Genomic DNA, 57671 nt, shown 5'->3' with positions numbered 1-57671 from the left:
GCGCAAGGCCTCGACGTTCGCGTGGCGAGGTTCCAGGCCTCCGAAGCGGTCTTCTATGCCATGTTCGCCGGCGGTGGCGGCAGTTGGGCGGAAGCCGAGATGAAAGCGGGGCGCTACCGCATCGATCCTGCGCCGGCCGGCACGCGGCCGGACCTGACCGGCCTCTCCTGCCGCTGGAACCCAATCGAAGCTCGGCATGGCGAAATCGTCTCGATCATAGCCATACCGGGGGCGTCGCGCGACTTGCGCGGTTTTCAGTTCCTGGCTTCCGACATTATCGCCCTTGCCGGCAGGCAGGAACGCGATGGCCACCCGGTGCCAGTGAACGGGCCGGGCTACAGTTTGCTGCCCGCCGGCCTGGATATCGAGGCGCGGGCCGTGGCGCCGCCAGGACGGCGGTGGCTGTCGAAGCTGTGGATAGTGTTCCTGATGACGCTTACGGCTGTCACCGATAGATATGGCTGGACCATCGGCCGTTTCGATCCCAAGATCTACAAACGCGACGTGGCGAGCAATTCGGATTTCCGGAAGTTCGACGACGGCTTGAAGATGACCATCGACGTTGACGCGGATGTGTTGCAACGGATCGAGAACCGGCTGAAACAGGCGGAAGAGGCCGGCATCTGCACCTATGGCCTGCACCGCCAGAAATCGGCCTTGATGACATGCCTCGTCGCCTCGCCGCTGCAGCGCGATCACGTTCATTTCATCGATGGCGCCGCCGGCGGCTATGCAATGGCTGCCGCAAGCCTGAAGGCGAAGGTGCCGGTTTGATGACGGCCTGCGGAAATCGATCTTCCGCAATATGCCTCGGCCATGGTTCTTAGAACCAAGTGAGCCTCGCCATGGGAACGGACAGCCTGTCCGAATTTGACGGGAAGCAGATTTTTGGACGCCTCACGATCGATACGCGCGCCGCGCAAGCCGGCGTGATCGGACTAGGCTATGTCGGGTGCTGTCGTCGCTGCAACCGACCACGACGCGATCGACTATCAGACGATCGCTGATCACGCCCTTCTGATCGTCGACACACGCAATGTTTTTGGCAGCCTCGGGCTGGACGGAGAGACGGTCTTGAAGGCCTGACGGCGTCTGAGCCGGCGAATTTTTTGCCCGATGTCAGGATCATGATTGCACTCCGCCGGCAGCCTCGCCACATAACGCCACAGAACATAGATGCAGTTGCGCCTGCTCCTTGGCCGCAAAGACAGTCATCCGGGAAATTCTTCGCCGCTTTTGCCGCCGAAGCCTGCCTCTTTGACTTCCGGGGGCTTACCTTTGGGTCGTTGGCGAACTGTGTTATGGCGGATCAACGGATAATGGCTCCGTTTTCGGCGGGTTGCGAGAGAGCATGAGTACAGCGCAAGCAGAAATTTCCACCATTCTCATGGATAAGGTTGCCGATTGGCTGAACCAATCGGCGCTTGCGGGCAACGACCTGGAAACATTGGTAAAAGGCTTTTGCGAACGGCTGGCTGCTGCCGGCCTGCCGCTGAAGCGGGTGCATTTGAGCTTTTCGATGCTTCATCCGCTTTATGATGCGCTTGGCTTCACCTGGGCTCGCGGCCAGGGCATGGAAGTGGAAAGCTTCCGCAGTAAGCCCGGCGTGCCGTCTGACAGATTCCTGACCAGCCCATACTACCATCTGCTGAGCAATAAGCTCGACCATCTGCGACGCCGGCTCGACCCGTCGGTGCCGCCGGAGTTTCCTGTTTTCGATGATCTCAGGCTTATGGGCGTCACCGACTACATGGCTTTCGTCCTTCCCTTCAATGGCAACACCAGTCAGGGCATGATGGGGTCTTGGTCCACCGACAGCGCCGCAGGCTTCAGCGAGAGCATGATTTCGGCGCTGCTGCGCATTCAGAGCCATCTCGCGATCGCAACCAAGATGGCGGTGCTCACCAAGCTCGCCGACAACATGATGACCACTTATCTCGGCGGCGACGCCGGCAGGCGCGTGCTTGACGGTCAGATCAAGCGCGGCGAGGGCGATACAATCCGGGCCGCACTGGTCATGGGCGATATGCGCGGGTCGTCAAGGCTTGCCGAAACCTCCGGCCGCGAAATCTATATCGATACGCTGAACCAGTTTTTCGACGCCGTTGCTGCACCTTTCAATCGCAAAGGCGGGCAGATCATGAGTTTCATAGGGGACGGCTTCATTGCCGTCTACCCTTGCGAAAGGCACCGCTCGCAGTCCGAGATCGCCTGCCAGGCTGCTCTTACGGCAGCGCACAAGGCCACCGCGCGCATGATGGATCTCAATCTGCGAAGAAAGGAAAAGGGGTTATCCGACATAAAATTTGGTATCGGCCTGCATGTCGGCAATGTGATGTTCGGCAATGTCGGGCTTACCGACCGGCTCACATTCTCTGTCTTCGGCTCGGCTGTAAACGAGGTCCAGCGTCTCCAGATCCTGACCAAGAAATATCCGCACAGCGTTCTCGCCAGCAAAGACTTCGCCAGCTATTGCGGCGCCAACAGCTGGCTGACGCTCGGCAACGAGGAACTGGCAGGCATCAAGCAGAAGCTGACGGTGCTTTCACCCGATCTGTCGGGTGCTCTCGCACTCGATGAAGACGGTGCGCTGGAGCCGATTTACGACCGAAGATCGGACGCCGAGCAGGTCATGCTGCTTCACCGTGATGCCGCGCGGCTATCGGCGGGCGACCCGAGGAAGCTCCAGTAACCGCCACGATCTGATCCGAACGCCTTTGGTAGGCGTCCGGTCGCCGGTCCCGCCGCCGGCGTCCGTTTCGAATCCAAGTTGCTCTAGGCTGGCAATGCGCTAGTCTCGCTTTCTGGACCTGCCAGAGTGGGGCTGGTGTGAGAATGAATTCGGGCGTTGATCTGCTGCGGATCGAGGATGTTGGCATCTCTTTTGCCATTATCGGGGGACCGTTGCATGCCGTCAGGCGCGCAAATCTTCGCGTCCTGCCCGGCAAGGTTACCGCGCTTGTGGGCGAGTCAGGTTCCGGAAAATCGGTTCTCAGCCAGGCAGTGATGGGCATTTTGCCGAACACAGCCCATGTTCGCGGCCGTATTCTGTTTTCCGACCCTGAAAAGCCCGGCACGACGCAGGATATCCTGCAGATGCCGCGTGATGGACCCGAAATCCGCGCGTTGAGAGGCAGCCGTATCGGCAAGATCTTTCAGGAGCCGATGACATCGCTGTCGCCGTTGCACACGATCGGCAACCAGGTCAGTGAATCCCTGCAGATTCATACGCCCATGGCTCGGGCGGAGCGCAAGGCGCGGACCGAGGAAATGCTCAGCCTCGTCGGCTTTCCCAATCCCAAGCGCGCCTATGACATGTATCCCTTTGAACTTTCGGGAGGGTTGCGTCAACGCGCCATGATCGCCATGGCGCTTATCTGCCGGCCCGCCCTGTTGATCGCTGACGAGCCGACGACGGCGTTGGATGTCACCATCCAGGCGCAAATCCTGCAATTGCTGCGCGGGCTTCAGACCAAGCTGAACATGGCGATGCTGCTGATCACGCACGACCTCGGCGTGGTCGCCAATGTCGCCGACGAGGTGGTGGTCATCTACCATGGCGAGATCATGGAAGCGGGACCTGTCGAGGCGATATTCCGCCGGCCAGGTCACCCTTACCTGAAGGGCCTGATGGCAGCCGTTCCGCATTTCGACCTGAAGCCTGGCGAAAGGCTAAAGGCGCTCCGCGAGGTGCCGGTGAATGTCGAGAATCTGCTCGGCAAGCAGACGGCGCCGGCATCGCAGGGGCCGGACGACATTCTGCTGTCGGTCAGGGATCTGAAAAAGACCTTCACCATCCGCAAGTCCGGATGGTTCGGCGGCGATCATCAAACCTCCGTTCGCGCCGTGGACGGCGTGAGCTTCGATATCAGGCGGGGTGAGTGCCTGGGTCTGGTCGGCGAAAGCGGCTCCGGCAAAACCACCGTCAGCAAGATCCTCATGCGGGCTGTCACCCCTAGCGGCGGCTCCGTGATCTTCAACGGCCGCGATGGACCGATCGACGTCCTGGAAGGCGAGGGGGACGCCCTGCGCATGCGCGCGAAAATCCAGATGGTCTTCCAGGATCCGGTTTCGTCGCTTTCACCTCGCATGACGGTGGAGAACATCTTGAGCGAGCCGCTGGAAATCCATCAACGCGGCAATGCCGCGTCCCGACTCGCCACGGTCAAGAGCCTGATGCAGGCAATCGGGCTCGATCCGCGCTTCATCAAACGTTATCCGCATAGTTTCTCCGGCGGGCAGCGTCAGCGTATCGGCATCGCGCGCGCGTTGGCGCTGGGGCCTGAACTACTGATCTGCGACGAGCCGGTTTCGGCGCTCGATGTCTCTGTCCAGGCGCAGATCCTGAACCTTCTGAAGGACCTGCAGAAGGAACTGGGCCTGACCTACCTGTTCATATCCCACAACCTGGCAGTGGTGGACTACATGGCAGACCGCATCGCGGTGATGTGCGGCGGGCGTATCGTCGAGCTTGCGCCACGCGAAATTCTGCTTAGGAAACCGGTCCACCCCTACACGCGCTCACTGGTCGCCGCAGTACCTTTCCCCGATCTCGACAGGCCGATGGATTTCAAGACGCTGAAGCTCAGCGGCGCTTCCGACACCAGCGCATGGGGACCGCAATTCCGCGACGAGGGCGACGAGGATATGCTGTCGCCGCTCGATCTTGGCGGCGGCCACCTCGTGCTGGCCCGACGTTCGGCCGATGTCAGCGAGCTACGCCATTGATCAGCCGGCGCACCGTCCTTGGGCTCATGGCTTCGGCATTTCTGCCGGGCACGTTGCGCGCCGGCGATCTGGAGCCGGAATTTCTTCAGCCGCAGCTGAAGGCCAGGGCGCTGCCGGCACTCGCCGAACGCCTGCCCAAGCGCCCGCGCGCGTTGAATCTCGCTGCGATGGGCCGGCAGCCCGGCCAGTATGGCGGCACGCTGCGCACGATCATCGGCAGCCAGAAAGATATCCGGATGATGACGATCTACGGATATGCTCGCCTGGTCGGCTATGATGAAAAGCTTAACTTGCAAGCCGACATTCTCGAAAGTTTCGACGTAGCGGATGATCGCGTCTTCACTTTCAAAATACGGGAAGGACATAAATGGTCTGACGGCAGCCTGCTGACGCCGGAGGATTTTCGCTATTGCTGGGAAGATGTCTGGCTCAACGATGAGCTTTCGCAAGGCGGGCTCGCCCCGGCGCTGCTGGCGGACGGCAAGCCGCCACGCTTCGAGATCGTCGATCCGTTGACGGTCCGCTATAGTTGGGATGCGCCCAATCCCGATTTCCTGCCCAAGCTCGCTGCTGCTTCGCCGTTATCGCTTGTTCTGCCGGCCGCCTATCTCAAGCAGTTCCACAAGAAATACCAGGATCCATTCCGGCTCGCCGGCCTAATGGAGGAGAACCGGGCCCAGAAATGGACGCTCCTGCATATCCGCATGTCGCGGCAGTATCGACCGGAGAACCCGGAACTGCCGACGCTCGATCCCTGGCGGAACCGGACCAAGCCGCCGGCTGAGCAGTTCGTCTTCGAGCGGAACCCGTTCTTTCATCGAATAGACGAGAATGGCCGGCAACTGCCGTACATTGACCGGGTTGTCATGAATGTCAGCTCGTCGGCGATCATTTCCGCCAAGACCGGTGCGGGCGAGAGCGACCTGCAATGCATGGGAATCGACTTTGCCGACTACGCCTTCCTGAAGGACGCGGAGAAGCGCTACCCGGTGAAGATGCACCTGTGGAAACGCACACAGGGTTCGCGGCTGGCGCTGCTGCCCAATCTGAATTGTGCCGACCCGGTGTGGCGTGGCCTTCTTCGCGACGTACGCGTGCGCCGCGCGCTTTCGCTCGCAGTGGATAGGCGCGAGATCAATTTGGCCGTGTTCTACGGATTGGCTCAGGAAAGTGCCGATACGGTCCTGCCGGAGAGCCCGCTCTACCGGCCGGAATTCGCGAAAGCCTGGGTCGCCCACGATCCCGACCGAGCCAACGCCCTGCTCGACGAGGTCGGGCTTAAGGCGCGCGACGATGACGGTCTGCGGATCCTTCCCGATGGACGCCCGGCGCAGGTCATCGTGGAAACGGCCGGCGAAAGCACGCTGGAAACCGACGCGCTCGAACTCATCACCGATCACTGGCGGCAGGTCGGCATCGCCCTGTTCGTCCGGACTTCGCAGCGCGACATCTTCCGCAGCCGCGCGCTAGGTGGCGAGATCATGATGTCGATTTGGTCGGGCATCGACAATGGCGTGCCGACCGCCGACATGAACCCGTACCAGTTGGCCCCCACCATCGACGACCAACTGCAATGGCCGCTCTGGGGTGCCCACTACTTGTCTCACGGCACGGTCGGCGAGGCGCCCGACCTTCCACCTGTGGTCGAGTTGATGGCTTTGCTCAAGCGCTGGAACGAATCGACCGAAGCCACGGAGCGCGCCGAAATCTGGAATTCAATGCTGTCGATCTACACCGATCAGGTGTTTTCGATCGGCACGGTGAACGGAACGCATCAGCCGGTTCTAGCGTCCTCGCGGCTGCGCAATCTGCCTGACAAGGCGCTCTACGGCTACGACCCGACCGCCTATTTCGGTGTCTACATGCCGGACACATTCTGGCTTGGAGAGACCTGAGCGTGCTTCGATATATTGTCTGGCGCATCGCCGTGATGGTTCCAACGCTGCTGATCATATCGGCGCTGGTGTTCACGATCATCGAACTTCCCCCAGGCGACTATTTCGACAGCTATGTTTCCGAGCTTCGGGCTCAGGGCGAAGCGGTGGATTCCGATCGCATCCAGATGATGCGGAAGGAGTATGGTTTCGACAAGCCGCCGGTCATTCGCTACTTCTACTGGGTCGGCGGAATGCTGCACGGCGATTTCGGCTATTCCTTCGAATATGAGCTGCCGGTTCGCGATGTCATCGGTGACCGAATGTGGCTGACCGTGCTGGTTTCCTTCGTCACGATCATCTTCACCTGGCTCATCGCCTTTCCGATCGGCATGTACTCCGCCACGCATCAATACAGCTGGGGCGACTACGGCCTGACGTTGTTCGGCCTTCTAGGCCTTGCCATTCCAAACTTCATGCTGGCACTGATCCTGATGTATTTCGCCAACATCTGGTTCGGCACGTCCATCGGCCATCTCATGGACCAGCAATATCTCGGCGAGCCGATGAGCTGGGCCAAGGCGAAGTCGATCCTCGCCCATCTCTGGATCCCGGTCTTGATCATCGGCACCGGGGGCACGGCAAGCATGATCCGGCGGCTACGCGCCAATCTGCTCGATGAGCTCCACAAGCAATATGTCGTGACCGCGCGCGCCAAAGGCCTTCATCCCTTCAAGGCGCTGGTCAAATATCCGCTGCGCATGGCGCTCAATTTCTTCATTTCAGACATCGGCTCTATCCTGCCGGCCATCATCTCCGGCGCCGAAATCACGGCGATCGTGCTGTCTTTGGAAACGACCGGGCCGATGCTGATCAAGGCGCTGCAAAGCCAGGACATGTATCTGGCGGGGTCATTCCTGATGTTCCTCGCCTTCCTGACGGTCATCGGCGTCCTGATTTCCGACCTCGCGCTGGCGCTGCTTGATCCGCGAATTCGTTTGCAGGGCGGCAGCACCAAATGAATACGCAATCGCCGCTGCCCGCTCCGGGTGCCCCGCTGCAACACTACGTTTCCATCGCGCCCTTTGACCTGCAGTCCGTCGAGGCGATGACGGCGGAGCAGTCGAAGGTCTTTCAGGCGTCGCAGTTGCGGCTGATGTGGTGGAAATTCCGACGGCACAGGCTTGCCGTGGTATCCGGCATATTCCTGGCAGCACTCTATTTCGGGATACTGATCTGCGAGTTCCTGGCGCCCTACAATCTGCACACGCGCAACATGGACTACATCTATTCGCCGCCGCAGCGGGTGCACCTGTTCCACAACGGCAAGCTCGTCGGGCCGTTTGTCTATGGCCGCCAGATGACGCTGGATATGGACACGCTCAAGCGGAACTACACCGATAAACAGGATGATGTTCAGCGGATCCGTTTCTTCTGCAAGGGCGACAGTTACCGGTTCTGGGGCCTGATCGAAGGCGACAGGCATCTTGTCTGCCCTGCCGAAAACGGCCAGCTCTTTCTGGCCGGCACCGACAGGCTGGGGCGCGATGTGCTCTCGCGCATCATCTATGGCGCACGCATTTCACTGACAATCGGCCTCGTCGGCATCGCTTTCAGCTTCCTGCTCGGCATAGTCATCGGGGGGCTGGCCGGCTATCACGGCGGTATCTTCGACCTGATCGTTCAACGGATAATCGAAGTTCTGCAATCGATCCCCAGCATTCCGCTGTGGCTGGCTCTGGCGGCGATCATGCCGATAACCTGGAGTCCGATCCTGATCTATTTCGGCATCACCGTCATCCTCGGGCTGCTCCACTGGACCGGGCTGGCGCGGGCCGTGCGTTCAAAGCTTCTAGCCTTGCGCGAGGAGGATTACGTTCTGGCCGCGCAATTGATGGGCGCCAGCAGCAGCCGCATTATCCGGCGGCACCTCATTCCCGGCTTCATGTCGCATCTGATCGCGACGGCGACGATCTCCATCCCCGGCATGATCCTGGGCGAGACGGCGCTGAGCTTCCTCGGGCTCGGCCTGAGGGCGCCGATAACCAGCTGGGGCATCCTGCTCACCGAGGCGCGCAGCGTTAGCGTGATCGCGTTCTATCCATGGCTGCTTTTGCCGATCCTCCCCGTCATTCTCGTCATCTTGGCGTTCAACTTCCTCGGCGACGGCTTGCGGGACGCCGCAGACCCCTACAAGTGACATCGCTATTCCGCTGCGCGCCGGGCCGCCGGCTCTGCCTGGTATGATCCTTGTCGGCAGCCTGTTCAGTTATTGCAGTGTTCATCGTTCGCCTCTATATGCGGCGAGGCTCGATCGGGGTTAATACATCGCCCTCGGGTTTCACCCGCGAATCGTTCCGGTCCCGGGCATTGCCGATCTCTTGAGCTGGTTCAGGACACACAAACGCATATGTCTCGCCTCGAGAGTTTCATCCGCAGGCTGACCGCACAGCGCGACATTCTCGATCAAGTCTGCGCGCAGGTGGCGAACATCGAGGGCCCCATCCTCGAGCTCGGCCTCGGCAATGGCCGGACGTTCCACCATCTGCGTGAGCGCCTGCCCGGACGCCGGATCGTGGCGTTCGATCGCGCACTAGCCGCACACTCCAGCTCAATTCCCGAAGCTGAAAACCTCGTGCTCGGCGAAATACGCGAGACGGCGAGCAGGTTCATTGGCATCGACGCCGCTCTTGTTCATGCCGACATCGGCACCGGCTATGAAGATCTCGATGCAGTGACCTCTACCTGGCTTCCCGATCTGACCGCGCGCCTGCTTCGCGTCGGCGGCATCGCGGTCAGCGGCACGCCGCTCGATCACCCGCAGTTGCAACGCCTGCCGCCGCCGCCTTCGGTGCCCGCCGATCGTTATTTTATCTGTAGGCGCGTGTGAGCGGCCAAGACGACCCAAGTCTTCAGGGGATCGTATATACTGCTATCTCTCGGTCAATGCCGCGCAGCGAGACCTCGTGGGGCACGGGCGTCAGCGCGTTCCTGTGCAACAGATCGGCGGTGAGATTGTCGTCGACCACCGCACGAGTGGCGAAGATCGCCTGTGCGTTGGCAAGGTTCTGGACCCGCGAAGCAATGTTGACCGTCTGGCCGAAATAGTCCTGTCGCTCGTTCATAGACACGGCGATGCAGGGGCCGGCATGGACTCCGATCTTGAGCAGCAGATCCTCGCGCCCGCTCTTGTCGTTGAGCGTACGCATGGCATCGCGCATCCTGAGGGCCGCAGCAATCGCACGATCGGGCGTCGCGAAGGTCGCCATCACCGCATCACCGATCGTCTTCACCACCGCGCCTGCCTCCGCCGCGACGATCTCGTGCAGAACCTGGAAATGCGCGCGCACGAGATCGAAGGCAGAAAGGTCGCCCACCCGCTCGTAAAGCGCGGTCGATCCGCGCAGGTCGGTGAACAGGAAGGTCAGGCTGGTAATCTTCAGGCGCTGGTTGATGTCGAGCGTATCCGTGCGATAGAGATCGCGAAACGTCTGGTTGGTGAGCAGGCGCTTGGCGGTGAGGAAGGGCCGGCGTTTGCCCAGGAAATCATGCAATGCCTGGCCGGCGATGAAGACCGTCGGCAGCACGCGGGTGTCGGTCCTGTTTTCCAGCGAAATGCGCAAGGGGCCGGGTTGCATCTCCAGCGTCTGGTTCTGGACATGGTCGCGGTCGAAGACCAAAGAGAGGCTTCGGCGCTCCTTTGTTGGTTCGCCCTTCACGTCGATGAACTGCGCTGAATGGGTGACCGGCTCGAAGACGATGACGAATTCGGACGGAAGCTGTATGGGCAGAACCGCCTTTTCACCGGGCGCAAGCTCGATATCCTCCAGCGAGAACGCTTCCATTTTTTTCGCGAAATCCTCATCCGGCACGTCGACGCCGGACGCCCAGTAGATCTGGCGGAAATATTCCACCAGCGGCAGTTCGTGTGGATTGTGAGCGGCAATCCTGCGCATGCGGGGACTGACGGTGAATGTCACCTCGACCATCTCGTCGAGGGTCGGCGAATAGCCCTGCGAGCACAGCGCGCAGGTGTATTCGTCCTTCTGCAGGGTTTTCAGCGTGGCGTTGGTGTCGAGCACGCCGCCACAGCCGGGGCACAGAACATTCCAGGAAATGTCGAAGATGCCCACCCGCGCCGCATGGAGAAAGGCGCTTATGGCGCGCTCCTCGTCGAGGCCATGCTTGCTGGCGAAGGCTAGCGCATTGATGCGGCAAAGTTCGTGGTCCTCGCCCTCCGCGATGGTTCGCTTGATCGCGTCGATTGCCAGTGGATCGACATCGGTCGATTGCCGCAGAAGCGAGAACAGATCCTGAGCTTCGTTCATCGTGCAGGCTCCGGAAAATGCGCTCCGAGGCGTGTTGACTGGACCGCGCTTTGGTCCGAGTACCCCATTTTACGTCGAAACTGACCCTACGGCCATTCGAATAGATAGGCATGGTGAGAGTTCAATTTCCATTCGGCAGATTTTCACCGGCCGCAAGCGGCACTATGATGGTAGATAGGCATTCATCTTTGGGACTTTCTCCCATGCCGACATCCAGCAATCCGCCATTTCCCGCGGCCCTGCGCCTTTTCTCTGTGGTGGTCATCATTGTCCTGATCGTAGGCGCCGGCCTGTTTTTCGCGCCTGTGCTGGTCAAGCCGCGCTGGCCCTGGGCCGTCACGCCGTTCAATGCCCGCTTCCTCGGCGGCTTCTACACCGCCGAAATGGTCGTGATGGCGGCGCTGCTGTTCTGGAATCGCTGGTCGCCCGGCAGGCTCGTGCTCGTCATGGCCTTCATCTTCACCGTCATCGTGTCGGCGGCTTCGTTCATCAATCTCGGCTATTTCAACTTCGAGCGCAAAGCGCCCTGGCTCTGGTTTCTGGTCTATCTTGGCTCGGTCGCGGTATCCGGGCTGTTCCTGTGGCGGGCCAGGGATCGTCCTTCCGCAAAAGGCGTGACCTTAAACCCCACATGGCGCGGCTACATGCCGGTGGAATCGGCGATCCTCGGGCTCTATGGCGTCGGCCTGTTGCTGTTTCCCCTGACATTCAGCAGCATCTGGCCATGGCCGGTCGATGCCTTCCACGCTCAGGTCTACAGCGCCATCTTCCTCGCCGGTGCGGGCGGTATATATCTCGTCTGGAGAAGCGCGCCGCGCGAGGAGCTGCTGGTGCTGGGCTTGGCGCAGTTTCTGGTTGGCCTGCTTGCCATCCTTGGCCTCGTCATCACCGACGCTGCGGTGCACCGGATCGACTGGATGGCGACCGGGACATTGTGCTGGCTCGCCCTTTTCGGCTGGATCGGCATCAGCGGTGTCTTCAAACTCTACGCCGCCTCCCGGTATTTTAGCTCGCAATCGGCATCATAGATTACGGAGACGACTGGATTTTCGGGTGATGTCCGGTGCATCGTGCCGGGCCGATTGCCTTCGCCGGGAACGCCATGACCAGCAAGACCTCGCCATCCTCCGAGAAAATCCAGCCGCTACTCCGATCCGTCCGGCCAAGCGATGCGGAGGCGCTTTGCGCCATCTTCAACATGCCGGGCTTCCGCTCGGGCACGTTGAGGATGCCCTTCGAGAGGGTGGAGCAGGTGGAGCGGCGCATCGCCAAGTCCGGCCAGGAAACCACCTGGATCGTCGCGGAGGTGGACGGCAAGATCGTCGGCCATGGCAGCTTGGTCGTGCAGGGTTCGCCGCGCCGTTCGCATGTCGGCGAGATCAATATCGGCCTTGACGATGCCTTCGTCGGCAAGGGCATCGGCTCCGCCATACTTGGCGCGCTGCTTGACGTGGCCGATAACTGGCGGGCCCTGAAGCGGGTCGAATTGACCGTCTATGCCGACAACGAACCGGCCGTCCGTCTCTACACCAGCCACGGCTTCGAGGTCGAAGGTCGGCATGTGAAGGCCGGCTTTACCGACGGGCAGTACCACGACCTCCTGAGCATGGCCCGGCTGCGGTTCTAAGATCCGCTGTTCCCCTTGGCGTTTGCACCACATGCGGCTAGACGGGACCAATGACCGCCGTCGTTGATCCGACCCCTAAGCCTCCGGTGGAAATTCTGGCTGTGCTGTCGCTGCTCTGCCCGGAAGTCGTGCGTGACATCGAGCTGAACTGGAATGCACCGGTTTCCGACTACGCCCGCCATCTGTGGCGGCCGGTGGCAAGGCCTGCATCGGGCCCGGCGATCGCCGCCCGCTCGATCCTGCGCGAAGTCCTGCATCAGCGCCTCGGTGTGATTATGCAGCCTGAGGAGATCGGCAAGGCCCTCGAAGAGTTCGAGCACAGACCGGTAATTCAGTCCGGCCTGCACTGCCTGCTTCTGATGGACCGGATCACCTTCGATGCCCTGCTGCTTGCCTGGCTCGGCGCGGTCGAAAACGGGCTGTCGGCCTTCGTCAGCTTCATGGGAACGACGATGACCATGGAGACAATTGGCCGGGAAGGTCCGGGCTGGCTCGATGTCGGCGACGACAAGGTCAACCTGTTTGGCATGGGGCGCCACAAACTGTGCCGCAAAAGCGCCTGCGCGGCCGGTCCCGTCTCCCTCAACAAGCGAGCGCTCGAAGCGGTGGGCGATGAAACGGATGCCAACCGCTGGCTGGGCACACTGCTTGCCAGTCAGGACAAGGTGTTTGGAACCGCCGCCGATGCGCTGACAGCCCTCAACGAGGATCTGGTCGCCAATTGGGATCGTTCCGGCATGGCCTTGCCGGTTTTCATCGATGATCGGCTCGGCGCGGCTGCCATGGCGCGGCATCTAGAGTACGACGGCAGCCTTCTTTCCAAGCTGCTCATCGAGCCCACAAGACGCCAGCGTCTCGAACATGCCTTGCAAGAGGCCGCATCGGGCCCATTTGGCAGATTCCTGCCCGACGCCACGGACTATTTCTGGGGCATCCGAGAGGAGCGCGTGCGCAAGCTCGTCCTCAAGAACGGGCACCTGATCGAGCCTGACAGGCCGCACGGTCTTTCAATCCCTTTCGAGCGGCCGCATCTCAAGCAGGCGCTGCTCAACGGCGTGCTGCTGCCGAACTTGTTCCTGATGTTCCTTGTGCTTGCTATATTGCCGCGGGTGCGGGTTGTGGGTGGCCTGAGACAGATTGGTTATGTAGCGCTTTTCCACTCGATCCTGCTGGCAGTGCTAGACGAAAACGCGCCGGAAGAGCGCGACCTGGCTGCGGAGCTGCAAGTTCGGGAAAATGCCTGGGGCACGCGGGTCATCGATGAAAAGATCTCGGTCCGGGAGCAGCTTGCCGGCCTGCCGGAAGGGGCGCTCTTCCCGGACCTGCTACGGCAATACCGATTGCGGACATTTGCCGAGACGACCGACGACCTGAAATTGGTTCGCGAAAACGCCCGATGGCGCAAGATCGGCCAGGCAGAGATCAAGGCGACCTGAGCCTCACTTCAGGCCTTTTTTCAGGTTGATTTTCTGATGCGCAACCGCAAGCGACGGCGACTATCGGTTAGCCTCTGGCGCCTGATCCGGCCGCTTCATTCGAGCACCGCCTCGACAATGGCAACAAAGTCATCGAGCGAGCGATCCCCACGAATCTCGATGCGCGGAAGGTCGATGGGATCGCAATCGAGGCCCGCCGGCCCGTGTCTACCGCCGAAGCCGATCCGATAGCCGCACTCCCTGGCCAGCCGGCCAAGCCGTCGGTCGGTGACGGAGTAGGGTGCCGCGAACGCCGTGGTTGGCCGACCGGTCCACCGTTCGATGAACATACGAGAGCGCAGGAGTTCGGCGGCCAAGTCGGAGCTCGACAGACCATCGATCGCGCGATGCGTCGCCAGATGGCTTCCGAAGAACGCACCTTCGCCGGTGAGGCGTCGCACCGTCCCGGCGTCCATAAGCGGCGTTGGCGGACCGCTGACGGCGTCCCACTGTGCACTTTCACCCACCAGGTCCGTCACCAGGAAAACTTCCGCGGTCAGGTCGTTCGCGCGCAAGGTCGGCCAGGCATGGTCGGCAAAGTTCTGGAAGCCGTCATCGAACGTGATGAGCACTGGGCGGCCAACGAAAGGCTGACGGCTGGCGATGAACCATTCCAGCTGCTCCGACATAATCGCGTGAAAGCCATTGGCGCGCAGCCATGCCATCTGGCTGCCGAATGCGGCGGGCGTGCACCGATAACGGGCGAGCGCGGCCGGACCATCATCGGCGACGCTGTGATACATGAGGACAGGGATACGCTGCCGCCGCTCGCTACGTGCGACGTCGCGGCGCAAGGCCCGCGCTCCGCCCCAGACGATATTTCGCGCGACCCCTATTCCGATGGGCGCGCGGATTGGCACTTGATCAATCATCGGTTCCGTCGCCACGTCGTCTGGTGACAGGCGGCGAAAGCGGTCTATGCGATAGAGCTCGGTCTGGATCGATTGCTCGAGGACGAGGCCTTCGGTCGCTGCCAGCGTCTCTGAGATCGCTTGTGCACCGAATGTGTTCCAGTCGAAGCCGGTCCTTTCAACATTGTCACCTAGCACGAATGCGTGCGCGCTGATGAAACTGCCGCCAGGCGCCAACGCCTCAACGAATTTTTTGGCGATGCGCCGCAACTCGGCGAGATCATCCAGGTAGTAGAGCACTTCCGAACAGACGATCAGATCCATCTCACCCGGCAGCGTGTCGGCAGAGAAATCCAGTACGCCGAACTCAACATTCGGCTGATCGCTGCATCGCGCGCGCGCCCGCCCGATGGCTATGGGGGAGATGTCAGTTGCGGTCAAATGGCCCACGCGCGCCGCCAGCTGTCGCGTGAATTGGCCCTCCGCGCAGGCCAGCTCAAGCGCCCGTACGATGGGACCGGCAGGCAGAATTTCGAGCTGCCGCTGATATTTTTCCTGCTCATAGGGCGAACCGTAGTTCCAGGGGTCCTCGGTCGCGAAACGGCGATTCCAGAACGACGTGCGATCATTGTCGTGGTCATCCGCGGCCGGTGCACGGCGCGGCGCTGCAAGAGGCTCTGTATCTGTAGCTTCGGCGCTCGACCGAACCAGCTCCTGCGCTTCCGCGGCCAAGCGCGCGAGTTTGCCGAAGTGGCTGTCCCGATCAGACCGGCGTCCCGCTGTGGACAACAATGCCTCGGCTGCAAACATGTTCGACGTGTCGGCACCGGCGCCCTTTTGCGGTGCAAGCCGCTCGGGGGGCACGAGATTCAGGATCAATTCAATCCAATGACGCCTTGTCACAGTCCCGAGCGCGCCGAACTGCACGCGAGCCTCGATCCGGCCATCGATCATCAGATAGGCATAAATTTGATCAATGACTTCCGGAAGTTCGATCGGGGTCGGATTTCGAGCGTCGACGCGAATTCCGAGTGTCCGCCCCAGTCTGCGTGGCGTGGCAAGGTCATCGAAGTCGAGAAGCATTTGCTCAAGGTGATACTGGACGCGGCGACCCGCTACGGGATCGCCCCAGACCTTGCCGAGTTCGATGATTAACTCGGTGAGGGAGCCGCCGAACCTGTCCCACCTGGCAGCCAATTGCGCTGGCACCGATAGGCTTCCTACCATAAGGCCATCGAAGACCACCTTGGCGATCTCATGCGCCCACTTACGTCCTGCCGGGAGCGCGCACAGGGACTGCGGGTTGATCGAGCGCGAGCCGCGGCCGCAATCCGACGCGGTGTTCCACAGCGCAAACCACGCGAGTGCCTCGGAAGCGGGGCGGCCGTTCGCTTCGATCGCTCCATTGGCGTGGGCCGATGCCGGATATTTGACCCTGGGATCAGGCGAAAAGCCGCGGGCGATCACGATTTCCGCATCTGCCAGCATCTGCGTCGAATTGCGGGAGAGCGAGTTGGGGCTGACCCGATAGAAAGCGAGCGGCTCGTCGACCATCACCCAACGTTTGCCTAGACGCGCGAGGCGCTGCCACAGATCCCAGTCCTCGCAGGTGCGCAGCGACACATCGAAACCGCCCAACTCGACAATTGTCTCCCGGTCGACCAGCAGCGCGTGGGTGTGAATGGCACATCGGCGGGCGAATGTTTCGAAGGGCTGGATCGCAACCTCCGTTGAGATGCTCGACGGGGTGAGTTCGCCATCGGGCATCACGCGCCGAGAACCGCAATAGGCGGCCACAGCATCGGGAGCGGTTTTCAGCGCGGCCAGCATTTTCGCAAGGAAGCTGGCATCCACCCAATCGTCCGCATCCAGAAACATCAGCCAGCGGCCGCGCGCTGTCGAAATCCCGCTGTTGCGCGCGCCGGCGGCGCTATACGCGCAAGACCTCAACGTCCGAAATCGGGCATCCTGCTGCACATAACCGGCGATGATCGCGGGAGTGCGGTCCGTGGAGGCGTCGTCGATGATGATTGCCTCCCAATCCACTATTTCCTGATCGAGAAGGCAATCGAGTGCGCGCGCCAGGGTTACCTCCGCGTTGTGCGCAGGAACGACGATTGAAACCAAGGGATTATGCGCCACGCCGTCCTACCCGCGCCTGGTTCGAAGGGAGAACAAGAGTCCCGAAACATAGCCGGCGATTTCCTGGATCATCGAGCTTTCGTTTTCTTCGGCAAGAGTCGGCGAATGTCAAAAACGATGACGGCATCGGATGGCAGCACTGCTCTGTCAAGATCGAGGCGGATTAGAAGCGGGCAAAAAGGATCGGCTGCAGTTCAAGGCCTGACTTGACTCACCTGTCATTGCACAACGCCGGCCTTGCGGAGCCCGTCCACCACGCGTTCGAAATCGGCAGGGTTCTTGTAGGGCAAGACTTTGCGACGGTATTCCAGCGAATAGTCGGGATTGACGCGAAGCACCTCCTGCCATGCCGCGCGGGCCTCGGCGAAACGGCCCAAATGGCCGTAGCTGGCGGCCAGAAGCGCGCGTGAGACGTCGGTGACAGCGTTGCGAGCCAGCCGTTGCATCAAGAGGTCAACGGCCTCTTCGTACCTTCCTAGTTGAAACGAGGCTAAAGCCTGGAAGTGCAGAAGCACATCCGGAAAGTATGGATTCAAGGTCTTCCCCCGGGCGAAGCTCTCGAGGGCCTCCTCGGATCTGCCCGAATAGTACAGCGCCTCGCCGAGGATGACGTGCCCTTCGGCGAAGTTCGGATTGAGGACTATCGCGCGCTCGGCCTCGTTGATGGCCCCATCGTGCCGTCGTGTGTACAGCTTGACTATACCCAGCGCCCAGTGCGCCCAGGGATCGCTGCCATCCAGCGTTACCGCTCGCGTTGCGGCCTCTTCTGCTTGCGCCATCGATTCCGACGGCGATGCACTCCACCTGTTCAGGTAATCGAGCCCGTGCGTGAGGGCGAGGAAAGCGTGGGCAGAGGCAAACTTCGGGTCCAGTTCGATGGCACGTTGCAAGAGGTCGCGGGCTGCGACGTTCGTCTCCTTCGTCAGCCGGTGCCACAGCTCCCGGCCCCGCAAGAAACAGTCATACGCCTCCGTGTTGCGCGGGCGCTCGGGCGCCAGCCGCTGACGGTCATCCTCAGTCAGATTGAGCGCCAGCGCACCGACGATCTGCTGCGTCACGTCGTCCTGCACGGCGAATATGTCGGTCAGGTCGCGATCGAACCGCTCCGCCCAAAGATGGCCGCCCGAGGTTGCATCGATGAGCTGCGCGGTGATGCGCACCTTGTTCCCCGACTTGCGTACGCTGCCCTCAAGTACATGCCGCACGCCGAGCTTCGTGCCCACCTCCTGCACATGGACGTTCTGGCCCTTGAAGGTGAACGACGAATTGCGTGCGATGACGAAGAGTTGCGACAGTTTGGACAGCGCCGTGATGATGTCTTCAGAGATGCCGTCGGCGAAGTAGTCCTGTTCGGCGTCACCGCTCATGTTGGCGAACGGCAGGACGGCGATCGACAGCTTCGGCGGCGCTGCCATCGCCGGCCGGCTCGTCGCGGTTTCCGAGGTCGCGGCCGCCTTGGTCCCGGCGCCGCCGACTTGCAGCGAATAGACCCGGATCGGCTCGGCGATGTTCTTGAGCTGCGTGCTGCCGAGATCGCTGACCGAGAGGTCGAGCCTCGCCTTGACCTGGCGATAGGCATCCTCGGAAAGGCAGATGGCGCCGGGCGCCGCGACGCCCTCCAAACGCGAGGCGATGTTGACGCCGTCGCCCATCAGGTCGCCGTCGCTTTCTTCGACCACATCCCCCAGATGGATGCCGATCCTGAACTCGATGCGGCGGTCCTGCGGCACGCCGGCATTGCGCTCAACCATGCCATTCTGAACCTCAACGGCGCAGCGCACCGCATCCACCACACTGCGGAACTCAACCAACACCCCATCCCCGGTGCGCTTGATCACCCGCCCGTGGTGCACTTCGATGGTCGGATCGATCAGGTCGCTGCGCAGTGCCCTCAACCTCGCCAAAGTACGATCTTCGTCCGCGCTCGCGAGCCGGCTGTATCCGACCACATCTGCAGCCAGGATTGCGGCTAGCTTACGATTCTCGCTCAAGGGTCCGTCTCCTCATCTCCACGATAGCAGGAAGACGGAGGCAAGAGGGAACTTTCGCAAACGACGGCCACGCAGCCGCCCGAATCGGCAGCGCTCTGCCACAGGACCCACCCGATCGCTCGATGCCCATTTGCGCAGCCGCTTGCTGGTCGACGGCTATAGGTCCATTCTTGTGAATACCCTGGCCGTGAAGCGCGTGGCGAGATCACGCCGTCACGGCCCCTAGTGAGGTCTTGTTCTATGGACTGCTCGGGCTGCGGTTTCGAGGTTGAGGGCGGTTACGCCTTCTGTCCGAGGTGTGGCCGGCGCCAGCCCATGCCATGCGCCAATTGCGGCTACCCCTGCGCACCTGAATTCGAGTTCTGTCCGAAATGTGGGGCAAGCGTCGGTGCGCCTGAAAAAGCCGTCGAACGACCTGCTCCGACACCAAGCCGGACCATGGTGCCGCCATCCCGGACTCCGTCGCTGCTTGCGAACATCGAAAGCGAAGAGAGGCTGCATCCCGTCTCTGACGCCGATCGCAGGACGGTAACGGTCCTGTTTGCCGACCTTTGTGGCTTCACGACACTCAGCGAGCAGCTCGACCCCGAGGTCATGCAAGCGCTGCAGAACGAACTGTTCAAGGAATTGACGGCGGCCGTGCGAAACTTTGGGGGTTTCGTCGACAAATTCATCGGCGATGCACTGCTCGCATTATTCGGTGCGCCGGTCGCGCATGAGGACGATCCGGAACGTGCGCTTCGCGCCGCTCTCGACATGATCGCCCGGACGGCGCGGCTCGGCGAAAGCGCCCCCCAATCCGTTTCGCCTCTGTTACTCCACATCGGCATAAACACTGGTCCGGTCGTTACTGGGGGATTGGGCATTGGCACCGCCAAATCCTATTCGGTGACCGGCGACACAGTGAACACGGCGCAACGCCTGCAATCGCTGGCCGCACCGGGTGAGGTGCTGGTCGGCGAGCTCACTCACAGGCTGACCCGGCATGCCTTCTCTTATGAGTCGCTGGGTGATGTCGTGCTTCGCGGCAAGGCTGGCAGCGTGCTCGTCCATCGACTGGATGGACCGCTTGCGGCGCCGCGTGCAGCGCGTGGGCTCGAGGCGCTCGGCCTCAGTGCGCCGATAATAGGTCGTGGTGCGGAGCTCAATAGAATGCTGGCGAGCCTTGATCAGGCGTGCGGCGGCTCGGCCCAACTTGTCCGCCTCGTCGGAGAAGCCGGTATCGGGAAATCGCGGCTGGTGAAGGAGTTCGTCGCCCGCGTCGGCGACGAGGATCGTTTTCGCAACGTCGTCGTGCGGCAGGCCACGTGCTCACCGCTGGGCGAACAATCATTTGGCGCTTTGGGCGCAGTGGTGCGCAGCGCTGCCGGGATGATGCAAAACGACAGTGGGGACGAAATGCGGGGGAAGCTCGCGGCCTTGCTTAACGATCTCGGCCTGCAGGGCGAGGAGGCGAAGCGGCTGATGCCTTTGCTCTACCATGTGCTTGGCCTTGGCGACCCCGATGCCACCTTGCAGCATGTCGAGCCCGAGCAGCTGCGGCGGCAAATTCTCTACGCAGTCCGCACGATCATCGAACGGCGGCTTGCGTTGTCGCCGCTGTTGATTGTCGTCGAAGACCTGCACTGGGCCGACGCCGTGTCGCTCGAGGCACTGCGTTTCGTGATGGATAGGTTGGAACGCACGCGGTTGATGTTGCTGGTCACGCATCGTCCGGCGCCGCACAACGACCAGCTCGATTCAAGTCGGGTCAGTCATACAGCGCTCAGGCTTTCGCCGCTCAACAGTGATGCCGGACGCAGCCTGCTGGCGGCGCTTTTCGGCGAGAGCTGGGTAAACTCCGCAGGAGTGCTTCCCGACCAGATCCTCGAGCGCGCAGGCGGCAACCCCCTTTTTGTAGAAGAGATCGTTCGCGGCCTTATCGATCGCGGTATACTGGTGCGCGAGGGCCAGCGATGGCGGACTGTGGCAGGCGAAGTCGCAACCGGCATTCCCGCCACTATCCAGGCAATGTTGCTTGCCCGCGTCGACCGGCTGCCCCAAGAGGTGCGCCGGTTGGCCCAGGAGGCTGCGGTAATCGGTCCGCGCTTCGATGCCACACTTCTGAAAGCCGTGACAGCCGATCCCGGCCGCCTGGAGGCCGGCTGCGAACTGCTTTGCGATGCGGAAATCATCGAGGAAGTTGCCGGATCAGGCTCGGTCTCGTCGCAAAGCTACCGCTTTACGCAAACGTTGCTGCAGGACGTGATCTACCAGAATCTGCTCCTGCAGCGCCGGACCGACATCCACGGGCGGGTCGGTGCTGCCTTGGAGCAACTGTACGGCGACAAGCCGGAACGGCTCGAGGATTTGACCGTGCTCGGTCATCATTTCGCACAGAGCGCTGAGCGGGAGAGGGGCGCGCATTACCTGCAGGCGGCGGGCGATCGCGCTCGCATGATATATGCCAACGACGACGCCCTTCGTTTCTACGAACGAGCAATGACTGCGTTGGGCGCGGTCGGGCAAACACCGCTCAAACTGGCAATTGCAGAGCGCATTGCCGATTTGAGCGGCCCGCTGGGCCGCCGCGAGATCGCGCACCAGCACTACGAGATGGTATTGCAGGCATACCGCGAGTCGGCCGATCGCGTCGCTTCGGCGCGAGTTTTGCGTAAGATCGGTCGGCTGTTCTGGGACGTCGGCAAGCGGGACAACGCGGAATCCCGTTATGCCGAAGCGGCAGCGCTTCTCGATGGCGCGGATGCCCCGGTCGAGCAGGCGCATCTCTGGCAAGAACGTGGCCGACAGGCGTTCCGTAGCGGAGATCACGCTCTCGCGGCAAAATGGGCAGACGCGGCGCTGGATTGCGTACGCGCTCTGACAACAGAGCATGTCTCCGAGGTGGGGCGTGATGCCACTCTTGTGACCGCCGAGGCACTCAATACCAAGGCTGTTGCGCTGGCTCGCCTTGGGCGAAACCATGAAGCCGTGCGTCAGATTGAGCGTAGCATTGAATTGGCCGAAGCAGCCGGTCTGCTGGGCACGGCCTGCCGCGGCTACACCAATCTCGGCGTGCTTTACACGACAATCGATCCGGCAAAGGCGATGGAGGTCTGTCGGCGCGGTCTTGAAGTGGCGCGCCATATTGGTGATTTGGGTTTCCAGGCGCGCCTGCTTGCCAATCTGGCGGTCGCTTGCTGTACTTTCACGGATCGCTGTCCAACGGAGGGCGTGCCTGCTGCCGAGAAGGCCATCGAGATCGACCGCGCGCTCGACCAGCGCGAGCACCTGCCGGTGCCGTTGATCGTGCTTGGGCAGATCCACCAGTGCAACGGCCGTCCGGAACTGGCGGTTGGCTTGTTCAACGAAGCACTGGACGTAGCCCGCGAAACGGGCGAACCCCAACTGCTGTTTCCGTGCTATGATGGTCTTGCAACGCTTAGTCTCGACCTCGACAATCTGGCCGAGGCCGAACGCTACTTTTCCCTGGCGCAGGGTATATGCGCCCAGCACGGGCTCGACCCGGAAGCGCTTGTGGTGCTGCCTTTTCTCGACTAGCCGGGGTGGGAGGTGGAAATGTCCGCGCGTATTGACTTGGTACCGCTTCAACCGGGCGATCGTGCTCCAAACGTGGTACTCGACGCCATTACCCAGGAAGGCAAGATCGCGCTTGACGACTTTCGCGGACAAAAGCCGGTGCTGGTCGGCTTGTTTCGAGGTCTGCATTGTGCGTTTTGCCGGCGCCATATCGCCGCCCAGGCGCGGCTTGATCCGGAGCTGCGCGAAAAGGGCGTGGGGAGCCTGACGGTCGTCAACACGCCGATCGAGCGGGCGCGTCTCTATTTCCGCTACCACCCGATGCCTAATCTGCTCGCGGCCTCCGACCCTGAACGCGCTTCACATCGTGCTTTTGGACTGCCCAATCTCGAATTCACCGAAAACGAGACGAACTGGCCGTACAAGGTCTCGATGGCAGTGGCAAAGGATATGCGGGTCGACGTACCAGGCGAGTTGCCCGGTCCAATGGATCCTTTTGCGGCCAGCGAATTCCTCGACAAGAGGGACCATTACGAAGTGACCGAAGCCGACGAGCAGATGATGGCAACGGGACACGGACAACTGATCGGTCAGTTCCTACTGGACCGGCAGGGGATCGTCCGTTGGAGCTTCACGGAGGTTCCAGAGGGTGGGCGATACATGTTTGCGGCGCCAAGCCCGCAGGAGCTGATGTCAGCTGTGTCCCAGGTCGCCCAATAGACTTGCGAACGAGGTAAACACGACACTGAACAAAAAGCGGCAATGCTCTCTGTCGCCTTTGGACTAGCGATGTCCTCCGTGGACGGCTCCTGTATCGTGGGGTCGCTGCGACAGCACCCCTTCCAACCGTCGGAATGCCGTCAACGGCAGCGGGAGCCGTTCCACCCCATCTTGTTTTGGTGAATGGACCAGACCGTAGAAATGACTGCAATGATCCAGCTCTTCCGTGGTCGCCTTGACCTTCCTGGCCGACACGCCCTGCACATACATCTCCGCAAGCGTCACGAATCGACCTGCGAGTGGTCGAAACCGAAGCGTGTGATGCGTGTTGGGAAGCAAGCAACCCGAGCAGGGCGCTCTACCGATCTGAGTCTGCGCTATCGACTTCCGCCCGTGGCAATTGGAGGGCAGCTTTGCGCCTCATGTCGTCCGTAGAGGCAGGCTCTGCCGCTTCCCGAAAGCGGATCTGCCGACCTCCGGCCATGTGGGCCTTTCACATGGCCAGCACACGAGCCAACAATGCCGCCGCCTGCGTGCCGGCCAAGCCAAGGTCACGGACGCTGCTCATATGATTGGCCGCTGCAAGGCTCGTGCGCGAGACGACCAGCCCTTGCTTTTCGAGACTTTCTGCGAAAGTCGCGGCTTGACCGTGGAAGGGCGGCGTTTCGTCCGCCCCAACAGAAATCTTGACGCTCACGGATGATCGAAGCGATGATCGATCGGCGAGAACCGCTGGACCTCTTCATCGGTGATCGCGATCTCGGCGGCAAGAAAAGACGCTTGCAACGGCTTCAAATCGTAAATGCCCCCGAGCAGGAGAGCACCTTTGATGCCTGAAGGCCTGCTGTCGTCATCGAAAAGCATCGTCGCGAGATGCGCGCCGGCGGAATGGCCGCTAACGGTTAGCTGGCCGGGATCACCGTCGTGGTTTGCGATGTGGTCATGCACCCATTGCCTGGCGCGGCGTACCTGGTCGACAATCCTAGCCATCCTCACCGCGGGCATCAGCGCATAGTCTACGATGACCGCGATCGCTCCCGCATTCGTGACTGTCTCGGCGACATGGGAATAGTCGCGCTTGGAGAACATGCGCCAGTAGCCGCCGTGAATGAACATGTGCACCGGCAGGCGATCTCGTTTGCCTTCAGGGAAGAACAGGTCGAGGGTTTCGGTGCTGTCCGGCCCATAGGCGACATCGGCGACCATCGGAACTCTCGCCCTGGTCTCTGCGCTGCGGCGGACGATCTCGGCTACGATGTCGTCGAACTCGGCGACGTGATCACGAATGCGGAACGGATCTTTCGGCATCTGTCTGCTCAGATCGTCACGGCGATGTACTTCGCCTCCATAAACTCGGCTATGCCGTGCTTCTGGCCGCCTTCTCGCCCCAGCCCGCTCTGCTTGACGCCGCCGAAGGGCGCCGCCGGATCCGACATCAGGCCACGATTGAGCGCAATCATGCCGGACTCGATCTTCGATGCCACACGCATGCCTTTCGCCAGGTCGCGCGTGTAGATGTAGGCGGCCAGGCCGTATTCGGTATCGTTCGCCCTCGCGATTGCTTCCGCCTCGTGTTCGAAGCGGCTGATCGGAGCCACGGGGCCGAATATCTCCTCATGCGCCATTGCCGCGTCAGCCGGTACGTCGCGAAGCACAGTTGGCGGATAGAAGTAGCCTCTGCCTTCAGAGGCAGCTCCGCCGCACAGAACTTTCGCGCCGCGGGCAACCGCGTCCTGGACGAGCCGATCGATCTTGTCGACAGCCTTCCTGGTGATCATCGGCCCGCATTCGGTTTCTGAGTCTGTGCCCGGGCCGATATTGAGCGCTGCCATGCGTTTGCGCAGCCCTTCCGCGAAAGCGTCATGGATGCCCGCCTGCACGTAGAGCCGATTAGCGGCCGTGCAGGCCTCGCCGGCATTGCGCATCTTCGCGACCATCGCGCCATCGAGGGCTGCCTCCAGATCGGCATCATCGAACACAATGAACGGCGCATTGCCGCCAAGCTCCATCGAGCAGGAGATGACGTGTTTTGCCGCTTCGGCAAGAAGCACGCGGCCAACGCCGGTCGAGCCGGTGAACGAAAGCTTCCGCACCCGCGCATCAGCAAGCATGGCCGCCGCCACCGGGCCTGGATTGGAGGTGGTGATAACGTTGACGACACCAGGCGGCACGCCGGCTTCTTCGTAGAGAGCGGCAAGTGCGTAGGCTGTCAGCGGCGTCTCGCTGGCGGGCTTCAGGATCACGGTGCAGCCGGCTGCAAGCGCCGGCGCGATCTTGCGTGTCGCCATCGCTGCCGGGAAATTCCACGGCGTGATCAGAATGCAAATGCCGATGGGCAGGTAGTCGACCACGATCCGGTTTGCGCCGGACGGCGCAAGGCCGAACTCGCCGCTGATACGAACCGCTTCCTCGGCGTTCCACCGGAAGAACTCGGCCGCATAGGCGACTTCGCCGCGCGCGTCGCGCAGCGCCTTGCCATTCTCCAGGGAGACCAGCGCGGCCAGAGTCTCCGCCCGTTCGGTCATAAGCTCGAAGCAGCGCCTCAGGATCTCTGATCGCCTGCGCGGCGGGGTATCGCGCCAGCCTGTTGCCGCCTTCTCGGCCGCATCGACGGCGGCAGCAGCGTCGGCGAGCGTGGCATCGGGAACCGCCGCGATCACGGCCTCGGTCGAAGGATCGACCACCTCGATGACGCGGCCGTCGGACGAGGGTCGCCATTTCCCGTCAATATAGAGCCCGTGCGAAAACGGAATGTAGTCAGACATGTCAGAATCCTGGTCGAATAGCTCTGGGGAGATGTTCATTTGACTCGGGCTCCGTCCCTCACAATTGCTGCGGCGGCCATGTCGCCGTCATAAGCAGCTCTGACCAGGCGCCGCATCGCGGCCAAGTCGAATGGGCGGGGATTGTTCTTGATCAACCGGTCGATGCCTAGCGCCTGCTCGGCCGTCCAGTCGATCTTATCCTCGGGAAGGCCTAGATCAGCCAGCGTCCGTGTAATGCCGATGGCCTTGAAGAGTCGCGCAACTTCCTTGATCGTGGCATCTGCCAGCTGATCGGCGTCGCGATCCTGGCGAGGCACGCCGAGAGCGCCGCCGAGTTCGGCAATCTCTTCCGTTGCGGCCGAAAGATTGTAGCTCATCACATAGGGGAGCATCGTCGCGACGCCCAGTCCGTGCGGCGTGTGGGTGAGCGCGCCGACCGGATACTGCACGGCATGGGCAGCGGCGGTTCCCGCGGTGCCGAAGGCGCAGCCGGCGGCCAACGCCCCCATCATGACGTCGGCGCGCGCGTTCTCGTTCGCTCCGTCATGATAGGCCGCTTCGAGGCTGCGGCCCAAAAGCCTGATTGCCAGCAGGGCGAAATGATCGGTCAATGCGCTCTTGCCGATGAAGACATGCTGTTGCGGCAGATCGGCATCGGCACCGCGTTTTGCCGCAGTGAAAGCTTCGATCGCATGCGTCAGCGCGTCGGCACCGGCGATGGCCGTCAGGGAGGGCGGGCAGGTCGCCGTCAGGTCTGGATCGCAAAGCGCAACCGCGGCAATGAGATGCGGGCTGGAGATGCCGACCTTGAGCGTCCGCTCCGGGTCCGAGATCACGGCGACCGGGGTCACTTCGGAGCCGGTGCCGGCCGTGGTCGGCACCGCAATCAAGGGAAGAGAGCCCGGCACCTTGAACTCACCATAGTAGTCCTGGAGCTTGCCGCCATGGCTGAGCAGAAGTGCGGCGCATTTGGCCATGTCGAGGCAACTGCCGCCCCCAACGCCGATCACCATATCCGGCTTGAAGCTCTTCGCTTCCGCAATACAAGCGCCGACGCTGTCGCGAGGCACCTCGGGCAAGGTTCGATCGTAGACGAGCGTGTCGACCCGGGCAGCTTCCAATCCAGCGAGGATTTCAGTGAACTCGGACATCCCGGCGAGGCGTTCGTCGGTGCAGATGAATGCGCGCCGGCCATAGCGGCTGGCAATGGCAGGCAGCGCATGGCGCTGGCCTTTGCCGAAGAGAATTTCGCGCGGCAGGCGCGCGGCTGCAAACAAGGTCATGGACTGAGATCTTTCAAAACAGATTGATTGGCTAAGTGCCGCGTCCGCCGCCGAGCCTGGCCTAAACGAGTTCCCTGGCTCAGCTTTCGTGCCGGTCCGAACCGTAATGCAATAAAGGCTTCCTAGCCCATCGTTCGTATCCTCTATAAAATCGTATAGGATATAGTATTGAATTGGCCAGAGCATCATGTTAGGGCTTGCTCCTGTCAAGAGGCAAAAGCGATGCAAGACCCCGATCTGACCGTCGATAACGAAGCCCGCCCAAGCGGCCGCATCCAGCGAGCCAGTCTCGCCGGGGATGTCTATGAAGCGATCTTCGCGCAGTTGATGTCGCTGAGGATCCCCCCGGGGTCGCGGATCACCGTCGATAATCTGGTCAGGGAGTTCAACGTCTCTCACACGCCTATCCGCGAAGCCCTCGGCAGGCTGGAAGGCGAGGGGCTGGTGGTGAAGACCCATCTGATCGGCTATCGCGCCGCCCCGCAGATCACCCGGCGCCGGTTCGACGAACTCTACGAGTTGCGCCTTCTGTTGGAACCCGCCGCTGCGGCCAAGGCTACGGCAGCGCTGGATGAGGAGCGTCTTGCAGCCCTGCGGGAAGCGGCCGGCGTCATGGCGCGGCGAGTGGGGAAGGATGAGCGCCTGCGCTATGCCAATTTCGCACGGCAGGACGCGATCTTTCACGACAAGATCATGGAGTTCGCGCAGAACGAGCTCATCCGCGAGACGCTGAACCACCAGCATACCCACTTCCACATCTTCCGCCTGATGTACCATTCGCGCGTCACCGAAGAAGCCTTGGATGAGCACGAGGCAATTCTCGCTGCTTTCGCGGCGGGCGATGCGGACGCCGCCGAGAAGGCGATGCGCGCGCACATCGAGAATTCGCGGGACCGGCTCCTGCCCGCCTTCGAGTAACGGCTCCCAACTTGCGACAGCCAAGGCGCGCCCGCGCCTTGGCATCTCCAAAATCGAAAGGATAAGTCATGCCAGCCAAGAAGATACTGATGCTGACCGGTGAGTTCACCGAGGAATACGAGATCTTCGTATACCAACAGGCGATGGAGGCAGTCGGCCACACCGTCCACGTCGTTTGCCCCGACAAGAATGCCGGCGACCTGATCAAGACCTCGCTCCACGACTTCGAGGGCGACCAGACCTACACCGAGAAGCTCGGTCATTACGCGTTGATCAATAAGACGTTCTCCGACGCGGAGAAGCAGCTCGATCAGTACGACGCCGTCTATTGCGCCGGCGGGCGCGGACCGGAGTACATCCGCACCGACAAGCGCGTTCAGGCGATGGTGCGCCATTTCCACGAAACCCGGAAGCCGATCTTCACGATCTGCCACGGCGTGCAGATCCTGATCGCGGTCGACGGCGTCGTCCGCGGAAAAAAGGTCGGTGCGCTGGCGGCCTGCGAGCCGGAAGTGACGCTCGCCGGCGGCACCTACATCGACCTGTCGCCAACTGAGGCATATGTCGACGGCACAATGGTTTCGGCCAAAGGCTGGACCGCTCTTGCAGCCTTCATCCGGGAATGCCTGAAGGTGCTCGGCACGGAAATCCGGCACGGCTAGTCCAGAGCAGGAAGTGGAGGTCTTGGAGCGGGTCTCCGGTTCTGGTTGAAGCCGCGCCGCTCCAGGTACAAAGCGTAAATACCTGGTCGGGTTGCAGGCGTTGACCGGCAGCTCTGCGCCTGATCCCGACTGCCAGACCGGAAAGCGGACGTTCGACGGCGAAAATCCGACTCCCGGCGATACCGCCAGAAGAGCTGCCGCCCGCTGCAAGGTAATCAATCCGCTAACTTGGGTTAGCGGTTTGCTTTGCGCCACTCCTCGTATTCCCCGCGGGCATCGTCATGCAGCGGATAGTAGCGTTGTAACGGCGCGCCCTGCATGAGCTTCTCTCGCGAGAACTCTTCCCAATCGTGATGCTTTTTCGCTTCTTCGATTACCTTCGGGGCCATTGCGACTGGAACCACCACCACCCCGTCATCGTCGGCGACGATGATGTCGCCGGGGATCACCGTGACACCGCCGCAGGCAATCGGAACGTTGACGGCGTTTGGATAGATGCTGGTCTGAACATGATAGTTGGGCGTCCAGCCGCGCAGCCATAGCGGCAGATCGAGCTTCTCGACATTGGGCCTGTCGCGCATGCAGCCATCGATGACGATGCCCGCGCCGCCTCTGCCCTCGAAATACGTCGACATCATATCGCCGAAGACGCCCGAGCTCATGTCGCCGCGCGCGTCGACCACGACCACGTCGCCCTCCCGCGCGTGATAGAGCACGTGCCGGTGCAGTTGCGTTTCCGGATCGGCATATTCTCCCTCGGTGAAGAGGTCCGGCCGCTGCGGCAGGAACTGCAGCGTCAGCGCCGGCCCGACGATCGACTTCCCGTGGTTCTGCGCCACCGGACCGACCATGTGCGGATTGCGGAAACCCATGTGGCCAAGGGTGCCGGCAACCGTCGCGGCGCCGATCTCCCTTAGCGCGTCGATCAGGTCTCTGGGCGGCCGGGTGATGTCGGGAGTGTGCGTCATTGTGGACTCCTGAAATTGAACTACCAGTTCGTAACAGAACCATCGCGGCGCTTGAGGTGAGGCGCTTCCCAGAAGCGGAAACTCTGCGCCTGGATCGCCGCCTCGTTGATCTCGACGCCCAGTCCCGGCAGGTCGCTGACCGGATAGTCGGCGCCGTCGAGCCGGGGTTGTACCGGGAAGAACTCGGAATTGTCGAAGCCCAGCTTCATTTCGGGCGCCCTGGTCTCGAGCCACGCGAAGTTCGGCACCGCCGCGGCGAGATGCATGGTCGCGGCCGTGCACACCGGACCAAGGGGATTGTGCGGCATCAGGTCCACATAATGCGCCTCGCTCCAGCCAGCGACCTTCATCGCCTCGGTGAGCCCGCCGACATTGCAGACGTCAAGCCGGTTGAACTGATGGATGCCGCGCTCGATGTAGGGCAGGAACTGCCACTTGCTGGCGAATTCCTCGCCGATGGCGAACGGGATGTCGGTCATCGTACGCAGGGATTCGTAGGCCTCCGGTGTCTCGTCCCGAATGGGCTCCTCTAGGAAATCAAGCACGCCGCGGTCGAGCTTGTTGCAAAAGCTCGCCGCCTCGGCCACCGACAGCCGATGGTGATAGTCGATGCCGAGGACGACGTCGTCGCCAAGCGCCTCGCGCGCCTTGTTCAGCATACCCGCGGTAACGCCTATCGACTCGCGCGGCTCGAAGATGTCCCTGCTGCTTTGCCCGACGGGGAAGAAGCGGATCGCCTGCCATCCCTGTGCGCGCAGTTCGCGGGCTCGTTCGATGGCAACATCGCCCTCGGCCTCGTCTCCGGTCGAGGCGAAGGTGGGGATGCGGGCGCGCTGTTTGCCGCCCAGCAGCTCGTAGACCGGCACCCCCAGCGCCTTGCCCTTGATGTCGTGAAGGGCAATGTCGATGGCGGAGATCGCCGCCTGCAGAACGCGCCCGCCTTCGAAGTACTGGCTGCGATAAACTTCTTGCCAGATCCGGCCTATCTGCATCGGGTCGCGGCCGATGAGAAACTCGCGATAGTGCTCGATCGCGCCGGCCACGGCCTTCTCGCGACCGCTCAAGCCGCTCTCGCCCCAGCCGAAGATGCCTTGGTCGGTCTCGACCTTGACGAGCATCTGATTGCGAATTCCCACCCACACCGGATAGGGCTTTATCGCGGTGATCTTAAGCTTCGTTATCATTCAAGCCACGTTCCACACGCGTCCGCCGGCGTCAGTTGGCCCTGAGGGCCATTTCAGTTTCGCCGTCGAACAGGTGCATGCGCTCCTGGTCGAACTCGAGCCAGATCTGCTCGTCGGGTGTGACGGCGATGTTGGGAGACACGCTGATGTTGACGATGGCGCCGAAGAGGAACGCCTGCACAAAGGTGACGTCTCCGGTCGGTTCCACCGTATAGGCCTTGGCCGGAATGGAGCCGGGCACCGCGCTCTTGTGCAGCTTGATCGTCGAATGTCGCGCACCGAGGACGACCTTCCTGGTGGTCGCCCCCTGCACCTTGCGCGCGTTGGGTTGCGACAGCGCGAGGCTCCAGCCTTCCGCGCTCGTCAGAACGGTGTCGCCGTTTGCCGTCGATGCCTCCAGCGGAATAAGACTCATCGCCGGGCTGCCGACGAAGCTCGCGACGAACATGTTTACCGGATGGGCGAAAACTTGCGCCGGCGAATCGTATTGCTGCAGGAAGCCGCCGTTCATCACGGCCATCCTGTCCGCCATGGTCACGGCCTCGAGCTGGTCGTGCGTCACATAGATGATCGTTGCCTTCAAATCCTGATGGAACCGCTTGATTTCGGATCGCATCTGCACGCGCAGCTTTGCGTCGAGATTGGAGAGCGGTTCGTCCATCAGGAACACCGCCGGATCTCGAACGAGGGCGCGGCCGAGGGCCACGCGCTGCTGTTGACCGCCCGAAAGTTCGCGCGGCTTGCGCTCGAGCAGCTGGGTCATGTCGAGCACTCGCGCCGCTTCCCTGACCTTCTTGTCGATCTCGTTCTTGGGCAGCTTGCGCATCTGCAGCGGGAAGGCGAGGTTCATATAGACCGACTTTTGCGGATAGAGCGCGTAGTTCTGGAACACCATTGCGATGTCCCGGTCCTTGGGGTCGAGGTCGTTGACCACCCGGTCGCCTATGAATATGTCGCCCGATGTGACTGAGGTCAGGCCCGCGACGAGATTGAGCGTGGTTGTCTTGCCGCACCCCGAAGGGCCGACGAGCGCAACGAACTCGCCGTCATTGACCGTCAGTGAAACCTCGTTGACGGCTTTGAAACCGCCGTAGGTCTTGACGAGATCTTTGAGGACCACGTGGGCCATCGGCAACTCCCTAGTGCTTGACCGCGCCTTCTGTAAGGGCGCGTACGAAGTATCGTTGCAGGACGAGGAAGAGGACCACGACGGGCACGCTCATCATAAAGCTGGCCGCCATCAGGCCTGGAAAGTCCGTGGTATTTTCCGAGAAGAAGCGCTGGATGCCGACCGGCAGGGTCAACTGCTCGTTCTTGGAGAGGAAGGTGTAGGCGTAGATGTACTCGTTCCACGCGCCGATGAAGGAATAGATGGCGGTGGCGATGATTCCCGGCGCAGAGAGCGGCATCACGATCAAGATGAAGGCCTGAAACCGCGTCGCTCCGTCGATGCGCGCCGCCTGCTCGAGCTGGATCGGGATGTTGTCGTAGAAGCCCTTGAGCAGCCAGATCGCCAGCGGCAGTCCAAAAGTGAGGTAGGTGAGCACAAGCGACCCATGCGTGTTAACCAGCCCGATCGCGCGCATCAGGATGAAGAGCGGCACGAGAAAGATCACCGCCGGGAACATGTTGCGCAGCAATACGGCGAAGAACAGGAAGTTCCGGCCCGGGAAGGTGAAGCGCGAAAAAGCGTAGGCCGCGGGGACCGCCACGATCACCGAAAGGACCGTCGTGGCGGTGGAAACGAAAAGGCTGTTCCAGAAGAAGCGGAGGAAGTCCTGGCCGACGCTGTTCTGCGGATCGAGCAGCTTCTGGTAACTGGCAAGGGTAGGCTGATCGGGCCACCATTGCGGCGGGAATTGCATCGCCGCGAAGCCGGACTTGATCGAGGTGAGCAGCATCCAGATCATCGGCAACGCGGTGTAAAGCAGCATGAACACCAGGAAGACGCGCCCGCCCCACCGCCATCCGTCGACGCGCATGCGGCGACTGGTCTGGTCCCGAGGGGCTGTCTCGGCAATCGTGCTCATGCGCTCCCATCCTTCCTCTCGTTGCCGCCGAGCGCACGGACGTAGAAGTAGCCGAGCGTCATCAGGATGAGGAACAGAAGCACCGAATAGGCCGATGCCACGCCCCAGCGCTGGCGGCCGAAGGCAAGCTCATAAATGTGGGTGATCCAGATATGCGATGCGTTCGACGGGCCGCCGCCGGTCATGATCCAGGGGATGATGAAGGAATTGAAGTTGGCCACTGCCAGCAGCAGGATCGTCACCGTCGAGACATTTCTCAAGTGCGGGAAAGTTACGTGCCAGAAGCGCTGCCATGCATTGGCTCCGTCGACTTTTGCGGCGCGCAGCAACTGGTCGGGGACTGTCTGCAGGCCGGCCATCATCATGATCATGGCGAACGGAAACTCACGCCAGATATTGACGACGATCAGGGAGGGCAGCACCGTGCCGACGCTGTCGATGAAGTTCGGCGGTCGGTCGGCCAATCCGAGTTCGACCAGCACCGCGCCGATGATCCCAAAATCCGAATGGTAGATCCACTTCCAGATATAGGAGGCGGCGACCGCGCTGATGACCCAGGGAATGATCAGGATAGCGCGCAGGACACCACGGCCGATAAAGTCGCGATGGAGCGCCAGCGCGGTGGCAAAGCCCAGGACAAAGGAGATGAAAGTGGATCCCAGCGTCCAGATAAGAGTGTTCCAGGTGACCTTCCAGAACACCTCGCTGGTGAGAATGGCCGTGTAGTTATCGAGACCGATGAAATTCTTGTCCCGGAGCTGCAGGCCAGGCGGCGTATTGAAGAACGACAGCTCGATCGTGTAGTAGATTGGATAGGCAATGACGATCAGCATCACGACGATCGCCGGGAGGACGTACGCGTAGTCAGCGCGATGCTCCCAGATATTGCGCAGCAGGCGCGAGCTACCGGGTTGCAATTCTCGCCTAGCCTCTTTCTGGCCGGTCGCGATCGTCACTTTGGCGTGCCTTGTTTTTCGGAGCGAACCGGCCACGCTCGCGGCGCAGCCGGTCGGATCGCAGGTCAGGCTTCGGCTAGAGTCCGCCGCCCATCAGGTCTTTTACTTTCTTGGCGGCATCGTCCGCTGCCTGGTCGACGGTCATCGCTCCGGTTAGGGCATTCTGCAGCATGTCTGGGACGATGATGTTCATGATCTCGGGAGACTGCGGCAGGGCTGGGAACGGGATGCCGTATGGCAGCATCGAAGTCGTGACATCGAGGAACTTTATGTTGTCCAGACGCTCCTTCATCCATTTGGTCTTGAAGCCGTTAAGGTTGCCCGGGTTCGATCCGGCATAGGCCATCTTCAGCGACCATTCGGGACTCGTCCACATGCAGATGATGGCCTTTGCCGCCGGCTCGTCTACCTTGCCGCCCTCCACATATTCGGGCTTCAGGATGTGAATGTTCGAGCCACCGAACACCACCGCCCGCTTGCCGTCGGGGCCGGTCGGAATGAGCCCGTAGCGCATGTTGTCGATGACCGTCTGCGCCTTGTCCTTGTCGGTGCCCGTCGCCTTCTTCTGCAGGTCGAGCATGACGTTGTAGTCGGACGGGTGCGAGATCATCATGCCGAGCTGGCCGGCCAGGAACAGCGGCTGGTTATCGGCCTGCTGGTTCGTGAGTGCCGAAACCGGAACCGATTTGTCCCGAACATACATGTCGTAGGAGGCCTGCAGCGCGGCCTTGCTCTGCGGGCTGTCGAGCTCGATCTGCTTATAGGTCGGGTTCGCCGTGGCTTCGTCGAAGACCCCGCCGCCATAGGCCCACAGCTGCGGCATGAAGCGATAGGGCGTATTGCCGGCGTTCTTGCGAGCTACGAGGCCATAACCGGCAATGCCGAGCTTGTCGTGGATTTGCTTGGAATACTTCACGACGTCGTCCCAGGTTGCCGGAGGCTTGTCCGGATCGAGGCCCGCACGCTTGAAGATGTCGGCGTTCCAGATGAAAGCCATCGTCTCGTTATTGGTTGGAATGCCGTAGGTCACGCCGTCCCAGGTAACGGCCTTCAGGGCGCCGGGCCAGAAATCCTCGGTCGAATACCCCACATCCTCGGGCTTGAGCGGCTGCAGATAGCCCTTCGAGGCGAACTCGGTACCACCCAGGATTTGCAGGCGGACCGCCATCGGCGCTGCATTGCCTAGGAGCGCCGTGCGGAACTTGTCGAGGAGGTCGTTGTAGGTGAGGGCCTGTTCCTCGAGCTGGATGTTCGGATATGTCTTGCGGAAGGTTGCGAAGAAATCCTTGTAGTATTGGCGCAGGAGGTCGGGGTCGCCCTCGAATACGCCCTGGTACCAGAAAGTCAGTCGCCCCTTGTAGTCGAGCGGGGTGACCTTGGCGCAATCGCCCGCCGTGTCAAAATCCTGCGTGCCCGCAATCGAGCGCACATATTCCGGCGACCACTTGCTCAAGTCGACCGGCGGCGCGCCCAGCGCCGGTGCCGACATCAACGATGCCACTAAAGCAGTGGAGACAGCGCCGCGCAGGACGGCACCGCCGAGTGTAATCCTCGTCATAGGTATCCTCCAGGTTCTCTCCCACGCCGCTTCGCTCCGAGGCAAGCGGTCCTTGCTCGTTCGGCCGCGGGGCATCTGCTTCGTGTATCCCATCGGCCATATTGTACGTTTTCAGATCGTGAATTGTCTGTCAACGCGTTGGATCGTACATTGTTTACCGAAACTTTGCATGATAATCGGATAGAGTGTGTATTAATCCAGGGAGCGGGGCCTTGGCCGAACCAACCGATTTTAAAGCCAAACCACCTGCGGGAATTGACCCCATAGGGGCTTCCAGCGAAGGCGCCTCGCTTTACGAACTGATCAGGGAAGACATCATTGAGGGGCGGCTCGCCGCCAACGAACGCCTTGTGGTCACCGATCTCGCCCGGCGCCACGGCACCTCGACCAACCCCGTGCGCGAGGCCCTGCAGCTGTTGCGCGGCGAGGGCTTTGTCATCTTTGCCCCCAACCGGGGCGCGCGCGTCCGGCCTATAGATCAGGAATTTGTCCGCGATATCTACGAGATCGGCGTTCTCATCGAGCCGGCCCTGACGCGCTGGTTTGTGAACATGGCCACCGGCGAGGACATCGCCGAACTCGAACGTATCCAGGGCCTGATCGAAGAGAACAACTTTGCCGACACATTCAGGCATAGTGAGCTGGATACCGCCTTCCACACCGTGATGTACCAGCGGCACTACAACCGCCATGCCGCCGAGCTTTGGTGGAAGCATCGGGAAGTGCTGCGAGCCGTGAGCCGGCGTTTCGATTTCACCCTCGCGCGACGTGCCGCGATCATTCGCGAGCACCGCGAGCTCATCGCGCTCGTAAAGGCGGGAGATGCCGACAAGGCGGCCGAACTCGTTGCCCGCCATGTCGAGGGCTCCGGCCGGCACATCCTCGAACATATGCGGGCCCGCAACGCCGCACGGGCCGGATAGAACACCCGGTCCGGAACATCTTCAGCCCGGCCATTCAGACAAAGGTAGTTGAGATGAAATCACGAGCATACGGCCGTGGCTGATCAAGTCCGCTGCTTCTTACTGGGGAGAGTACCTGTTCGTCGAAGTGACGACCGACGAGGGGGTGAGCGGCTGGGGAGAAATCACCACCACAACAAAGCTGGCCAACCGCGCTCTCTGCACGATCCTGCGGCAGATCGGTGCCGCCATGACAGGTGAGGATCCCGCGCGTATCGAATATCTCTGGCACAAGATCTTCCGCAGCTTCACCTACATGGGCAGCCGCGGCGCCGCCGTCGAATGCGTGAGCGCCATCGACATAGCTCTCTGGGACATCCGCGGCAAAGTCCTCGGCAAGCCGATCTACGAGTTGCTGGGCGGATCAGTGCGCGATGAGATCGCCCTCTACACCCACCCCAACCAGGCCAAATTCACCAGCAAGGAAGCTGTGGTCCGGGAAATTCAGGACATCGTCCAGTCCGGACACACTGCGCTCAAGTTCGATCCTTTCCCCCACCAGGGCCGCATCGCCGATGGCCTGTCGCGCGAACGGCGGGACGGCTACCTCGATGGCAGCATGACCCGCAAGGACGAGCGCGAAGCGGCCGAGCTCACGGCTCTGATCCGCGAAACGGCGGGCCCTGATGTCGACATTCTCATCGATGCGCACGGCCGCTTCGACGTTCCGACCGCCATTCGCCTCTGTCGAAGCCTCGAGGAAGCCGGCCAGATCGACTGGTTCGAGGAGCCGTGCCCGCCCGAGAGCCTTAACGCCCTCAAGCAGGTGCGTGAGAAGGTCAGCGCCGCTATCTCGTGGGGCGAGCGCGGCCACACGAAGTGGGATTTCGTGCCGGTACTCGAGAACAAGCTCGCCGACTACATCATGCCGGACGTCACCTGGACCGGCGGCATTACCGAGCTCAAGAAGATTTCCGCCCTATGCGAAGCCTACTACGTCCCGGTCTCGCCGCATGACGCCGCGGGTCCAATCAACGTGGTTGCGGGAGCGCAGGTGATGATGACCGTTCCCAACTTCTACAAACTCGAAACGTCGGAGTGGAACCTGGGCAAATACGATCATCTCATCGACAGACCGCTCGATGTTTCGAACGGCAGCCTCAAGCTGACGTCGAAACCCGGTCTCGGTGTCGAGATGAACCACGACTACCTTCAGGCCCATGAGATTGAGCTGAGCTAGCAACGCGCTCTATGTCGGCTCGCGTGCGGGAATACCCCCGCCGACTAGAACGAGGATAAGTCATGCCAAGAACGAGTGGAGCCGGCGAGACCCTCAATCGGGTGAACACGAACTCCAAGCCGTCCGACCTTCGCATCACCGACATGCGGGTAGCCGAAATCGTCGGCGCGCCGTTCACCTCAGCGCTGCTCAAGATCTACACCAACCAAGGGATCGTCGGGCTTGGCGAGGTGCGCGACGGCGCCAGCGCCACCTATGCGCTGATGCTGAAGAGCCGGTTGCTTGGCGAGAACCCTTGCGACATCGATCGCCTGTTTCGCCGCATCAAGCAGTTCGGCGGGCACGGCCGGCAAGGCGGCGGCGTCTCGGCGGTCGAAATCGCATTGTGGGATCTCGCCGGCAAAGCCTACGGCGTCCCTATCTACCAGATGCTCGGCGGCCGGTTTCGGGAGAAGGTGCGCGTCTATTGCGATACCGATGCGGAAAAGCCGAGCGGCACCGAAACCGGAAAGCGCCTCAAGGAGCGCATGAAGCGCGGTTTCACCTTCCTCAAGATGGACCTGGGCTTGATGCAGATCGCCCATGTCCCGGGTGCTGTGGTCGCACCCGCCGGCGCGCTCGAAGGGTTTCACGCCAATCCGCGCGCCCGTGGCGGCACGCTCGAGGAGCGCAAGGCCCGCAATCTCGCCTACGATGCGCAGAACGTGCAGCACCCGTTCAACGGCCTGCATTTCACCGAAAAGGGGATCGACCTGCTCGAGCAGTACATTCACGAGGTTCGCGAGGTCATCGGATACGAGATCCCGCTGGCCATCGACCATGTCGGGCACATCTCGCTGCAGGACGGCATACGCCTGTCGCGCCGCATCGAGAAATACGTTCCTGCTTGGCTCGAGGACGTGATCCCGTGGCAGTACACCGAGCAGTACCGGCAGCTGCAGGCCGCCACCACCGTGCCGATCTGCACCGGAGAGGACATCTACCTTAAGGAGGGCTTCGAGCCTCTGCTCAAGAGTGGCGGCCTCTCCATTGTCCACCCGGACCTGCTCACCAGCGGAGGCATCCTCGAGACCAAGAAGATCGGCGACATGGCGCAGGACCACGGCGTCGCCATGGCGATCCACATGGCAGAAAGCCCGATCGCCGCAATGGCCGCCGCACATGTCGCCACCGCGACCGAAAACTTCATGGCGCTCGAATACCACTCCGCCGATGTCAACTGGTGGGACGATATCGTCACCGGCCTGCCCAAGCCGCTCGTGAGGGACGGCTTCATCACTGTTCTGGACAAGCCGGGCCTGGGGATTGACGACGTGGTCGACGAGGTAATCTCGCTGCACCTGCAACCGGGTGTCACGGGGATATGGCAATCCACCGAGCATTGGAACAATGAATATAGCTGGGACCGGACCTGGAGTTAGCCCAGACCCCTTCCCTCATTCCCCCAGGCTCGCAGGGCCAACTACCGACCATTCGTGTCGACCTCTCCCAAGGGAGAGGCGAAGAAAGAAACGGACGAAACCATGATCTACGAACTGCGTATCTATGACTGCCTGCCGGGTAGGCTGCCGGCTTTGCTCAAGCGCTTTTCCGACCAAACGCTGGCCATCTGGGAGAGGCATGGCATCCGCCAAGCCGGGCTTTTTCACCACGGCGATCGGCGAAAGCAGCAATCGCCTCACCTATTTCCTCGCCTGGGAATCGCTGGCCGAGCGTGAGGCGAAATGGGCGACTTTCGTCACCGATCCGGCATGGCACAGGGCCCGGGACGAGTCCGAGCGCGACGGGCAGATCATTGCCAATATAAGCAGCCAGCTGCTCACGCCGACAGCTTTCTCGTCTGTGAAATAGGACTGCGCCATGAAGATCACCGACCTGCGCTGTGCTGTTATCGGCAAGCACCCGATCGTCCGCATCGTGACCGACGAGAGCCTCTATGGCCTTGGCGAAGTCGAGTTCACCAAGACCTACCTCAAGCCCTTTGTGCTGCATTTCCGCGAGGCGCTGATCGGCGAGGACCCGACCGATGTCGAGCGCGTGATGCTGAAGATCCGCCAGCGCGGCTCGTTCAAGCCCTATGGCGCCGCCGTCTCCGCCATCGAGCATGCCTTGTGGGACATCGCCGGCAAGGCGGCCGGCGTTCCGGTCTACAAGCTGCTCGGCGGCAAGGTGCGCGACAAGGTGCGTGTCTACAACGGCTCGATCCGTCAGAAGCGCGCCGGCGACCGGCCGGAGGACTACGCCGCCGACGTCAAATGGATGATGGAGCAGCCGCAGAACTTCTTCATGATCAAGCAAGGAATCTCGTTCCACTCCAACATGAAGGACACCGTCGAGGGCTTCCATTACGGCGTGACGCAGAAGAAGGCCGGCTACCACGGCGCCATGGATCAGGGAGTGATCAGCGAGCGCGGTTTCAATCACATGCTCAACTGCGTGATCGCGATGAAGGAAGTGCTGGGCGACAAGGTCAGTCTGGCGCTCGACTGCGGTCCGGGCTGGATGCTGCCCGATGCGATCAAGTTCGCTCGCGCGGTCGAGAAGTACAATCTGATGTGGCTCGAGGACATGCTGACTGGCGACTACGTGCCGTGGGTCAATCCGCAGGCCTATCGGGAGCTGACGACCTCCACCTCGACGCCAATCCATACTGGCGAGCAGATCTACCTGCGGCACAATTTCAAGGAACTGATCGAGACGCAGGCGGTGCGTGTCATCGGCCCCGATCCGGCCGATGTCGGCGGCATTGCGGAGCTCAAATGGGTCGCCGAGCACGCCTATATGCACTCGATCCTGATGGCGCCGCACGGTACCGCGAACGGCCTGCTCGGCCTCGGCGCGCTGATCAATGTCTGCGCCACCTTGCCCGCCAACTACATCGCCTTCGAGTATCCGAGCGCTTCCGACCCCTGGTGGGAGGACCTCGTAATCGGCCTGCCGCCGCAGATCGTGACGGACAGCATGGTGGACCTGCTGGAAGCGCCGGGACTTGGCCTCGATATCGACGCCGAAGCGGCCAGGAAGTATCTCAGGGAAGAGGATGCGGCCTTCTTCGACTGAACTGTCCTTCCTTCGCCACCCTGCACCACGCGCGGGGCAGATGCGGCCCCTCCATCATTGACGGCACCAGCAATTGGTTATGCGGCACCTGCCGCGTCCGCACGTGGTCGGACAAACTGTCCGCCTGGCTCGCTGAATATCGAACGGCAGTCATAGGGACCGCTTTCGGTCGAAGCTCCGGCCTCAGGTCTTGGTGAAGCCCAACTGCCGAACTGGGCCATGGTCATAGGAGCTTTTTTCGATCGGCGGCACGGTGCGCCCGCAAGCCAGATATGTTCCAGAAATCAGGAATATCATCAGCGTTGAATCAAGAATGTCGTGGCCGACAAGAATGCCGGCCAGCCCGCCAACAAAGTATACTATGACGGTGACGACGATCATCGTCGGCGCGAACCGAGAAAGGACGGCTTTCGTCGTCTCGACGCAGTCGGTGTCGTAGTCCAGCGCCTGGACCTTCGCCGCCCCAAGCCGAAGGGTGGCCGCCGAGTGCAAACCCGATCCGCAGCCGATATCCAGAAAGGTCTTGTCCTTCACATCGCCGACGAGGCGGCTAAGGTCTTCGCAAGCGCGATCCAGGTGTTCCTGCTCGAAGCGCTCCGCGAGCTCAGACCAGTTGCGGCCGAAATCATAGCGCGCGTTCATGGACTTTCACCCGTCGTCCGCCGAAGCTGTCGATCATACCCGATAGAATTCCCGATACCATTTCACGAAACGCGGAACCCCGATCTCGATCGGAATCCCTGGTTTGAATCCAGTCGCCTCCTCGAGCGAGCTGACATCGGCGGAAGTTGACGGAACGTCGCCCGGCTGGATCGGCATCAGGTTGCGGTTTGCCTTGCGCCCGAGCGCGTCTTCCAACACTTCGATCAGCCGGTTCAGTTGAACGGGTGAATTGCCGCCAATGTTGTGGATCCTGAACGGCGCGTTGCTGGTTGCCGGATCCGGCGCGGCACTTTTCCAATCAGGGTTGGATGTCGCGGGCTGCCGCATGACGCGGACAATGCCTTCAACAATGTCGTCGATATAAGTGAAATCCCGCTGCATGTTGCCATAGTTGAAGACGTCGATCGGCTCGCCGGCGAGGATGGCCTTGGCGAAGATGAACAGAGCCATGTCCGGCCGTCCCCAAGGACCATAGACGGTGAAGAAGCGCAGTCCGGTCGTCGGCAGTCCGAACAGATGGCTGTAGGTGTGCGCCATAAGCTCGTTGGCCTTCTTGCTTGCCGCATAGAGGCTGAGCGGATGGTCGGCAGAATCGTGAACGGAGAACGGCATTCGTGTACTGCCGCCATAGATCGAGCTGGAGGAGGCATAGACCAGATGGCCAACCGAGGCGTGCCGGCATCCTTCGAGGATATTGAGAAAGCCGCTGAGATTGCTTTCCGCATAGGCGTGCGGGTTGGTCAGCGAATAGCGCACGCCGGCTTGAGCCGCGAGATTGACGACGACCTCCGGCGCGGCCGACAGAAACAGCGCCGAAATACGGTCGCGCTCCGTGAGATCGACATGCTCGAACCGAAAGTTCGGAAACCCGTTCAGCCGGTCGAGTCGCGCCCGCTTCAGGGTGACGTCGTAGTACTCGTTCATGGAATCGAGTCCGACGACCTGCCGGCCATCGGAGAGCAGTCTCTGACAGAGATGAAAACCGATGAAACCGGCCGCGCCGGTGATCAGAATTGGCCTGCTTGATGTCACTGCTTATCCCCAGCGTCGATTCGGGCCGAGCCTCACAGGCTCCAATATCTTATCGTGCCAGGAATTTCATTCGGCTTGAAGGCAGACTTGATGTCGAACAGCGTTCCACCTGGCCTGATCATCTGAAAAATGCGGGACTTCCCACCTTCCAGATATTGCTTGTGAGGAACCGCCAGAACAAGCGCCTGCAAATCTTTTATTTCCTCAATCGGCAGGATTGTTTCGCCATGGTCGCGTCGAGCGGTTTCGGCATCGGCAAGCGGGTCGTGGACTTTGGGGACAATGCCGAACTGCCGTAGTTCCCTGACCATGTCGAAAACGCGGCTGTTGCGCAAATCCGGCACGTCCTCCTTGAAGGTCAGCCCGAGAATGCCGATGGAAGCTCCTTTGACGGGCATGTCCGAGCGGATCAGCTGCTTGACGACCTGTTGGGCAACAAAGGCTCCCATCCCGTCATTGATACGACGACCGGCGAGGATGATCTGCGGATGGTATCCCTCAGCCTCTGCCTTGGCGGTCAGATAGTATGGATCGACGCTGATGCAGTGGCCACCCACGAAACCCGGCTTGAAGGGAAGAAAGTTCCACTTTGTCGACGCGGCATCGAGGACATCCTGAGTCCGAATCTCGAGCCGCTCGAAGATCATTGCCAGTTCATTCATCAGTGCGATGTTCAGATCGCGCTGGGTGTTCTCGATAACTTTCGCTGCCTCGGCCACCTTGATCGAGGGGGCGCGGTAGACACCGGCATCGATGATGCGGCCGTAGATATCCGCCACGCGCTCCAGCGTCTCGGTATTCTCGCCAGAGACGACTTTGACGATCCGTTGCAGCGAGTGTTCACGATCGCCAGGGTTGGCTCGTTCTGGCGAATAGCCAAGCGTGAAGCCATGAGGGTGCCTAAGACCTGAAATCCGCTCGATGATCGGCCCGCAGAAATCTTCCGTCACGCCTGGATAGACCGTCGATTCGAAGACGACGACCGCGCCCTTCTCAATCGCTTCCCCGACAAGTTCGGATGCCAACTTCAGAGAAGCAAGATCGGGGGCGCGGTTGATATCGATAGGGGTCGGCACGGCGACGATGAAGAACGTCGCGCCTTTCAACATCTTTCGGTCGGCGGTGAGGACGATCGACGTTTCCTTGAGCGCCGTTGCGTCGACCTCTCCCGTGCGATCGATGCCGTCGCGCAGTTCGTTGATCCGACGTTCGCTGATATCAAACGCAATCGTTCCTGGGAAAACCTTTCCAAACGCGACAGCTACCGGCAAGCCGACATAGCCTAACCCGATTACAGCAATGCGTTCGGACATCCGCAGATTTCCTCAGGTCATTTATTGAGTCGAGGCGCTTGTATGGCAGGCGGTGTTTCAATTCAACGATGCGCCATTGCGAAGGAGAAGTCTCCACTCAACCCTGGATCGGCGGCACGGACCACCTCGGCCCTACTCTGCTGCGGGTCGGCGTAAGCGCCAAGACCCTGCCAGTTCTGTACGGAACAATGGCGCTCGCGATAGGCTTGGCATTCACTGCGTGGCAGAGTTCATAGAGCCAATGGGCAGGAGGCCCCGGGCCGTCTTCCGCTGGCGAGACTGTCAACGACAATGCCTGCTCGAGTAAGCGAACGAGGCGTGTTCGTGCACCGCCGTAAGCGCCAGCACCTGCGACTTCGCAATGCGTCGCGCTATCGAAGACAGGCGAGTGTCTGAAGCGGTTCTTGTTCGAGTTGCCGGTCAAAAAGAAACCCCGGCTGCAGCGGTTGGGTGGGGGACACTGGCAGCCGAGGTCAATGGGTTTTCCTGGAATTGTGGCGCCATTTCCTCCGGGTCGCAAATCTCCACCATGAGGTCGAGACAGGCCCGCGCGCAGCTTTGGGACGCTGAATTGCCTCGCTACAATTTAAGGTTGTCATCCTTTCGGCTAATTTAGCCACCTAAGATATAATTACCAAATTGTTAACCCGGATTAATGCACCTTTTCCACAGCATCGTAGTATGCATTTGAGGCTGGATTACCTCAATGGAGCGGGGGTGCCATACGTCCGTGGGTTGGGCCGGCGTATGCACTACTCCTTGAATCTATTCCTCAGTTGACAACCAGTTGCCCGACACACGGTAGGAACGAGCGTATCAGTTCATGCCTCTGACAAGCCTTGCGAGGGTCAAGATATAAAGGGGGAGCGAGCAAAGTCAGCGGCGGAGAGGAGTAAATAAGGCGATGGGACATGCTCAAATTTCCGATTCTTGGAAGGACGCGACGGGGTTACAGAACGGGCATCTGACGGACGTGAACGGGCTCGGCACGCCCGCTCTCGAAGACGGACATCAGACCGAAGGCCTGGTCGTAATTGTGGACAAGCGAGCGCTCGAGCGCGAATGCCTTGCTCGAGGCCTTATCGAACATAATCCGGCTTTGCGCGTCAGCGCCGTCGGATCTCTTGACGAGATCCAGCACATTGCCAGCGGGGCGGAGCCATCCGCCATTCTCGTTATTCTCGGGGCCAGAAAGGTTACCGACCAAAGCGTTCGGGCGGAACTTGTGCACCTCATCTCCGAGGTTGGCGCCGTGCCAGTAATCGTCGTGGTGGATTCCGACGAGCCAGGGGAGATTCTTGCGGCTCTCGAATGCGGCGCCCGTGGCTACATTCCCACGAGTGTGAAGGTGAAGGTCGCTGCCGAGGCCATCGGTCTCGCCCGCGCCGGAGGAATCTTCGTGCCCGCCAGCTGCGTGCTGGCGCTACGCGAGGTCATCCATTCGACCGCAAACGGGGCCCGTCCGCTTGCCGGCATGTTCACCTTGCGCGAGGCCGCGGTCGTGGAGGCGCTCAGGAAAGGCAAGGCCAACAAGATCATTGCCTATGAGCTCAACCTCTGCGAGAGCACCGTCAAGGTCCATATCCGCAACATCATGAAAAAGTTGAAAGCTACGAACCGCACGGAGGTAGCCTACAAACTTAGACAGATGATGCTTTGAAGGCTGCCCGGTCTAAAGCGCGTCGCGCTGAAACGGATTCACGCGACGCGCTTTAGATCTTTGTTTTTATGCATGTCGTTTTCGCAAAACCGCTGCACACTTTTGCGCGACATGCATTAGCGCCTGGCAATAGAACGACCGGCACGCCAATGCTCGGACGTGGAGGCGGACCTCTTTCAGGTCCACCCTCCACGTCTCAGGTTCAGAAGTTTGAACGATCCCTCCGGGCCCATGAAACGAATACGCTCAGGCCGATGTGCAGGCATGTTCCCGGTCGAGCGATCCTGCCTTCACGAGAAATCCAACGCTGTCTCCGCCCAACTCCGCATCGCGATATGCGGCTTCGGCGGCCTTCAGGCCCCCCGTCAGTCTGCGGATCACCGGAGCCGCTCCGAGTATCTCGAGCGGCAGGCCCAGCTCGCCGCGGTTGGGGCGCTTCGGCGGCCAAACCTTGAGGCCGAAATAGCTGGCTGCCGAGCGGTCGATCCCGCCGCTGAACTGCACCAGCAGCGCCTGGCGCGATCTCCTGGCAATACGGCCCAGGCTGTTGATGTCCATTGGCGGTTTGGCCGAGGGCCTCATCGCGACGATGATCACCTCCCATGCATCATCGGTCAGCAGCACCGGATGCGAAAAAACACTGACTCTTGCCCCACGCTCCTCGAGCATATGCTCGAGGAATGGCGCGCAGGGCGTGTCGCAGACGATGGCGAACCTCGAGGCACGCTGGTCGACGCCGGCATCCTCGAGCAAGACCCGGCACAGCCGCGCGAATTCCGGCAGCAGGCCTATGGCCGGGTGGCTGAGATTTGGAGCCGCAACCTTGATGCCGGCCTCGTCACAGGCGTCGAAGTCCAAAACGCCTGGCCGAAGCTCCCAAGGTTCAGCCATGAGCGAAACAACCGCATGAGAGGGCAAGAGCTCGATGAGCGATCTCGAAATCGGCCCGACCTGGGGACAATTCGTGATGATGTCGACGTCCTGCCATTTGCGGCTTTCGATGCGGTTTGTCACTTCCACGCGTTCGGCGACCTTGGCGTATTCGGCAAATGTCAACGTCGCATCTGCGGCTGCCGCCAGGCTCGGATGTCTGGAGGATACGCGAGTGAGTGCAACGACACGGTCGGCATTGGCGAGCGCCGCGGCCGTCGCAGTCACTGCTTGATATCCTGTCGCAGCGCCGACCACGACGGTGAGGCCTGAGAGATCGAGATCGAGCAAGCCTATCTGCTTGCGCACGATAGCAAGTGTTTCCGCACGGTCGATCTCGGGAAGATGACGAGCAGCCGGTCTTGCGGGGAAATCACGGGACCAAGGCTTCAGAACGGGCGCCACGTTACGTGCTCTCCACTATCAGGCAGGCTGGCATTCCTTGACGCGGAAGATCTGCCCGTCGGATCTCGTCCGGACGCGACGCGCTTGCTTTTCATCCATCGCATTGCCATGCGGCTTTGCCGGCTTGCATTCGGCAAAAGTGGCCCCAGACACTCTCTCAGCATCCTCGCCACGAGAGGTAGGGCCCGAATTCAGTCGGCGCTCTCGACCGCCGGTGCCGAACCAGTTCCAATTCGTCGATCACGCAATACAGTCGAACTTGCCCGAACCGCTACTGCAGAAAACGGGTGCCCGGTGATACGCCGTTTGATCAGAAGGCTTATCGATACCGCGCCGGCAATGCGCGGTTCAGGCTAAGGGGGTAACCGGTACCAGATACGGCGCTACCTCCTTTGCGGTTCTTGCCGGGAATGAGCCGCCGCTGTGAAGTTGATTGTTGAAACCAGCCGTATTCCCTGGCGAAGCTCATGACAATCAGCGCATTTGATATGAACCCCCGCAGGCCCGGCATCCGCGTCGGCCAAAACCATCGTCCGCTTGGGGGACGGCCCAAGAGGATCATGGACGTGACCGTCGCATCGGTCGCGCTTGTCCTTGCCGCACCGATTATGCTTGTGGTTGCCCTCTTGATATTGGTGACCGACGGTGGACCGGCGATATTCTCCCACACCCGGATCGGCTTCAACGGCAAGCGTTTCGCCTGCTACAAGTTCAGGACCATGGTCGCCAACTCCCAGCAGGTTCTGGCCGACTATCTTGCGAGCAATCCCGAAGCCGCCAAGGAGTGGGAGCAGAATTTGAAATTCAGAAACGATCCGCGCGTCACATTCCTGGGGCACATCCTCAGGAAGTCGAGCCTGGATGAGTTGCCTCAGCTCATCAACGTGCTGCGCGGCGACATGAGTTGCGTCGGCCCTCGACCGGTCGTCCCCGATGAACTGCAACGTTACGGCGCCTGTGCGATCGACTACCTTCGAACCCGGCCCGGTCTGACCGGCGCGTGGCAGGTGACGGGCAGGGACGCAATAGATTATCCAGGCCGTGTCTCTATCGACAGCCGCTACGTGCGAAACTGGTCCATATGGGCCGATGTCGTCATTCTCATCCGGACGGTCTTCGCCGTGATGAGATTCGATCATGCGTCTTGATCGGCGAGAAAGGCAGCGAACCTAGGGCGGCACGGCCGCGTCGAACAGGTCCGGCGCCGGCCGTCATTGCTCATGGGTCATGCCGCGACGCCACACGACGCCGAGGAAGACGCCGAGCAGGTAGGCGCACTGCAGCGTGACGACGAAAAGCAGGATCGAAAGCAGACGGTCCCAGTCGAACAAGCTGCCGATGCCGCCTGCAGCCGCGCCGAACGCGACAATCACCGCGGTCATGACGATGAGCGCCGGTGCCCGAACACGAAATCCGAGCAAAATGCCGATCACTCCGACGGCGACAAGGCCCCAAAGCACGGCGATCTCCTATGGTGCGGAAGACTCGGTGTGCCGCGCCCAAGTCTCCCATATCTGCGAATCCCTACCAACACCCAATCCCGGCTGCGCTGCCTGACCGGCTCTCGACGTGGCAGCGGGGAACCGCGGTATCTCCGACCCTTGCACAAAAGGCGTAGGGCACCTTGTCCGGATGCTCCGGTTTCGCTCATTCCCTTGTCCACCGGCTGCGCCTACGCTGCTCATGAAATAGGTACGCGGAGTATTCACCCGCGGTGCGGCAGCGCGCCTTCAATCCGGCATTGGCGCGCAGTTGCTGCATAGCGCTTTCGGCGTGATGTCCATCCATGCTGCAGACATCCATTCTTTTGCTTATCGTTTCGATATGGTTCCCCGGCGCCACTCGGATAGCCGGCACCGATGGCTCGCTTTCCTTTTTGCTGGCTTTGTTCTGCGCCGTGCTGAGCATCGTTCCCTACGCCGAAACGACAAGACGCCTTCATCGGACTGACGCAGCCCTGGCGACTGCCGTGCTGACGATGTCTGCTGTCATCATGATTCTGTCCCTGCTGTCGGCACTTTACGCGGACAATCCGATCAGGACCATGCGCGCGGTCTTCGCGCAGGTGTTTGGTTTCGCCATTATTCCAACGATTGCAGTGATCGCCACGAGGCCCAGGGGGTTCGAGGCAATCGACAGGATTGGGATGGCCATGGTCATCATGGTTGCTGTTACATCCTGCCTTGTCGCTGTCGGGCTGGGCGACGCTCGATTCGCCGATCGGGCGGAAGGCTATTTCAAGCATGCAAACCAGCTCGGAATTGCCTTGTCGGCCGGTCTGCCGCTTGTCGCTGCGAAGCTGGTCGCTTCTCGAAGGCACCGAATCCTCCTCTCGGGTTGTCTGCTCGCGGGACTCCTGGGTCTGGTTAAATCGGGATCCAAGACGAATTTCGTCCTTGGCGTCGCAGGTCTCGGTACGTTCTTTGGGCTATACAGTATCTATCTGGTGATAAGGAAGCAGCGGCCAATAACAGTGATCGCGGGGGTGGTTGCCGCTCCGATATTATTCCAAGCGAGCTTGGCGACATTGCAGTTCCTAAATCCGCGAGCCTACAAGCTGCTGTCACTTCAGCTTTCCGGCGGTGAGGCGCATTCGATCGTGTCGCGGCAACGACTGTGGTCCATATCGATCGATCTCGGCCTAGCGCATCCGTTCATGGGCGTGGGGGCAGGGCAGTGGGTGGAAGACATCGCTCCGCATAGCCATAACCTGTTCATCGACTATTTTAGAACACTGGGAGTGCCTGGCTTCGCGTTGGTATTGACTATCGTTGTGCTGGTCGTGGCATATCTGGTCTGCGCCGTTCTTCACACACTGGTCGACAAAGGGAGGGGCGATCAAGCGACCGAAGTGAATGTGATGGTGCTCGGAACGTCGGTTGCCGTGTGGAATTACCTCGTCGCGAACCAGATGAGCGATTCCTTCGGTCCGTCGACCTCGGCTTTCTTCTGGCTGCCGCTGGCTTTGCTCATATTCTACCGCGGCATGCAACGATCATTGCAGACCAGATCTAACGAGAACCCAAAGTTGTACGCCGGGACTGGGTCTCAGCTCTTCGGACACGGAAAGATAAGACAGCTTCTTCCCAGTCGTTGATCCTCCGCGAGTTAACCTCACCACCTTAATCCAATGACTTCGCAAAACGTTCGCGACCTGGCGGGAGGCCTCCCGCCAAGCCCCGAAGCACGTGTGCTTCAAACGGACATTCGATTTGTGGAATTCTTCGGTCTTCCCGGGGTCGGAAAGACAACCACCTGCAGCCTGTTGGCGAACGGCTTGCGACGGTGCGGCCCGCTGGTAGGTGACGTGCGAATGTCGCCGGGGACAAGAACTTTCATCGGCCGGCAAATCCATAGGATCGGTATTGTTGCCCCAAGAGTTAAGGATCGTGAGTTCCGTTCCCTGCTCATGCGAATAGCCCGCTTTGCCATCGAAAGCGGACAATCATCGATTGTCGATGTCGTCAGGGTCATCTGGAACATGTCGGTTCTGGTTGCCTATGTCCAGAGCGAGAGGGCACGGAAAAATACTATCACTATTATGGACCAGGGGCTGCTGCAGGGCTTCTGGTCTATTTTTTTTAAAAGCAAGCATCGGGCAACTTCCGAAAAATGGTTTGATATCCTGTGCGCTATTGGCGTCGATGACATGCTCTTTGTCCATCTGCGCGCTGAGACGGGCATGGCCCGGGATCGACTTCTGAAGAGGAGTGATCGGTCCTCGCGGATGCAAAGGGCATCTGCCGACCGCGACCTTGATCTCTGGTCGACTGCGGATCGAACTTGCCGCGAGCTGGCCGCCGATCTTGAGAGGGAAATGGGCACGGAGAATCACGTCGGCGTACTGGCGTCAGTCGACGTGGAAAGGCTGGCATCGCCCGAAGACGTGGCTGAAAGAGCGCTCGAGGCGGTGCTTTTAGGCTGTCTCGAACGACATCGGCGATACGACTCGGTCGATCGATGAGCACGTCCGTCAACTAATGAGTACGGGGATGGACCGCCGATCACTCATATGCCTTGCCGGTTTGTATCCGGTGTTTGCTCTGCTGCCCGGCTTCTGCCGGGCCGAAGGCGGACAAATGCCGGGGGGCAAGCAGCTCGTTCTGACAGGTGAGCATGGCTACGAGCAACAATCCATTCGGAATCTCGAAGCCGGAGCAACAATCGACGCTCGGAATGCTTCCTTCACAGTTGCCAACAGCAGAAACACCAATCCCAGCGCGATGATGGGCTGCGACGAGGGGACGTTGCCGGTCAATCGCTATCCAGTCGTCATCCGTAACTGCCCCGGCGTTCACTTCATCGGAGGGCGCTTCGACGGCCAGGTGCCGCTAACCTCCGATTGGCGGGATACCTACTGCAACAGCGCGGCTCTGCTTGTCAGGGACGGAACCGCCAATGCGACAATAGAAGGTGTCCGTGTGCGGCGCTGCTGGGACGCCATCCGTTTCGCCGAGCGGGCCGATGGCTTTCGCCTAAAAGGGTGCTGGTTCAGCGAAGTCAGGGATGACGCGGTGGAGAATGATTACCTCCTCAGCGGCACCGTCGAAGATTGCCTGTTCGACGGCTGTTTCTCGGGGATCAGCGTGGATCCTGCGTCAAACGACCGGGACGGAACTGGGCAAACCGTGCTGATCGACCGTACCCTCATCCGTATGCACGCCTTTCTCTCGAAGGGCGAAGTCACGCATCAGGCGCCGATCAAGGCTGTCGATCAGTCACCCAGGCTGAGGATCACGGGATCGGTTTTTGCATTGGCTTCGGCAAACATGCGCGGATTCCGTCGCCTGGAAAGAACCTGGCGGCTGGCCATCGAAAGCCGGGACAACGTGTTGCTGTGGCTGCCCGACGAGGCAATCCCGTCGGCATTGCCGATGCCGCCGTCCGGTTTCAAGGTGCTGACGGGGGCTGATGCGCGCGAATACTGGAACAAGGCGCATCTCCAGTGGGTCTCGGGACATCAGAACGTGGCCCGGTTCTCCGACGAAGCGCTGTGAGAAGGCGCACCCGGCGGCAAGTCGCCGGTCATTCTGTTCCTTAGAAATGCTTTGCAGCTTGGGCCGTCGCCACGTTTCGGCAGACGGGGAGGGGGCTATCGCGATGAATCACCACGAGGCGGTCAGCAGAACGGTGGCGCCAGGCGCTGCCGCTCACAGTCGTGCGACGTTTGTGACCCAAGGGCGGCTGGCACGCGTCAGGGGGCAAAATATCCTGTTCAGTCCATCCCAGCAGGCCGTTTTCGCCGTCAACGATACTGCCGCCGAGATCTGGCGCTCGCTGGAAGGAGGCATGCCGCCGGACGCCATCTCGGCCGAGATGGCGCGCGGCGGCGTTGATAGGCTCGAGGCAGACAGGCATGTCGAGGCCGCGCTGAGGGATTGGCAGCAGCTGAGCCTGATACGGCCTCACGCGCCGTTGTCAGCGTCGGCTCAAGAGCCTGTGAGCCAGATGGTCGCCATTGCGGGCCTTAACATGCGCATCGACTACCCGGCTGCCTGCGCGTTTCCCGCGATCACCGTATTTCGGCATCTCGAGGTGCGAAGGGAGAGGGCCGACGTCCTTCTCCAACTGGTCGATCACGACGGGCGGGTCCACCTGTTCCGGGATGGCGACTGGATTCTCTCTTGCGCGCCCGACGAGCTGCCCGTCATGCTGAAAGGGCAATTGCTGATCGAGGTTCTCGATCGCGGCGCCTACGAACTTGCTCTGCACGCGGCCGCGGTTGTCAGAAATGAACGCATCGTGCTTCTTTGCGGCAAGCCGGGCGCAGGCAAGACAACGCTGACCCTGGCGCTGGTCCATGCAGGGTTCGGTTTCGCTTCTGACGATGTCACGCTGCTGGACTCCCGGGGGCATGGCGTTGGTCTGCCGTTTGCCCCCGCCGTCAAGGCGGGAGCATGGCCGCTTGCGGCCGAGCACTACCCCGATCTCTATGCTGTCCCGGTCTGTCGCCGACCGGACCGCAGGCGTGTTCGGTTTGCGGTGCCCAGCGAGGTCGCGCCGCCTTCTCCGATACCGATCGGCTGCGTGATCCAGCTTCGTCGAGGTCGCGACGCGAAAGCTTGCCTGGAGCCGGTCGACCCAGCCGACGCATTGCGCGTCCTGCTCAACGGCGCGTTCGCGCCAGGCCGAGAGTTGAGCGGCGCCGCCTTCGACGCACTGACCCAGGTAATCGGATCGGCGGGCACCTATTGCCTGACCTATTCGAAGCTCGGCGATGCGGTGGAGCTGATCACGAAGGCATGCCGATGATGCGCAGGGGCAACGCGCTCGAGGCGTTGATCGCCGGACTTCGCGGCAGTCCGGCCGCCAGGGCCGACTGGCATGCTGTGATTGCCCTGGCCAATCGCACTCTGCTCACGCCAGACCTGTTCTCGTCCCTCGCGCGCGCCGGCCAGATCCACCGATTGCCGCAGGACGTGTACGAGTACCTTCGGTTCGTTCACGACTGCAATCGGGAGCGGAACCTGCGCTTGCGTGCCCAACTGCTTGAAGCCGTTGCGGCCCTTAATCGCCGCGGCATCGTTCCACTACTGCTCAAGGGCGCTGTTCCCCTGTTCCTTTCGCCTGTCGGCCAGGCTCCCAGCAGGATGACAAGCGACCTCGATCTGGCTGTGGAGCCGGCTGAAGAGGCGGCCGCCCAAGCCTGCCTTGAAGAACTCGGTTACGTCGACGTGGCAGGTGGCCGAGGCATGGCTCGTCAGCAGGACGCCGGAATGCTGGAACTCCGGGCGCGCCGGGCGAACGACTTTGAACCCCCTATGCTTGTCCAGCGGGACGGTTTGCGGGTGAATATTCCTCCTGTCCAGTCCCGGGCCCTGCATTGGATCGTGCACGACCTCTTGAAGGAGGGGGACTACTGGCGCGGAAGGATTGATCTCAGGCATCTTCATGACCTCGCACAATTGGCGGAGAGCGACGACGTGGACTGGGGGGCGCTGCAGGCGTCCATGTCGGACCGAAGTGCTCGCAATGCTCTCGACACCCAGCTCCTGGCCTTGCATCACTTCTTCGGAACCAGGATCCCGGCAAGATGCGCAGGGCGGCCGATCGTCCGTTTCCAGCACTGGAGACGCATCTTCACGGCAACTCACCCGATCATCGGCGCTCCGTTGCGCCTGGCCGGCAATTTGATGTGGGGAACGCGGCAGTTTCTACGTGCCGATGGCTCGGCGCGAGGAGGCTCGTCCGATCTCGCGCGGCGCATCGCTCGCACGCTGTTGATTCCAAGCGCGAAAATCTAAGCCTTTTGGTGAACTAGTACCCATGTATCGGGATGCATAAAGTAAATTGCGTGAAATTTTGGAACGCCTATGGGGAGGATTGTCATGCCAACCGAAAGCACAAAACGCTCGGAACGGACGCAGGAAACCCTGGTTTCAGAGGCTCAGGCGCGTCGGGACTTTCTGAAGAAGGCGGGGCGTTTCGCGGCGGTGACTCCACCGGCCATAACGCTTCTGCTGGGCACGAGCTTGAACTCCAGGGCGATCGCCAAATCGGGAGGAACACGCCCGGGCAATGGCTGGGGAGACACGAACCACATTCACGTTGGCCCTCCCGGCCAGACGTAAGCTTCTTGACCATCACGGTGGTCGCTGAAAGCAGCGTTTTCAGGACATAGGGTTCTAGCCCGGACCGCCTGCGGCACGCCAGAGTGCCGCAAGCGGCCCGGGCATTTGTTTGCCGGCCGCGGCCAGCCTGGCGCCTGGATGGACCGCGCCCGCGTGTCCGCGAAAGACGCGCTACGCGAGTAGCAGTGTGCTAAGGAAGTTGTCGTCGTGGAACTGATCCACGTGAACGCCAGTCAGCGTGATCTGATCACTGCCGCCTAGGGATGCCACGACATTCGAACCCTGGTTCGTGGCCACCTGCTGGAACTGGCTGACGTTGTATATGCCGAAGGCTCTGAGATCGAGGACATCGCCGGTGCCGGCGCCGGGCAGGAAATTCATGACCGTGTCCTGACCGTCACCACGGGCGAACACGAACAGGTTATGCTGGTTGCCGGCAACCAGCGTGTCGTTTCCGCGCCCGCCGATCAGCGTGTCGTTTCCGCCCAGGCCCCACAGATAGTCGGCACCGGCAGTGCCGTTCAGGACGTAGCCGCCGTTGGCGATCGTCGGAGCGCGGCCCGCCGGCGTCGGGACAAAGTAGGAATCCGTCAGCAAGCTGGTTGCGGTCGTCCCGTTGAAGCTGCTCACTTTGTAGAACTCGATCAGCATGCCCTGGTCCGTGACCGTCACCAGGTTGGCGCCGACATCGGGAACGGTTTTGCCAGCACCACCAAGGCCGGTGGTCGTGTAGGGAAGAAAGACACCGTCGCCGTTGTCGTCCCTGTTCTCCCGGTAATAATTGTGCTGATGGCCGGCAAAGACCGCGTTCACGCCCCATTGCTCGAAGGGCCACCGCATGATGGCCGTGTAGCCACTCGGGTTGAATGGCGTGTGATGGAAGTAGGCGACGTCGAAGCTCGCGTTGGAATTCGCGAGAAGGTTTTGCATCCAATGGCCCTGCACCGAAGTCGAACTGCGGCCGTCCGGCTCCTGCTTGTTGCTGTTGAGGGCGAAGAAGTGCACCGGCCCGACCTGGAAATCGTAATAACGCTCGTTGTCGGGCAGCGTGAAATAGTTCAGGTAGTTTGTGACGTTACCTTCGTTGTATTCGTGGTTGCCTAGCGTTGGAAAGAAGCGGTTGATGGCGCTGCCGCTCCCGTACGCGCCCTGATAGTTGCCTATGTAGTCATGGTATTGCTGGCCGACCGCAGCGTCCATTACCTGCGGTGCGTAGACGTTGTCGCCTATCGTGAGAATGAAGTCGACGTTCCAGGCATGGACCATCGCCGACACCGCCTTCTCGCCGGAGAGATCGGTATCGCCGTAATCACCAAAGACGGCGTACCGGTACAAGACCTGCGGCGCCGCCGTCGGAGCGACACTGACCGCATAGTCCTGCGCGGCGGTGCTCCCGTCGGACGAGGTTGCGGTGACATGGAGGTTGATTGACGGCTCGGTTGCCGCATTGAGCGTCCCCGTGGCTGAGCGCGTGATGACACCGGTATTGGCATCGATAGTGAAGCGCGTGTCGTTGATGCTGTAGGTGACCGTATCAGTTACATCGGGATCCTTGGCCGAGGCCGTGATGTGGACCAGAGTGCCCTCGGCTGCGTTTTGGGTGATCTGGTTGGCGGCAGAGTCGGCATCCTGCGGATGCTTGAAGCCGACCGGGCCGGTCGTCGGCACATAGTATTCGACGTGCAGGAGCGGGGCGCCGGCGGCGCTGCCGTCGAAGGAATTGGCCCTGCGCGTGCCGCTGCTGCCGCTGACGACGAATGCCATGTCGTTGAGTTGCAGATAGCCCGGCTGGTTGATGATCTCCTGCACGATCGGAGAGAGATCCGGGGTGCGTTCGGCAAGGCTGGCTTCATTGTTCACGGTCCAATCGGGCGGCGTCCACGTCACCGAGGCATTCGTCATCAGGCGCGAGGTGACATTGTTTGTCTCAATCTCGAAGGGGGTGGCTTCGTCGCTTTCGCCCCGGATCAGAAGCGACTCAGCGCCGGTACTGGTATTCTGGGCCTGGAACTGGATGTAGGCACTGGTGATGATGGCGTCGTAGGGAATGTCGATGCCGGTGAAGCGCATTCCAACCGTTTGGTTCTTGGTGCCACCGTACTCGATAGCCATGTCGAGATTGCTGCTGGTAAGGTCCATCCCGCCGCTGGGGCCTTGCTCGACGTCGTCGGCGCTGGCTGCGATCCTTTTCTCGAAAATCGGCCCTGTGGTCACGCTGACCGCATAGTCTTGCGCCGCGGCGCTCCCGTCGGACGAGGTCGCGGTGACATGGAGGTTGACCGACGGCTCGGTTGCCGCATTCAGCGTGCCGGTGCCAGAGCGCGCGATGACGCCGGTATTGGCATCGATAGTGAAGCGCGTGTCATTGAGGCTGTAGGTGACCGTCGAACCAGCATCGGGATCCCTGGCCGAGGCGGTGACGCCGACGCCCGTGCCCGCCACGGCGTTCTGAGCGATCCGGTTGACGGTAGCGTTGGCATCAGGCGGGGTATTGAATGCGACTGGTTCCGGGCTGTCGAGGACCGCGAGGGTGAAGCTCTGGTTGGCGGTGCTGCCGTCGGACGAGGTTGCCGTCACCGTAAGGTTGATCGACGACTGGGTCTCGAAGTCGAGCGTGCCGGTGGCCGAGCGCGTGATGACGCCGGTGCTGGAATTGATGGCGAAGCGCGTGTCATTGAGGTTGTAGGCCACAGTCGAGCCTGCGTCCGGATCCGTGGCCGAGGCGGTGATGCCGACTGCCGTGCCCGCCGCGGCGAGTTCGGCGATCTGGTTGGCGGTAGGATCGGCATCCGGCGGTGAGTTGAAGGTGACCGGACTGCCGGCCGGACCAGGCAGCAGATACTCGATATGCAGCAGCGCTGCGCTGGCCGGATTGTATTCGTAGGAATCGGCCGTGCGTGTGCCGGTGCCGGTAATGATGAACGCCATGTGGTTGAGCGCCGACCAGCCCGTGCGGTTGACGATCTCCTGCACGATCGCCGTGAGGTCCGGCGTGCGCTCGGCGAGGCCGTGCTCGCCCACTGTGGTCCACGGGTCCGGCGCCCAGGACGTTGACGCGGTGGTCCTGGGAAGCGAGGACACGTTGAAGCTGGCGGTGGTGAAGGGACTGGCGTCGTCGGTATCGTCGCCCTGAATCAACAGCGACGTCGCGCCGGTCATCACCTCATTGGCCTGGAACTGGATGTAGGCGTTGGTGATGGTGGCGCCCTGCGGGATATTGATGCCCGTGAAGCGGATGCCGACCGTCTGGCGCGTGGTTCCGTCATAGCCCAGCTCCAGGTCGTTGATGTTGGTTCCGATCGTACCGGAGCCTTTC

The 57671-nt window shown here is 61.2% G+C and carries 45 protein-coding genes and 1 pseudogene (2 of these 46 cut by a window edge); 27 read left to right on the top strand and 19 right to left on the bottom strand.

Annotated features, from left to right (window positions below):
* From DH10_RS28545 to DH10_RS28510, 8 genes are all read left to right on the top strand, one after another.
* On the top strand, positions 1–774 hold the 3' portion of the coding sequence (locus DH10_RS28545; protein WP_192250704.1) for a DUF3095 domain-containing protein. Its footprint begins 405 nt before the window's first position; 774 of the gene's 1179 nt are visible here — the last part of the coding sequence; its start codon lies off the left edge, out of view; its stop codon occupies positions 772–774.
* A 171-nt stretch (positions 775–945) separates the two neighbouring features.
* Positions 946–1086: a Rossmann-fold NAD(P)-binding domain-containing protein gene (locus DH10_RS28540; protein ID WP_281396785.1), complete on the top strand. Its 141-nt coding sequence runs from the start codon at positions 946–948 to the stop codon at positions 1084–1086.
* Positions 1087–1351: 265 nt separating this feature from the next.
* Complete coding sequence (locus DH10_RS28535) at positions 1352–2692, top strand: adenylate/guanylate cyclase domain-containing protein (RefSeq protein WP_192250701.1); 1341 nt, start codon at positions 1352–1354, stop codon at positions 2690–2692.
* Between the two features lie 143 nt (positions 2693–2835).
* Complete coding sequence (locus DH10_RS28530) at positions 2836–4728, top strand: ABC transporter ATP-binding protein (protein WP_192250698.1); 1893 nt, start codon at positions 2836–2838, stop codon at positions 4726–4728.
* Entirely contained in the window at positions 4725–6623 is a 1899-nt protein-coding gene (locus tag DH10_RS28525) for an ABC transporter substrate-binding protein (RefSeq protein WP_192250695.1), read from the top strand. The genes DH10_RS28530 and DH10_RS28525 overlap by 4 nt, the downstream gene beginning before the upstream one ends.
* A gap of 2 nt (positions 6624–6625) precedes the next feature.
* On the top strand, positions 6626–7624 hold the full coding sequence (locus DH10_RS28520) for an ABC transporter permease (protein ID WP_192250692.1): 999 nt from the start codon (positions 6626–6628) through the stop codon (positions 7622–7624).
* Positions 7621–8802 (top strand): ABC transporter permease, encoded by a 1182-nt coding sequence (locus DH10_RS28515; RefSeq protein ID WP_192250689.1) that lies wholly within the window; start codon positions 7621–7623, stop codon positions 8800–8802. Before DH10_RS28520 ends, DH10_RS28515 begins: the two co-directional genes overlap by 4 nt.
* Before the next feature lie 210 nt (positions 8803–9012).
* Positions 9013–9492 carry a class I SAM-dependent methyltransferase gene (locus tag DH10_RS28510; RefSeq protein WP_192250686.1) on the top strand — a complete coding sequence of 160 codons (480 nt, stop codon included), beginning with the start codon at positions 9013–9015 and terminating at the stop codon, positions 9490–9492.
* A gap of 22 nt (positions 9493–9514) precedes the next feature.
* Here the strand turns inward: DH10_RS28510 and DH10_RS28505 are convergent, their stop codons facing one another.
* Complete coding sequence (locus tag DH10_RS28505; protein WP_192250683.1) at positions 9515–10930, bottom strand: adenylate/guanylate cyclase domain-containing protein; 1416 nt, start codon at positions 10928–10930, stop codon at positions 9515–9517.
* A 203-nt stretch (positions 10931–11133) separates the two neighbouring features.
* Between DH10_RS28505 and DH10_RS28500 the strand changes: the two genes are divergently transcribed.
* The 3 genes from DH10_RS28500 to DH10_RS28490 all read left to right on the top strand — a co-directional run bounded on the left by DH10_RS28500 (position 11134) and on the right by DH10_RS28490 (position 13993).
* Complete coding sequence (locus DH10_RS28500; protein WP_192250679.1) at positions 11134–11958, top strand: hypothetical protein; 825 nt, start codon at positions 11134–11136, stop codon at positions 11956–11958.
* Positions 11959–12032: 74 nt separating this feature from the next.
* A complete protein-coding gene (locus DH10_RS28495) occupies positions 12033–12557 on the top strand; it encodes a GNAT family N-acetyltransferase (RefSeq protein WP_192250676.1) in 525 nt (174 codons plus the stop codon).
* A 50-nt stretch (positions 12558–12607) separates the two neighbouring features.
* Positions 12608–13993 carry a hypothetical protein gene (locus tag DH10_RS28490; protein ID WP_192250673.1) on the top strand — a complete coding sequence of 462 codons (1386 nt, stop codon included), beginning with the start codon at positions 12608–12610 and terminating at the stop codon, positions 13991–13993.
* Positions 13994–14088: 95 nt separating this feature from the next.
* Here the strand turns inward: DH10_RS28490 and DH10_RS28485 are convergent, their stop codons facing one another.
* Both DH10_RS28485 and DH10_RS28480 read right to left on the bottom strand, forming a co-directional pair.
* The gene (locus DH10_RS28485; RefSeq protein ID WP_192385592.1) at positions 14089–17025 is read right to left on the bottom strand and encodes a glycosyltransferase; all 2937 of its coding nucleotides are present in this window, start codon (positions 17023–17025) and stop codon (positions 14089–14091) included.
* Between the two features lie 218 nt (positions 17026–17243).
* Positions 17244–19016, bottom strand: a complete 1773-nt coding sequence (locus tag DH10_RS28480) for an adenylate/guanylate cyclase domain-containing protein (RefSeq protein WP_192250667.1) — start codon at positions 19014–19016, stop codon at positions 17244–17246.
* Between the two features lie 240 nt (positions 19017–19256).
* On the opposite strand from DH10_RS28480, the gene DH10_RS28475 reads away from it, so the two are divergent.
* Both DH10_RS28475 and DH10_RS28470 read left to right on the top strand, forming a co-directional pair.
* Positions 19257–22556, top strand: coding sequence for an ATP-binding protein (locus tag DH10_RS28475; RefSeq protein ID WP_192250663.1), 3300 nt, complete (start codon positions 19257–19259; stop codon positions 22554–22556).
* An 18-nt stretch (positions 22557–22574) separates the two neighbouring features.
* Positions 22575–23255, top strand: coding sequence for a redoxin domain-containing protein (locus DH10_RS28470; RefSeq protein WP_192250659.1), 681 nt, complete (start codon positions 22575–22577; stop codon positions 23253–23255).
* Between the two features lie 493 nt (positions 23256–23748).
* On the opposite strand, the gene DH10_RS38015 is transcribed toward DH10_RS28470, so the two are convergent.
* The 4 genes from DH10_RS38015 to DH10_RS28455 are packed head-to-tail and all read right to left on the bottom strand — an operon-like array spanning position 23749 to position 27303.
* A complete protein-coding gene (locus DH10_RS38015; RefSeq protein WP_312891282.1) occupies positions 23749–23952 on the bottom strand; it encodes a hypothetical protein in 204 nt (67 codons plus the stop codon).
* Positions 23949–24563 carry an alpha/beta hydrolase gene (locus DH10_RS28465; RefSeq protein WP_312891281.1) on the bottom strand — a complete coding sequence of 205 codons (615 nt, stop codon included), beginning with the start codon at positions 24561–24563 and terminating at the stop codon, positions 23949–23951. The genes DH10_RS38015 and DH10_RS28465 overlap by 4 nt, the downstream gene beginning before the upstream one ends.
* A gap of 8 nt (positions 24564–24571) precedes the next feature.
* Positions 24572–26020 carry an NAD-dependent succinate-semialdehyde dehydrogenase gene (locus DH10_RS28460; RefSeq protein WP_376774866.1) on the bottom strand — a complete coding sequence of 483 codons (1449 nt, stop codon included), beginning with the start codon at positions 26018–26020 and terminating at the stop codon, positions 24572–24574.
* Between the two features lie 35 nt (positions 26021–26055).
* On the bottom strand, positions 26056–27303 hold the full coding sequence (locus DH10_RS28455) for an iron-containing alcohol dehydrogenase (protein WP_192250653.1): 1248 nt from the start codon (positions 27301–27303) through the stop codon (positions 26056–26058).
* Between the two features lie 222 nt (positions 27304–27525).
* Between DH10_RS28455 and DH10_RS28450 the strand changes: the two genes are divergently transcribed.
* Both DH10_RS28450 and DH10_RS28445 read left to right on the top strand, forming a co-directional pair.
* Positions 27526–28221, top strand: coding sequence for a GntR family transcriptional regulator (locus DH10_RS28450; RefSeq protein ID WP_192250650.1), 696 nt, complete (start codon positions 27526–27528; stop codon positions 28219–28221).
* Between the two features lie 68 nt (positions 28222–28289).
* Positions 28290–28883, top strand: coding sequence for a DJ-1/PfpI family protein (locus tag DH10_RS28445; RefSeq protein WP_192250647.1), 594 nt, complete (start codon positions 28290–28292; stop codon positions 28881–28883).
* A 233-nt stretch (positions 28884–29116) separates the two neighbouring features.
* Here the strand turns inward: DH10_RS28445 and DH10_RS28440 are convergent, their stop codons facing one another.
* From DH10_RS28440 to DH10_RS28415, 6 genes are all read right to left on the bottom strand, one after another.
* The gene (locus DH10_RS28440; RefSeq protein ID WP_192385591.1) at positions 29117–29851 is read right to left on the bottom strand and encodes a ribonuclease activity regulator RraA; all 735 of its coding nucleotides are present in this window, start codon (positions 29849–29851) and stop codon (positions 29117–29119) included.
* Between the two features lie 20 nt (positions 29852–29871).
* Positions 29872–31035, bottom strand: a complete 1164-nt coding sequence (locus DH10_RS28435; protein WP_192250642.1) for a mandelate racemase/muconate lactonizing enzyme family protein — start codon at positions 31033–31035, stop codon at positions 29872–29874.
* Positions 31036–31066: 31 nt separating this feature from the next.
* Complete coding sequence (locus DH10_RS28430) at positions 31067–32164, bottom strand: ABC transporter ATP-binding protein (protein ID WP_192250639.1); 1098 nt, start codon at positions 32162–32164, stop codon at positions 31067–31069.
* Between the two features lie 10 nt (positions 32165–32174).
* Positions 32175–33065 carry a carbohydrate ABC transporter permease gene (locus DH10_RS28425; protein WP_192250636.1) on the bottom strand — a complete coding sequence of 297 codons (891 nt, stop codon included), beginning with the start codon at positions 33063–33065 and terminating at the stop codon, positions 32175–32177.
* Positions 33062–34021: a carbohydrate ABC transporter permease gene (locus DH10_RS28420; protein ID WP_192250632.1), complete on the bottom strand. Its 960-nt coding sequence runs from the start codon at positions 34019–34021 to the stop codon at positions 33062–33064. The genes DH10_RS28425 and DH10_RS28420 overlap by 4 nt, the downstream gene beginning before the upstream one ends.
* A 76-nt stretch (positions 34022–34097) precedes the next feature.
* Positions 34098–35579, bottom strand: a complete 1482-nt coding sequence (locus tag DH10_RS28415) for an ABC transporter substrate-binding protein (RefSeq protein ID WP_192250629.1) — start codon at positions 35577–35579, stop codon at positions 34098–34100.
* Between the two features lie 212 nt (positions 35580–35791).
* Here DH10_RS28415 and DH10_RS28410 point away from each other — a divergent pair, with 212 nt between their 5' ends.
* The 5 genes and pseudogenes from DH10_RS28410 (at position 35792) to DH10_RS28390 (ending at position 40781) form a co-directional block, all read left to right on the top strand.
* A complete protein-coding gene (locus DH10_RS28410) occupies positions 35792–36502 on the top strand; it encodes a GntR family transcriptional regulator (protein WP_192250626.1) in 711 nt (236 codons plus the stop codon).
* 58 nt (positions 36503–36560) lie between these two features.
* Positions 36561–37721: a mandelate racemase/muconate lactonizing enzyme family protein gene (locus DH10_RS28405; protein WP_485020603.1), complete on the top strand. Its 1161-nt coding sequence runs from the start codon at positions 36561–36563 to the stop codon at positions 37719–37721.
* A 62-nt stretch (positions 37722–37783) separates the two neighbouring features.
* Positions 37784–39142: a mandelate racemase/muconate lactonizing enzyme family protein gene (locus DH10_RS28400; RefSeq protein WP_192385590.1), complete on the top strand. Its 1359-nt coding sequence runs from the start codon at positions 37784–37786 to the stop codon at positions 39140–39142.
* 102 nt (positions 39143–39244) lie between these two features.
* Positions 39245–39572, top strand: a pseudogene (locus tag DH10_RS28395) (NIPSNAP family protein).
* Positions 39573–39581: 9 nt separating this feature from the next.
* Entirely contained in the window at positions 39582–40781 is a 1200-nt protein-coding gene (locus DH10_RS28390; RefSeq protein WP_192250615.1) for a mandelate racemase/muconate lactonizing enzyme family protein, read from the top strand.
* A gap of 183 nt (positions 40782–40964) precedes the next feature.
* Here DH10_RS28390 and DH10_RS37750 read toward each other — a convergent pair whose 3' ends face one another.
* The 3 genes from DH10_RS37750 to DH10_RS28375 are packed head-to-tail and all read right to left on the bottom strand — an operon-like array spanning position 40965 to position 43789.
* On the bottom strand, positions 40965–41423 hold the full coding sequence (locus DH10_RS37750) for a 50S ribosomal protein L11 methyltransferase (RefSeq protein WP_192250612.1): 459 nt from the start codon (positions 41421–41423) through the stop codon (positions 40965–40967).
* A gap of 33 nt (positions 41424–41456) precedes the next feature.
* Positions 41457–42476: an NAD-dependent epimerase gene (locus DH10_RS28380; protein ID WP_192250608.1), complete on the bottom strand. Its 1020-nt coding sequence runs from the start codon at positions 42474–42476 to the stop codon at positions 41457–41459.
* 32 nt (positions 42477–42508) lie between these two features.
* On the bottom strand, positions 42509–43789 hold the full coding sequence (locus DH10_RS28375; RefSeq protein ID WP_192250605.1) for a nucleotide sugar dehydrogenase: 1281 nt from the start codon (positions 43787–43789) through the stop codon (positions 42509–42511).
* 904 nt (positions 43790–44693) lie between these two features.
* Between DH10_RS28375 and DH10_RS28370 the strand changes: the two genes are divergently transcribed.
* A complete protein-coding gene (locus tag DH10_RS28370) occupies positions 44694–45449 on the top strand; it encodes a helix-turn-helix transcriptional regulator (protein WP_192250589.1) in 756 nt (251 codons plus the stop codon).
* Positions 45450–45695: 246 nt separating this feature from the next.
* Here the strand turns inward: DH10_RS28370 and DH10_RS28365 are convergent, their stop codons facing one another.
* Entirely contained in the window at positions 45696–46688 is a 993-nt protein-coding gene (locus tag DH10_RS28365) for a DNA-directed RNA polymerase subunit omega (RefSeq protein ID WP_192250586.1), read from the bottom strand.
* 563 nt (positions 46689–47251) lie between these two features.
* On the opposite strand from DH10_RS28365, the gene DH10_RS28360 reads away from it, so the two are divergent.
* Positions 47252–47932 (top strand): sugar transferase, encoded by a 681-nt coding sequence (locus tag DH10_RS28360; protein ID WP_246811657.1) that lies wholly within the window; start codon positions 47252–47254, stop codon positions 47930–47932.
* 63 nt (positions 47933–47995) lie between these two features.
* Here DH10_RS28360 and DH10_RS28355 read toward each other — a convergent pair whose 3' ends face one another.
* On the bottom strand, positions 47996–48244 hold the full coding sequence (locus DH10_RS28355; RefSeq protein ID WP_192250583.1) for a hypothetical protein: 249 nt from the start codon (positions 48242–48244) through the stop codon (positions 47996–47998).
* 326 nt (positions 48245–48570) lie between these two features.
* Between DH10_RS28355 and DH10_RS28350 the strand changes: the two genes are divergently transcribed.
* From DH10_RS28350 to DH10_RS28330, 5 genes are all read left to right on the top strand, one after another.
* Positions 48571–49881: an O-antigen ligase family protein gene (locus DH10_RS28350; protein WP_192250580.1), complete on the top strand. Its 1311-nt coding sequence runs from the start codon at positions 48571–48573 to the stop codon at positions 49879–49881.
* 216 nt (positions 49882–50097) lie between these two features.
* Positions 50098–50748, top strand: a complete 651-nt coding sequence (locus DH10_RS28345) for a hypothetical protein (RefSeq protein WP_192250577.1) — start codon at positions 50098–50100, stop codon at positions 50746–50748.
* Between the two features lie 28 nt (positions 50749–50776).
* Positions 50777–51781 carry a hypothetical protein gene (locus DH10_RS28340; RefSeq protein ID WP_192250574.1) on the top strand — a complete coding sequence of 335 codons (1005 nt, stop codon included), beginning with the start codon at positions 50777–50779 and terminating at the stop codon, positions 51779–51781.
* A gap of 103 nt (positions 51782–51884) precedes the next feature.
* Positions 51885–53036, top strand: coding sequence for a PqqD family peptide modification chaperone (locus DH10_RS28335; protein WP_192250571.1), 1152 nt, complete (start codon positions 51885–51887; stop codon positions 53034–53036).
* Positions 53027–54028 carry a nucleotidyltransferase family protein gene (locus tag DH10_RS28330; RefSeq protein WP_246506233.1) on the top strand — a complete coding sequence of 334 codons (1002 nt, stop codon included), beginning with the start codon at positions 53027–53029 and terminating at the stop codon, positions 54026–54028. The genes DH10_RS28335 and DH10_RS28330 overlap by 10 nt, the downstream gene beginning before the upstream one ends.
* A 498-nt stretch (positions 54029–54526) precedes the next feature.
* Here the strand turns inward: DH10_RS28330 and DH10_RS28325 are convergent, their stop codons facing one another.
* Positions 54527–57671: the 3' portion of a metallophosphoesterase gene (locus tag DH10_RS28325; protein WP_192385589.1), read on the bottom strand. 557 nt of this gene lie beyond the right edge of the window; 3145 of the gene's 3702 nt are visible here — the last part of the coding sequence; its start codon lies beyond the right edge, outside the window; its stop codon occupies positions 54527–54529.

Source organism: Mesorhizobium silamurunense, assembly GCF_014843825.1.
Classification (GTDB): domain Bacteria; phylum Pseudomonadota; class Alphaproteobacteria; order Rhizobiales; family Rhizobiaceae; genus Mesorhizobium; species Mesorhizobium silamurunense.
Note: the sequence above shows the minus strand (reverse complement) of the source record. Positions and strands in the feature narration are given on the sequence as shown.

Bases quoted from the DNA above. Each gene is read 5' to 3' on its own strand.
- DH10_RS28390 (WP_192250615.1), top strand. From the start codon at position 39,582: ATGAAGATCACCGACCTGCGCTGTGCTGTTATCGGCAAGCACCCGATC.
- DH10_RS28340 (WP_192250574.1), top strand. From the start codon at position 50,777: ATGGACCGCCGATCACTCATATGCCTTGCCGGTTTGTATCCGGTGTTT.
- DH10_RS28335 (WP_192250571.1), top strand. From the start codon at position 51,885: ATGAATCACCACGAGGCGGTCAGCAGAACGGTGGCGCCAGGCGCTGCC.
- DH10_RS28540 (WP_281396785.1), top strand. From the start codon at position 946: ATGTCGGGTGCTGTCGTCGCTGCAACCGACCACGACGCGATCGACTAT.
- DH10_RS28490 (WP_192250673.1), top strand. From the start codon at position 12,608: ATGACCGCCGTCGTTGATCCGACCCCTAAGCCTCCGGTGGAAATTCTG.
- DH10_RS28375 (WP_192250605.1), bottom strand. From the start codon at position 43,789: ATGTCCGAACGCATTGCTGTAATCGGGTTAGGCTATGTCGGCTTGCCG.
- DH10_RS28455 (WP_192250653.1), bottom strand. From the start codon at position 27,303: ATGACCTTGTTTGCAGCCGCGCGCCTGCCGCGCGAAATTCTCTTCGGC.
- DH10_RS28470 (WP_192250659.1), top strand. From the start codon at position 22,575: ATGTCCGCGCGTATTGACTTGGTACCGCTTCAACCGGGCGATCGTGCT.
- DH10_RS28505 (WP_192250683.1), bottom strand. From the start codon at position 10,930: ATGAACGAAGCTCAGGATCTGTTCTCGCTTCTGCGGCAATCGACCGAT.
- DH10_RS28350 (WP_192250580.1), top strand. From the start codon at position 48,571: ATGCTGCAGACATCCATTCTTTTGCTTATCGTTTCGATATGGTTCCCC.
- DH10_RS28495 (WP_192250676.1), top strand. From the start codon at position 12,033: ATGACCAGCAAGACCTCGCCATCCTCCGAGAAAATCCAGCCGCTACTC.
- DH10_RS28345 (WP_192250577.1), top strand. From the start codon at position 50,098: ATGTCGCCGGGGACAAGAACTTTCATCGGCCGGCAAATCCATAGGATC.
- DH10_RS28465 (WP_312891281.1), bottom strand. From the start codon at position 24,563: ATGCCGAAAGATCCGTTCCGCATTCGTGATCACGTCGCCGAGTTCGAC.
- DH10_RS28535 (WP_192250701.1), top strand. From the start codon at position 1,352: ATGAGTACAGCGCAAGCAGAAATTTCCACCATTCTCATGGATAAGGTT.
- DH10_RS28430 (WP_192250639.1), bottom strand. From the start codon at position 32,164: ATGGCCCACGTGGTCCTCAAAGATCTCGTCAAGACCTACGGCGGTTTC.
- DH10_RS28450 (WP_192250650.1), top strand. From the start codon at position 27,526: ATGCAAGACCCCGATCTGACCGTCGATAACGAAGCCCGCCCAAGCGGC.
- DH10_RS28515 (WP_192250689.1), top strand. From the start codon at position 7,621: ATGAATACGCAATCGCCGCTGCCCGCTCCGGGTGCCCCGCTGCAACAC.
- DH10_RS28425 (WP_192250636.1), bottom strand. From the start codon at position 33,065: ATGAGCACGATTGCCGAGACAGCCCCTCGGGACCAGACCAGTCGCCGC.
- DH10_RS28370 (WP_192250589.1), top strand. From the start codon at position 44,694: ATGGGACATGCTCAAATTTCCGATTCTTGGAAGGACGCGACGGGGTTA.
- DH10_RS28360 (WP_246811657.1), top strand. From the start codon at position 47,252: ATGACAATCAGCGCATTTGATATGAACCCCCGCAGGCCCGGCATCCGC.
- DH10_RS28460 (WP_376774866.1), bottom strand. From the start codon at position 26,020: ATGTCTGACTACATTCCGTTTTCGCACGGGCTCTATATTGACGGGAAA.
- DH10_RS28530 (WP_192250698.1), top strand. From the start codon at position 2,836: ATGAATTCGGGCGTTGATCTGCTGCGGATCGAGGATGTTGGCATCTCT.
- DH10_RS37750 (WP_192250612.1), bottom strand. From the start codon at position 41,423: ATGAACGCGCGCTATGATTTCGGCCGCAACTGGTCTGAGCTCGCGGAG.
- DH10_RS28510 (WP_192250686.1), top strand. From the start codon at position 9,013: ATGTCTCGCCTCGAGAGTTTCATCCGCAGGCTGACCGCACAGCGCGAC.
- DH10_RS28400 (WP_192385590.1), top strand. From the start codon at position 37,784: ATGCCAAGAACGAGTGGAGCCGGCGAGACCCTCAATCGGGTGAACACG.
- DH10_RS28445 (WP_192250647.1), top strand. From the start codon at position 28,290: ATGCCAGCCAAGAAGATACTGATGCTGACCGGTGAGTTCACCGAGGAA.
- DH10_RS28475 (WP_192250663.1), top strand. From the start codon at position 19,257: ATGGACTGCTCGGGCTGCGGTTTCGAGGTTGAGGGCGGTTACGCCTTC.
- DH10_RS28500 (WP_192250679.1), top strand. From the start codon at position 11,134: ATGCCGACATCCAGCAATCCGCCATTTCCCGCGGCCCTGCGCCTTTTC.
- DH10_RS28440 (WP_192385591.1), bottom strand. From the start codon at position 29,851: ATGACGCACACTCCCGACATCACCCGGCCGCCCAGAGACCTGATCGAC.
- DH10_RS28435 (WP_192250642.1), bottom strand. From the start codon at position 31,035: ATGATAACGAAGCTTAAGATCACCGCGATAAAGCCCTATCCGGTGTGG.
- DH10_RS28330 (WP_246506233.1), top strand. From the start codon at position 53,027: ATGCCGATGATGCGCAGGGGCAACGCGCTCGAGGCGTTGATCGCCGGA.
- DH10_RS28415 (WP_192250629.1), bottom strand. From the start codon at position 35,579: ATGACGAGGATTACACTCGGCGGTGCCGTCCTGCGCGGCGCTGTCTCC.